Here is a 55,707-nt window from a genome sequence, read left to right as displayed (position 1 = left end):
CGCGGCGCTCAAGGCGCCGCCCGGCCGGCCCCTGCCCACCGAACCCCAGCTCACCGTGCACGCCACGGCCGCCGGGCAGATCGCGCTCACCCGCGACCTGGCGGCCATGCGCCCCGGCACCTACGGCCTCACCGGCGACGGCACCCACGCGGTCGTCGGCCCCGTCCTCGCCACCGCCACGCACTCCGCCGACACCGTCGTCCGCCGCCTGGAACGGGTCACCCACGGCACCCTGGAGCCCGGCGACAAGGTCTGGCTGACCCCGAACGTGCACACCGGCGACCCCGGCAGCGCCCTCGGCCTGCCCCACACCGACGTGGACATCCCCGGCGAACTCGGCTCCCTGCCCGCCTGGTTCGTGCCCGGAGCGCGGGACACCTGGGTGATCGCCGTGCACGGTCTGGGAGCCACCCGCGAACTCCCCATGAACATCATGGAGTTCCTGCACCGCCAGCGCTTCCCGGTGCTCGCCCTCGCCTACCGCGGCGACCCCGGCGCACCCCGCTCCCCCGACGGCCTGGGCCACCTCGGCGAGACGGAGTGGCGCGACGTGGACGCGGCGATCCGGCACGCCGTCAGCCACGGCGCCAGACAGGTCGTCCTGCACGGCTGGTCCACCGGCGCCACCATGGCGCTGCGCGCCGCCGCCCACTCCGGACTGCGCGACAGCATCTCCGGACTGGTCCTGGACTCCCCGGTGCTCAGCTGGGCCACCACCCTGCGCGCCCTCGCCGCCGCCCGCCGCACACCGGGCGCGCTGCTGCCGCTCGCCGTCCGGGCCGCACAGGGACGTACCGGCATGGAGCGCGAGCGCACCGTCGAGGCCGAGCAGCTCAGCGTGCCGACGCTGATATTCCACGGCCCGGAGGACACCCTGGCCCCCTGGGAGTACTCCCGCCGTCTCGCCCACGCCCGTCCCCGCCTGATCGCCTTGCGCACGGTCCCGAACGCCCCGCACTCGGCGATGTGGAACGCCGACCCGGAGGCCTACGAAGAAGCCATGCGCCGCTTCCTGACCCCGCTGATGTGACCGCTTCGGCCGGCCCCCACCCCGTTCCCACCCTTCCGCCCCGGACCTCACTCGACTCGCGCACCCGCTCCGCCGGCCCCTCGCCCCGCCCGCGCGGCCCTCTGCGCCGGTGGCTCACCCCGCTCGTGCGACCCCGTCCGACACCCCCGCCCACGGCGCCGGGCCGGGGCGGAGCTGAACAGTCGACACGATTCCGTTTAAGGCCGTACCACTGGCCTGTTCCCGTCCCCGAGCCGCTCGCCGGTCCCCGTGCGTTGGCCAGTCCCGGCACCGGCGGTGACATTCCGTTTGGGTTTTCGGACCGTCAACCGGAAGACTGCACCCGTGACGTCCCGTATCCCGCGCGACTCCAGGCTTCGACTCGTCGGCCCGCGATCCCTGTCCGCCGCCCCCAGAGCCGTGAACCAGCGCCGCCCGCGCCGCGCCGCGCCCCGCCCCCCGGAGGGCACACCGGCACCCGCGGAGCTGGCCAGAATGGCTCGCTCCCAGCTGGCCGCCGCGGCCCGCGTCGCCCGCTGGGCCGACGCCGCGCTCGGCCCGGGCAGCGACGGCGCGACCGCCGACGGCAAGGCCACCCTCGCCGACGCGACCGCCGAACGGGCCGCCCGGGACCTCGGCCTGACCGTGGCTCAGGTCCGCGCCGACTGGGACACCGCCCGCCTCGCCGGCCTCGTCGAGGTGCACGGCGACAGCGCCCGCCCCGGCTGGCGGCTGCGCGCCTGGAACCGCGACGACAGCGCCGTCCTGCGCGGCTGGGTCGCCCTCTTCGACGCCTGGTCCCTCGCCCACGGCGAGCCCGCGGACCACGAGCCCGCCGCCGTCGCCGAGGTCGTCTCGGCCATGCCCCAGGTGCTCTCCTTCCTCCAGCTGTCCGCCGGGCCCGTCCCGGTCGACCAGCTCCTCGACCTCCTGGAGCAGCGGGTCACCGAACTGCGCACCGAGCGCTGCGAGATCCCCTACGGCCCGCAGCCCGAGCCCGCCGAGCAGCCCGAGGCCCTCGACGCCCCGCTCGCGCCCCTCCTCGACTGGGCCCTGCACGCCCTCGCCTCCGTCGGCGCCCTCACCTACGGCGGCGGACAGGCCACCCTCACCCCGCTCGGCAGCTGGGCCGTCTGGGTCAAGCTGGAGCAGATCTGCGTCGCCGCGCAGAGCCCCGCGGGCAACATCGAGGTCGCCGCCGACGAGATGCTCCGCGGCTGCGCCCAGCTGCGCCCGAACGCCGCCCGCGCCGAATACCGCGCCTGGCTCGCCGCCCGCCCCGTCGGCAGCGCCGTCACCGAACTCATCGCCGCCGCCCGCGGCGACGACGCCCTGCTGCGCGGCCTCGCCTTCGAGGCCCTGCGCGTGGTCGGCGCCCCCGCCGAGCCCGACGTCCGCTCGGTGGCCGAGGAGCCGACCCTGCGCCCGTACGCCCTCCTCTGGCTGGCCGAACACGACGGCATCGACCCCGAGGACGCCCACGAGGTCCTCACCCGCGAGGAGGCCACCTGGCTGTGGGTCGACACCGCCGCCGCGGTCGCCGACCACGGCGAGGCCCCGATGCTCGTACGCCACCTCGAGTCGGCCGTCCAGCCGACGGTCCCCCTGCTCCTGGAAGAGGTACGCGCCGTAGGCCACCCCCGCACCGTCCAGGTCCTGGTCGCCCTCGCGGCGGCCCACCCGGACCCGGCCCTGGCGAAGGCCGTGCGCCGGGCTGCCTTCCAGGTGCACACGGGCGGCAGCTGAGGAGGGGGGCGGGCAGCGGCTTTTCTAGGGGCGCGGGGCTGTGACATCAGCGGCTCCGCCGCGGGGCGCGACCAGCCACGACGGCGCCGCAGTCGCACGACGGCCTGTCCTGGCACATGACCAGGCGCTCGGCGCAGGGCCTACGTGCCGTACATCACGCCGGAGCGCTGATGGTCGCCCAGCCCTGCCCGGCGTCGTCATGGACGCCCCAGCTCATCGCCGTCGACGACCTGGGCCGGATCACCCCGCACCGCACAGCCTCCGGCAACGACGTCCCCGGCAGGCGGCCCGAACACCCGAACACAGAAAAAGTGCTTGCACGGCCCCGTTAGACTTGGCCCATGGCCATTCTCCTCGCGCATTAGACGGCGGGAACGCCTCAGCCGCCCACCCGTCAACCCTTTCTGCCCTGGAGCCTGTCCGTGATCTCCGCCTCCGGTATCGAGCTGCGCGCCGGTGCCCGCGTCCTCATCGAGTCCGCCTCCTTCCGCATCGCCAAGGGCGACCGCATCGGCCTGGTCGGCCGCAACGGCGCCGGCAAGACCACCCTCACCAAGGTCCTGGCAGGCGAGGGCATCCCGGCCGGCGGCACGGTCACCCGATCCGGTGAGGTCGGCTACCTCCCGCAGGACCCCCGCACCGGCGACCTCGACACCCTCGCCCGCGACCGCATCCTCTCGGCGCGCGGTCTCGACGTACTCATCCGCAAGATGCGCGAGAACGAGCAGCGCATCGCGAACGGCCAGGGCGCCACCCGCGAGAAGGCCCTCAAGCAGTACGAGCGCCAGGAGACCGAGTTCCTCACCAAGGGCGGGTACGCCGCCGAGGCCGAGGCCGCCACCATCGCCGCCGCGCTCAACCTGCCCGACCGGGTGCTCGGCCAGCCGCTGCACACGCTCTCCGGCGGTCAGCGCCGCCGTATCGAACTGGCCCGCATCCTGTTCTCCGACGCGGACACCCTGCTGCTGGACGAGCCGACGAACCACCTCGACGCGGACTCGATCGTCTGGCTGCGGGACTATCTGAAGACCTACCGCGGCGGCTTCATCGTGATCTCCCACGACGTCGACCTGGTCGAGACGGTCGTCAACAAGGTGTTCTACCTGGACGCCAACCGCGCCCAGATCGACATCTACAACATGGGCTGGAAGCTCTACCAGCAGCAGCGCGAGGCCGACGAGAAGCGCCGCAAGCGCGAGCGGGCCAACGCCGAGAAGAAGGCCGCCGCCCTGCATTCGCAGGCCGACAAGATGCGCGCCAAGGCCACCAAGACGGTCGCCGCGCAGAACATGGCCCGGCGCGCCGACAAGCTGCTCTCCGGCCTGGAGGCGGTGCGCCAGAGCGACAAGGTCGCCAAGCTGCGCTTCCCCGAGCCCGCGCCCTGCGGCAAGACACCGCTCACCGCCGAGGGACTGTCGAAGTCGTACGGCTCGCTGGAGATCTTCACCGACGTCGACCTGGCCATCGACAAGGGCTCCCGCGTCGTCATCCTCGGCCTCAACGGCGCCGGCAAGACGACCCTGCTCCGCCTGCTCGGCGGCGTCGAGAAGCCCGACACCGGCGAGGTCGTCCAGGGCCACGGCCTCAAGCTGGGCTACTACGCGCAGGAACACGAGACCCTCGACCCGGAGCGCTCGGTCCTGGAGAACATGCGCTCCTCCGCGCCCGACCTGGACCTCGTCGAGGTCCGCAAGGTGCTCGGCTCGTTCCTGTTCTCCGGCGACGACGTCGACAAGCCGGCCGGCGTCCTGTCCGGCGGCGAGAAGACCCGCCTGGCCCTCGCGACCCTGGTCGTCTCCTCCGCGAACGTGCTGCTGCTGGACGAGCCGACCAACAACCTCGACCCCGCCAGCCGCGAGGAGATCCTCGGCGCCCTGCGCACCTACAAGGGCGCGGTCGTCCTGGTCACCCACGACGAGGGCGCGGTCGAGGCGCTGCAGCCCGAGCGGATCATCCTGCTGCCGGACGGCGTCGAGGACCTGTGGGGCGCGGACTACGCGGACCTGGTCGCCCTCGCCTGAGCGGGCCTGAGCGTCAGCACAGCTTGATCGAAGGGGTGATCCACAGCGTATGGATCATTCGGCCGATCCGTGATCCATCATCTGTGTGAGATCTCCTCGTACCGAGGTGTGTCCTACATCCATTTCGCGGCCGAGCCCTTTATCGACAAGGGCTCGGCCGTCGTACGTCCCTGACCTGGCACTTCACAAAAGAACCCGTTCGGCGGTACGAACGCAGCCGGGAGGAATTACGGATTCCGCTTGTGGGGATGCGCTCCTGTCGTCAAAACCCTGTCTCACGGACCTTGCCGAATGGGTGGCCATGAAAGCCCGGAGGGGTGATCATGAGGGGACCAGAGCGCACTTCCCATGAGGAGGCACGGGTGGCCGAGACTCTGAAGAAGGGCAGCCGGGTAACCGGCGCCGCGCGCGACAAGCTCGCGGCAGACCTGAAGAAGAAGTACGACTCCGGTGCGAGCATTCGGGCGCTGGCCGAGGAAACCGGCCGCTCGTATGGCTTCGTGCACCGGATGCTCAGTGAGTCGGGCGTCACGCTCCGTGGGCGTGGCGGGGCGACGCGGGGCAAGAAGGCCGCCTCGTCCTGATCCCGGGCGGCCCATCGGCTTCGATGGTGGCCACCCGGTCGGTCGGCAGATCGGCCGGGTGGTTACTGTGCAGTCACTTAGCTTTGCGCTTTAGCTTGCTCTGCTGACCGCACTCATCGGAGGCACTCCATGGCTTCGCCCGCCCAGGACCTCGGTCCGGTACTCGACAAGGACGGCGTACGGCTCACCGTCGACGACGCGATCGCCACGGTGACGCTGACCAACCCGGCCAAGCGCAACGCGCAGAGCCCAGCGATGTGGCGTGCGCTCGCCGAGGCCGGGCGGGTCCTGCCGGGGTCCGTCCGCGTCGTCGTGCTGCGCGCCGAGGGGCAGTCCTTCTCGGCCGGGCTCGACCGGCAGATGTTCACGCCCGAGGGAATCGAGGGCGAGCCGACGTTCATCGACCTCGCGCGCAGCAGCGACGGTGAACTCGACGCGAGCATCGCCGAGTTCCAGGCCGGCTTCACCTGGTGGCGGCGGAGCGACCTCGTGTCCATCGCCGCCGTCCAGGGCCACGCCATCGGTGCGGGCTTCCAACTCGCGCTCGCCTGTGACCTGCGCGTCGTCGCCGACGACGTGCAGTTCGCCATGCGCGAGACCAGCCTTGGGCTGGTGCCGGACCTGACGGGGACGCATCCGCTGGTGGGGCTGGTCGGCTATGCCCGCGCGCTGGAGATCTGTGCGACCGGGCGTGCCGTCCTGGCCGAGGAGGCCGTCAGCACGGGCCTCGCCAACCTCGCGGTGCCGGGCGATCAGCTCGACGGTGCGGTGCGGGATCTGGCGTCGGCGATTCTGGCTGCGCCGCGGGACGCCGTGATCGAGACCAAGGCGCTGATCCGGGGGGCGTCGGGGCGGTCCTACGACGAGCAGCGTGCGGCCGAGCGGGCCGCGCAGGCGCGGCGGTTGCGGGATCTTGCCGGTCTCGGCGAGTAAGCCTCCGGCGGTGCGGGGTCTTTGTCTGCGGCTTTTTCGTGGCCGGTCGCGCCGTTCCCCGCGCCCCTTTGGGGCGCGTCAGCCAACCCTTGTCACCAGTACCGCCACCGTCGGGTGATCCGGTAGCACCCCGGCGACGGCTGCACGTACCTCGCGGGCCACGTCGACGGCACGGTGGTTCGCGCTCACCGCGATCTCCACGCGCGCGTGGCGGTGCGCGAGTGCGCCCTCCTCCTGGAGGGCCGTGATGTGCACCGCCGCCCGCCCCAGGCCGCCCGTCAGGTGGGTGACGCCCGGGACCATGAGGGCGGCGGAGGCCGCGCGCAGCTCGTCCGCGTCGTCGGGCTCCGCGGCGCGTGGCGGCTCCGGGGCTCGTACCGGGGCGGGTTCCGGTTCCTCGTCCATCAGGGCCGTGACCCGCAGGTCCACCTCGGCCACGGCCAGGCCGAGCAGCTCCGTCGCCGCGGCTGCCAGCGTCGTACGTACGAGGGCCGCCTTCGCCGGTAGCGGCTCGGACGCCGTCGTGGCGAAGTCCGCCGTCACGCGCAGCGGTCCCGGGGGCAGGGCGCTCGGCGGTGGCGGTACGGCCGGCTCGTGAGCGTGGTCCGGGTCGGCGAGCGCGATACGGAGCGCGTCCAGCCGTACCCCGCGCAGCTCCCCGGCCGCGCGCCGGAGCACCGCCTCGGCCGCCTCCTGCGAGATCCACGCACCGTCGTGCGGTCCGCCCAGTGGCAGGAGTCTGCCCAGGCCCACCTGGTTCCGTACCGCCTGCGCCCACCGTTCCGTCGTCATTCCTCCAGCCTGCCGCATCCCCGGCGCGCGGCGGCGCAACCCCACTTACCGTGGTCGTAGGACGACGAGCCGAAAGGGGCGTGCGGCGATGACCGACATGACGGAGCAGAACCGGACGAGGAACCCCCAAGGAACGGGCGAGGCGACGGACCCCTCGACGCTGCGCAAGGCGCAGCCGACGCGGCGCGGCGGAGGAGACCCCGCCACCCGGGGACGGACGACCATCGCCGACGGGGTCGTGGAGAAGATCGCCGGACTGGCCGCGCGGGACGTGGTCGGCGTGCATGCCCTCGGCAGCGGGCTCAGCCGCACCTTCGGGGCCGTGCGCGACCGGGTGCCGGGCGGCTCGAAGTCCGTGACGCGGGGCGTCAAGGCCGAGGTCGGCGAGGTGCAGACGGCACTGGACCTGGAGATCGTCGTCGACTACGGGGTCTCCATCTCCGATGTCGCCCACGCGGTCCGGGAGAACGTCATCGCGGCGGTGGAGCGGATGGCCGGTCTCGAGGTCGTCGAGGTCAACATCGCGGTGAGTGATGTGAAGCTGCCGGAGGAGGAGGACGAGGAGCCGGAGCCCCGGATCCAGTGACCGGCCGGCCCGGACGACCGCACCACCGCATCCGACAACCGCACCACTGAGGGGAGCGCACGATGAGCAGGGCCGTGGTCGGCATGATCGCCGGAATGGCGCTTGGCTTCGCCGGATACTTCGGCGGCTTCGGCGCCTTCCTGCTGGTGGCCGCCCTGGGCGCCGTCGGGTTCGTCGTCGGCCGGTTCCTGGAGGGGGATCTGGAGATCGGCGAGCTCTTCCGTACGCGTGACGACCGCCGGCGGTGAGCCCGGTGAGCGACGGTGTCGGTGAGCTGCGCAGACCCACGGCCACCGTCGCGCCGGGCGAGCGCGGCGCCACCAGGATCGCCGACCGGGTGGTCGCCAAGATCGCCTCCCAGGCAGCCAGGGAGGCTCTCAGCGACCGGACCGAGGACACCTCACCCCCGCACGCCACCGTCGTCGTCCACCATGAAGCCGCACATGTGCGCGTCCACATCGAACTCGACTACCCCTGCGACATCGGTGCCCGATGCGCGGATGTGCGTCGACATGTCGCTTCGCGGGTAGGCGCGTTGGTGGGCATGGAGGTGCCGGAGGTCGCCGTCCACGTGGAGCGGCTGCATCTGACCCCGGCACACGGCGTGGCACAGGGGAGGACGCGATGAGCGAGCCCCAGGGCTTTGAGGGCACCACACAACGACTGCCGGTCATCGAGAAGGCACCCGCCGACGAACCGGCCTACGGGCCGCCGCCGTCCGGACACGACGGCGATCAGGGCCGCTTCTGGTCGGCGCGCCGCATCCCCGCGGCCATCGTGGCGCTGCTGGTCCTGGCGGTCGCGGGCCTGTTCCTGTACGACATCGCGGCCGTACGGGCGCACCGGCCCGCGATGGCCTGGCGCCGCGAACTCGCCCGTCAGCTCGCAGAGCGCCACCTCGACGACACCTGGGTGCTCGTCGGCGCCGGGGTCGCCGCCGCCCTCGGCCTGTGGCTGCTCGTGCTGGCGGTCACGCCCGGTCTGCGCGGCGTCCTGCCCATGCGGCGCACCCACGCCGACGTCCGGGCCGGACTGCACCGCGAGGCGGCCGCCTTCGTGCTGCGCGACCGCGCCATGGAGGTCGCCGGCGTCCAGTCGGTACGGGTCCGGATGCGCCGCGCCCGCGCCGACGTGTACGCCCTCTCGCACTTCCGCGAACTGGGCGACGTACGCGCCGACCTGAACGCCACGCTCGACGACGCGATCAGCGGCCTGGGGCTGACGCACCCGCCCGCGCTGTCCGTGCACGTACGGCGTCCCGGACGGAAGGGGTGAGGGCGATGCTCAGGATCGTCAACCGGGTACTGATCGGCATCGTCGGACTCGTCCTGCTCGTGGTGGGCGGCTCGGTCCTGGCCGTCGGGCTGGGCGCTCCGCCACCGTCCTGGTGGATCCACGACGGCCGGCACGACGTCCTGCTCAGCGACGCCGAACGCACCCGCTGGCAGGGCTCCGGCTGGTGGTGGCCGACCGTCATCGCCGCACTGGCCGTCCTGGTGCTGCTCGCCCTGTGGTGGCTGACCGCGGTCCTGCGCCGGCGCCGTCTCGCCGAGGTCCTGGTGGACACCGGGGACGGCGAGGGCGCGCTGCTGCGGGGCCGGGCCCTGGAAGGCGTCCTGGCGGGCGAGGCGGGCGGCCTGGAGGGCGTGGCGCATGCCCATGTCCAGCTGACCGGCCGCCGCACCGCCCCCGAGGCGCGCGTGCGACTCCATCTGGAACCGCATGTGGACCCGGGAGCGGCTCTGCACGACCTCACGACCCGGGCTCTGACGCACGCACGCAATTCCGCGGGTCTTGCCGCATTTCCCGCGGAGGTGCGGATGAAGGGCGTCAAACACCGTGCGGAAAGGGTGAGTTGATCCCGCCGGGCCTCGGTCCTTGGTCGGCTCTCAGAATCCGTGGCGCATTCCGCCGTCGACCGGGACCATGATTCCCGTCAGATAGGAAGCCGCCGGGGACAACAGGAAGGCAGCCGTACGACCGAACTCCTCCGGCGTGCCGTAACGCCGCAGCGGAATACGGGATTCGTTGGCGGCCCGGGTGGCCTCGGGGTCCGCGGACAGTCCGTCCAGCTCGCGCACCCGGTCCGTGTCGATACGCGACGGCAGCAGACCCACCACGCGGATTCCGCGCGGGCCCAGCTCGTCGGCGAGCGACTTGGCGAACCCGGCGAGTCCCGGGCGAAGCCCGTTGGAAATCGTCAGTCCCGGAATCGGCTCGTGCACCGACCCGGACAGCACGAATCCGATGACACCCCCGGCCTCCAGCTCACCGGCCGCCGCGCGAGCGAGCCGTACCGCTCCCAGGAACACCGAGTCGAAGGCCGCCCGCCACTGCTCGTCGGTGTTGTCGGCGACGAACCCCGGCGCCGGCCCACCCACACTCACGAGAATCCCGTCGAAGCCCCCGAACCGCTCACGCGCCGCCGCGATCAGCTGCGCCGGTGCCTCCGGATCGGCATTGTCGACGGCCAGCCCGACAGCGTTCGGTCCCAGCTTCTCCGCCGCGGCGAGCGCACGCGCCTCGTCCCGCCCCGTCACGACCACCTTCGCGCCGTCCGCGACGAGCTCACGCGCGGCGGCGTTGCCGAGGCCCCGCGTGGCTCCGGTGACGACGTACACCCGGTCCTTCAGTCCAAGATCCATGGCACCTATCCTGCCTCGTCGTCCCCGAACAGGGCGAGGGCGGTGTTCACCAGGCCGACGTGGCTGAAGGCCTGCGGGAAGTTGCCGAGCTGGCGGTCGTCGACGGGGTCGTACTCCTCGGACAGCAGCCCCACGTCGTTGGTGAGGCCCACCAGCCGTTCGAACAGCTCCCGTGCCTCCTTCTTGCGGCCCGTCATGTGCAGGGCGTCCGCGAGCCAGAACGAGCACGCCAGGAAGGTGCCCTCGTCGCCGGGCAGCCCGTCGACCGTCGTCTCGTCGGTGCTGTAGCGGCGCAGGAAGCCGCCGTGGCCCAGCTCCTCGCGGATCGCGTCGACGGTGCCGGCCACCCGCGGGTCGTCCGGCGGCAGGAATCCGACGCGCGGGATGAGCAGCAGCGCGGCGTCGAGTTCGCGGGAGCCGTAGGACTGAGTGAACGTGTTCCGCTCGGCGTCGAAGCCCTTCTCGCACACCTCGCGGTGCACCTCGTCGCGCAGCGCGCGCCAGCCGTCCAGGTCGCCGTGCAGCTTCGGGTTCTCCTCCAGCGTGCGCACGGCACGGTCGGCGGCCACCCACACCATGATCTTGGAGTGGACGAAGTGGCGCCGGCCGCCGCGCACCTCCCACAACCCCTCGTCGGGCTGCCGCCACTCGGCGTGCAGCCAGTCCATCAGGGAGGCCTGGATCGCCCACATGTGCGGCTTGACGGACAGGCCCGATCTCCAGGCCAGCCACAGCGAGTCCAGCACTTCGCCGTACACGTCCAACTGCAGCTGGTTCACGGCCTCGTTGCCGATCCGTACGGGCGTCGAATCCGCGAAGCCGGACAGCCACGACAGCTCGAACTCGGGCAGCCGCCGCTCGCCCGCCACGCCGTACATGATCTGCAGGTCGGCCGGGTCGCCCGCGACCGCGCGCAGCAGCCAGTCCCGCCACGCCTCGGCCTCCTCGTGGTAGCCGCAGGCCAGGAGCGCGCCGAGGGTGAGGGTGGAGTCGCGCAGCCAGCAGTAGCGGTAGTCCCAGTTGCGCACCCCGCCGAGCTCCTCGGGCAGGGAGGTGGTGGGGGCGGCGACGATGCCGCCGGTCGGCGCGTAGGTGAGGGCCTTGAGCGTGATCAGGGAGCGCAGCACGGCGTCGCGGTGGGGACCGTCGTAGCGGCACGCGGCGGACCACTTCTGCCAGTCCTTCACGCTGGAGTGCAGCGCCTTGTACGGGTCGACCCGGGGCGGACGGGGGTGGTGCGAGGGGTGCCAGGTGAGCACGAACGCGACCTTCTCCCCCTTCTTCACGGTGAACTCCGAGTGCGTGCCGTAGTCCTCGCCCCAGGTGTGCACCGCGGGTTCGGTGCGCAGCCACACCGAGTCCGGGCCGGCGATCGCCACCCGGTTGCCGTCGGATCTGCGCATCCACGGCACGATCGAGCCGTAGTCGAAGCGCAGCCGCAGCGTGCTGCGGACGGTCACCTTGCCGTGCAGGCCCTCGACGACGCGTACGAGGTCGGGGGCGCGGTCGCGCTGCGGCATCAGGTCGGTGACGCGCACCGCGCCCTCGTCGGTCTCCCACTCGGTGTCCAGGACGAGGGTGCCGGGGCGGTAGGCGCGGCGGGTGCAGGGGCCCTTGGCGCCCTTGGGCGCGATGCGCCAGTGGCCGTTCTCTTTGTCGCCGAGCAACTTGGCGAAGCAGGCCGGCGAGTCGAAGCGGGGCAGGCACAGCCAGTCGACGGAACCGTCCCGGCCGACCAGGGCCGCGGTCTGTTCGTCGCCGATGAGCGCGTAGTCCTCGATACGGGGGTGCACGGAGTTGCGGGTTCCCGCGCGGGCCCCGGGGCAATCCGGGGCGGGGCCGGGGGAGTGACCTGCGGGTGGCTACACCGCCGCGGGTTCCGTTTCCTCCGCCTGCTCCTTCGCGGCCGCTTCCTCCCGGTCACGGCGCTCGCGTCGTACCAGCACCCACCAGCCCACCGGGACCCCGGCGGCGAACAGCCACCACTGGATCATGTACGCGTAGTTCAGCGGGGCGTCCTCGCTGCCGGGGTCGGAGATCTGCTCGGGGCTGTTGCCCTTCGCCTCCGGCGCCGTCTGTTCGATGTAGCCGCCGAGGACCGTGGCCCCGAGCCGCCGGGCCTGCTCCTCGCTGTTGATCAGCATGACCTGCCGGTCCGGCAGCCCCTTGATCTCCTTGATGCCGCTCGCCGCGGTCGTCTCGTCGGCCTTCAGCCGCCCCTGGATGGTGACCTTGCCGGCGGGCGGTGCGGGGATCTTCGGGAAGGTGGTCTGCGCCCCGTTCGCCGGGATCCAGCCGCGGTTGACCAGCACCACCTTGCCGTCCGTCAGGACGAACGGGGTCAGGACATGGAAGCCGACCTCGTCGTCGGAGTTGGTGCGGCGCCTGACGACTTCCTCGCGGGCGGTGTCGAAGGTGCCCGTCGCGGTGACGGTGCGGTACTTGTCGGCGCTGGTGACCGCGTGCCCGGGGGAGGTGAGCTGCTCCACGGGGACCGGCCTTGCGTGCAGCGCCGCGGAGACCAGGTCGTTGCGGGCGGTGCGCATCTCGTAGCGGTGCTTCTGCCAGATGCCCAGCCTGATCATCGTGGGGATCAGGAGGAGGGCGATCAGGGTGAGGATCACCCATTGCCGGGACAACAGGAAGCGGTACACCCCACGACCGTACAACTCGGTCGTGGGGTGTGTTCGGGCGGGTGGCGGGTCACACCTTGTCGACGATGCCCACCTTGCCCTCCGCACGGGCGCAGTGCGCTCCGCAGAACCACTGGCCGTCGACCTCGACCCCCTGCCCGATGATCTGCACACGACAGTGCTCGCACACGGGTGCCATGCGGTGGATCGCACAGGAGAAGCAGTCGAAGACGTGCACCGCTCCTTGCGCATGCACCTCGAAGGTCATTCCGTAGTCATTGCCACATACTTCACAGGTCGCCATGCGCCACAGGGTGAGCCGTCGCCGCCGCGCGGGCGAGCGGGCGGCGGGCGAGTCGCACGGCAATCACCCGTCCGTACGGGTCATCCGTCGGCGGGCTCCACATCCCTCAACAGCTGGCCGAACGCCGCCTCGTCCACCACCGGTGTCCCGTACTGCCGGGCCTTGACCACCTTCGACGTGCCCGAGTCCGGGTCGTTCGTGACGAGCAGGCTGGTCAGCCGGGACAGGCTCGTCGCGACATGCAGACCCGCCTCGACCGCCCGGTCCTCCAGCAGCTCCCGCTCGACGGAGGTGTCCCCGGAGAAGGCGATCCGCATGCCCTGCTTGAGTGGTTTGCCGTCTTCGTAACGCCCTGGGTTGGGATATGGGCATGCGGGCCTTTTGCGGGAGGGGCGCCAACTGCTCGGCCGATAGCTGCCGTAGCCCCCGCTCTGCTGCCCGATCCGGGGCACGGGCCGGTCCGCCCACTCCGTCAGCGGCCGGCACTCGTGCAGCGGCAGCCGTACGCCCCCGGCCGCCGCGGCCGCCAGGCTCGGCCGGAACGCCTCCGCCAGCACCCGCGCGTCGTCCAGCGCGTGGTGCGCACGCTGCTGCACGACACCGAAGTGGGCGGCCAGCGACTCCAGCTTGTGGTTGGGCAGCGGCAGCCCGAGCTCCTTGGAGAGCGCGATGGTGCACAGCCGCTGCCGCACCGGCGCCTCGCGCTGCGCACGCGCGTACTCCCGCGCGATCATCTGCCAGTCGAAGACGGCGTTGTGCGCGACGAGCACCCGGCCCTCAAGGCGGGTCGCGAACTCCTCGGCGATGTCCTGGAAGAGGGGCGCGCCCTCGAGCGCCTCGCTCGTCAGACCGTGGATCCACACCGGCCCCGGGTCCCGCTCCGGGTTGACCGTCGTGTACCAGTGGTCCTCGACCTCGCCGCGCGCGTCCAGCCGGTAGACGGCCGCGGAGATTATCCGGTCGTCCCGGGCCAGCCCGGTGGTCTCCACGTCAACGACCGCGTATCCCTGCGGATACGCGGCCGGCCACGCCGTGGGGGAGGACGCTGCGGTCGGAAGGTCTTCGAGCATGGTCCCTGAGGATACGGCCCGGCACTGACAGTCCTGTCCGTCAGGTGGCCTTCCCCGCCGGTCTGTTCGAGTGCCGCGAATGGCGCGAATGTCTGTGCCCCCGGCTTGGGAGTCAGCGCCCAGGCCCTGCTGCCGTACATGCACCAGCGTGACGACGATCCGCGGCAGTTCCTCGACGCTTCCCCAGGGGCGTGCGTGATGGGCCTTCAGACGCGGCCTCTTCCTGGGCGCGCACGGCGGCAAGAAGCTCTCGCCGGTCCAGGAGGGAAGCGGCCGCCGCACGAGTACCTGGACCGTCAGGTCTTCGTCTGCGCGACCGACACCAAGCGCCGTGAACTGGCCCAGCGTTACGAGATCGGCGTCGACAACATCCTGTGGGGCTGCGACTGCCGCGCGACGAGGCAGCCGCCATGGTCGGGGGCAACGCGGCCCGCCTGTGGCGGAACTGGCCGAGCCGCTCACCGAACCGCCGGTGGGCGCGGCGAGCCCGGCGTTCGCCCGGGGAGCGTCGGTACGGGTGTGGTGACGCCCGCGGTGGGATCCTCCCGGTGTGACGGAACCAACGCACGCCGGCGAGGCCCACGGAGGCGCACTGGGTGAGCGGCTGAACTGGCTGCGCGCCGCCGTGCTGGGCGCGAACGACGGCATCGTCTCCACCGCGGGCCTCGTCGTCGGTGTGGCCGGCGCGACGGACCACCGCTCGGCCCTGCTCACCGCCGGTCTCGCCGGTCTGCTCGCCGGGTCGATGTCGATGGCCGCCGGGGAGTACGTGTCGGTCTCCACCCAGCGGGACTCCGAGATGGCCGCACTCGCCCTGGAACGGCGGGAGTTGCGCGAACAGCCCGAGGCCGAGCTGGAGGAGCTCACCGGGCTGCTGCAGGAGCGGGGCATGTCCCACGAGGTGGCCAGGGAGGCGGCCGAGCAGCTGACCGAACGGGACGCACTCAGGGCGCACGCGCGCGTGGAGCTCGGCATCGACCCCGACGAGCTGACCAACCCCTGGCACGCGGCGTGGGCGAGCTTCCTCGCGTTCACCGTCGGCGCGCTGCTGCCGCTGCTGGCGATCGTCCTGCCGCCCGTTCACTGGCGGCTCCCGGTCACCGTGGTCTGCGTCCTGGCCGCCCTCGTCCTCACCGGCTGGACCAGCGCACGTCTCGGCGGCGCCCGGCCCGGGCCGGCCGTGCTGCGCAATGTGGCGGGCGGAGCGCTGGCCATGGGCGTCACCTACGCGGCCGGGACGCTCCTGGGGGCGGCCGGGGTCTAGCAGGCCCGAATTCTCGCTGGTCGGCGCAACCCTCGGCGAGCGGCGGGCGTCCGCGGCGGCGTACCGTGAAGTGCGCCCGCCCCCCCCGAGCGCACCCATGACACCGCACGAGAAGGACCCTCGCCATGCGCGCCACCACCATCCACGCCCCGTACGACATGCGCGTGGAGGACGTGCCCGAGCCCGTGGTGCAGCTGCCCACCGACGCCGTGGTGCGGGTGCTGCGCGCCTGCATCTGCGGCAGCGACCTGTGGGCGTACCGGGGCGAGGCGGCCCGGCAGCCGGGGCAGCGCATCGGGCACGAGTTCCTCGGCATCGTGGAGGAGACCGGCGGCGAGGTCTCGTCCGTCCGGCGGGGTGACCTCGTCGTCGCGCCCTTCATGTGGTCCGACGGTGTCTGCGGCTACTGCCGCGAGGGCCTCACCACCTCCTGCGAGCACGGCGGCTTCTGGGGCTCCGTGGGGTACGACGGCGGCCAGGGCGAGGCCGTGCGCGTGCCGTTCGCCGACGGCACCCTTGTCCGGCTTCCCAAGGACGCGGCCTCCGACGACCACCTGCTGTCCGCCCTGCTGACCCTCTCCGACGTCCTCGGCACCGGCCACCACGCGGCCCTCGGCGCGGGCGCCCGCCCGGGAGCCACGGTCGCCGTCGTCGGTGACGGAGCCGTCGGCCTGTGCGCGGTGCTCGCCGCCAGGCGGCTCGGCGCGGAGCGGATCATCGCCCTCGGCCGCCACCAGGTCCGCACCGACATCGCGCGCCGCTTCGGCGCCACCGAGGTCGTCGCCGAACGCGGGGAAGCGGCCGTCGAGGCCGTGCGCGAACTCACCCGCGGCCAGGGCGCACACGCCGTCGTCGAAGCCGTGGGCACCGAACAGTCCATGCGTACGGCGGTCGACATCACCCGCGACGGCGGTGCGATCGGCTTCGTCGGCGTGCCGCACGGCAGCGGCACCGGCCTCGACCTCGGCGTCATGTTCGACCGGAACATCGCACTGCGCGGCGGTGTCGCGCCGGTCCGCGCCTACATCCCGGAGCTGCTGCCCGACGTCCTGGACGGCGCCGTCGACGCCTCGCCGGTCTTCGACCTGACGGTCGGTCTGGAGGGCGTCCCCGACGGCTACAAGGCGATGGACGAGCGCACGGCCCTGAAGGTGCTCGTCACCAACGACTGACCGTCACCGACGACTGGCCGTCACGACCAGCGGATCGGCAGCGGCAGCGCCGTCAGCAGCCCCGACACCAGGACCACCACCCCCAGGGCGGCGACCTCCATGCGCGCGGGGGAGCAGGCGGTCAGCGGGTCGGCGGCGCGGCGCAGCCGGATCCGGGCCCACAGGGCGAGCAGGGCGACGGTGGCCACGAGGATCACCTTGGCGAGCAGGGTGCGCCCGTACGCCGTCGTCGTCAACTGGTCCAGGATGGTGTGCGACGGCATGCGGCGCAGCGAACTCCACACCCCGGTCGCGGTGATGACGGCGAGCAGAACGGCCGCCACGCGCGCGTAGAGCCCCAGCAGGGCCGCGCCCGTCGCGGAGGGGCCCCACCGGCGCAGCGTCCGCAGGGCGTGCAGCAGACCGCCCGACCACAGCGTCGCGCACGTCAGGTGCACGACCGTCAGCCCCGACCCGAGCAGCGGGCTGTGTTCGGTCGTGGGGTGCGCGCGCAGGGCTTCCGCGGTGATGATCGCTGCCAGCGGCAGGACCTGGGTGGCGGGGCGGCGCGAGAGGGCGCAGAGACCGGCCGCGAGAAAGGCGTTGACCTCGACCAGCGCGAGCCTGCCGTCCCGCGAGTCGTAGAGACCACCGACGTTGATGTCGGCCAGGCTGTGCGGCACCAGGTTGCCGGTGGACACGACCGAGGCGAGACCCAGTGCGGCGACGAAACCGGCGGCGGCCGCATACGGTGCCCAGCTGCGGGGCGCGGTTTGCGGAGCGCCGGGCAGCGAACGGGCCAGACGCTTCACCCACAACTCGCCCACCGGCACGCACAACGCGGCGAACAACACCGCCCGCAGCAGCGCGATCCCGCTGACGCCCGGAGCGGCGGCCTCCCCCGTGCCGTGCAGCGCGACAGAGGGGCCCAGCAGCGGTATCAGCGCGGCAAGGGCCACCAGGACGAGCACGGCGACGGCTCGGCCGGCCCGGTGGCGCCGTACGGGCTCCCCGGCCTCGGCTTCCCCGGCCGTGGGTTTTATCAAGGTCACCTCACGATGTTCGCCAGCCGCCGCAGAACCGGGCAAGTGGAGTAAGACAACTGGGGTACGGCATTCTGCTCACAGGTACGCTTTCGGACGCTCCCGTGACTCAGACCCACCGCGCGGGATCCGTCCCCCAGGGCACCGGCGGCCGCGCCCAGTCGGCCGGCCCGCCCGCGAAGGACACCGGCGGCAGCGCGTACCGCAGCCGCCCCAGGGAGCTGTCCGTCTCGGCGAGCCAGGGACGGGGCCCCTCGTACGAGTCGTCGCCCACGGCACCGGCCCCGATGCCGTTCACGAGCCACTCGGCGGTACGCGCCAACGCCAGCCGTACCAACCGGCTGCCGCCCTCGCGCGACTGCTCGGTCAGCGCGCGCAGCACCGCCGCCGCCAGCAGATACCCCGTCCCGTGGTCGAGCGCCTGCGCGGGCAGCGCACCCGGCTGCTCCAGGGAGCCCTCGAGGGCGGCGATCCCCGACGCCACCTGCACCAGGCTGTCGAAGCCCCGCCGCTCGCCCCACGGACCGTAGGCGCCCCAGGCCGACACCTGCGCCACCACTACGCCGGGCCGCCGTTCCGCCAGCGCGTGCGGTGACAGCCCGAACCGGTCCAGGGCGCCCGGCCGGTAGCCGGTGACGATCACGTCCGCCGCCGCGAGCAGCTCCTCGAAGGTGTGCCGGTCGGCCGCCAGGTCCAGCGTCGTCGACCGCTTCCCGAAGCCCGTGTCGGCGTGCTGGTCGGGCAGTTCGGGCAGGTGCGGGCTGTCCACGCGCAGCACGTCCGCGCCCAGCAGGGCGAGCGTGCGGGTGGCGACCGGGCCGGCCAGCACCCTGGTCAGGTCGAGGACCCGCAGTCCGGCCGCGGGCAGCAGGGGAGACCCGTCGAGCGGGGCGAGCACGCGCGCGTGCGCGGAGTCGAGCCGTGCGCGCTCCACCAGGGGCCGCGCGGCCACCTCCACGGCCTGCTCGTGCGCGGCCCACTCCTGCGGGGTCCGCAGGGCCACGGCCAGACCCCCGGCCGCGTACACCGTCTCCTCGACCTCCAGCGCGGACCGCTCGGCCAACGCGGCTTCGACGGCGGCCACGTCGTCCGGAACGCCCAAGGCGTTCAGGAGCCGAGCCCGGTGGTGCGGATAGTTGGCGTGCGTCCGCACCCATCCGTCCGCCGTCCGCCAGAACCGGGACAGCGGGGCGAAGCCGACCGGCGCCCGCCCGTCGACCAGCAGCTGCCGCTCACTGTGGAAGGCCGTGGCGACGGCGCCGTCGTCCACCCGGACCCCGGGCACCGCCGACCCGCTCCGCCCTGCCGCCAGCTCGGCACCGGCCAGCGCGCAGGCACCGACACAGGCCCGCGCCAGCTCCCGTACGGGAAGGCGTCCCTGGAGAGCGTCCTTCCGCACCAAGGTCGACACCCGTGGGAGAAGGGCGGCGTCGCCGCCCAGCGCAGACCATGCGAACTTGATTGCAGTCATGACTGCACTATGCATCATTGACTGAATCAATATATGGACGGCGACCCCGGAAGCCGTCGTCCCGCCACTGTCTGCCCTCTGTCCGCCTCTTCCCCGCTACTTGGTCACCGCGTCCAGCGCGTCCACCGTGCCCCAGCCGTAGAAGCCGTTGTAGTTCCCCGGCCCCTCGCACACCGCGTCGACCTTGCCGTCCCCGTCGATGTCGTACGGGTCCGTGCACGCCGTGCGGTCGGCCTCGGCGTACAGCAGGGCCTTCACCAGGGCGGGGGAGGCATGTGGATGGGTTGACTTGATCAACGCGGCGACCGCCGCCACATGCGGCGAGGCCATCGACGTGCCGGCCATGTAGCCCCACTTGCCGCCGGGCAGCGTGCCCAGGATCAGGCCGCTGGTGGCCGGCGGGGCCGGGGCCTGGTAGCGCGTGGAGTCGCCGCCCGGAGCGGCCACGTCGATGAAGCCGAGACCGTAGTTGGAGAAGGACGACTTGATGCCCTTCGCGCCGGTCGCCGCCACGGTCACGACACCCGGCAGCTGGGTCGGTATGTCGAGGCACCTGGACGGGTCGACCACCCGGTCGGAGGGGGTGCCGTCGTTCGGCGAGGACGGGTCCGTGATCGCGTCCGAGGCCAGGTCGTACTTCTCGTTGCCGGCCGCGGCGACGTTGACCGTGCCCTTCCGCTCGGCGAACCGCGCGGCCCGGGTGACGGCGTCCACGAGCGCCTTCTGGTCCGGGTCGTCGGTGCAGTTGAAGTACCAGGGATCGGTGTAATAGCTGTTGTTCGTGACGTCGACGCCGTGCTCGGCCGCCCACACGAAGCCGCAGACCACGGCCTCGGTGTAGAAGTAGCCCTGCGGGTTCGCCACCTTGATGCCGGCGACCTTCACGCCCGGTGCGACACCGGTCATGCCGACACCGTTCCTCGCGGCCGCGATCTCGCCCGCCACGTGCGTGCCGTGCGGGCTCTCCGAGGCGCCGGGGCGCCAGGCGCCGTCGGTCGTGTCCGGCTTGCCCGACACACAGTTGACCGAGGCGTTCCGGTTGAAGTTCGGCGCGATGTCGGGGTGCGTGTCGTCGACACCGGTGTCGATCACACCGACCGTGACCTTCGGGCTGCCCAGCGACTTCTCGTGCGCCTTGTCCGCCTTGATGGCGGCGAGATCCCACTGCAGAGGCTCCAGCGGGTCCTGCCCGTCGACGGCCTGAGCGCCCTTCAGCTCCTCGGCCGTCAGCGCCTTCGGTGCGCCCACGTCGGTCGTCGACTGGGCGGGCAGCGGAGCGTTGCGGGTGTTGCCGGCCGACTCCACCCCGTGCACCGTACGGATGGTCCTGGCGAAGCCGGGGTTCGCCGAGTGGACGACGATCACGCCGATCTCGTCGTACGACGTCACGATCGTGCCGCCGGCCTCGGCAATCGCCTTCTTCACGTACGCCGAAGCCCCGTGCCCGGCGCGGACGTTGACGACATAGCTGAGCGGGCCCGCGTCGGCGGCGGTGGTGGTGGCCGCCCGCGCGCTGTCCGCCGCCGCGGCGGAGCCGTTCGGCAGGAACGCGAGGGCCGTCGCCATCGCCATCCCGAGCGGGATCGCGATCGCGCGGCGGAAGCGCGGGTGAGGCCCTGTCATGTGTCGGTGTCTCCAGTTCGTTCGCGGTGCGAGCGGGGGTGCGGACCGAGCGGGAGGTCCGGGGCGGCGCGGTTCCTTTCACCGCGCCGCCCGAGCAGGCACTGGATCTACTTCACTGCGCGCAGCGCGTTGACGATACCGAAACCGTAGAATCCGTTGATCTTTTTGCCGCCCACGCAGGTGGCGTCCACGACGCCGTCCCCGTCCCCGTCGTACGGGCCGGTCGGGCAGCCCGGGTTGTCGGCCTGCGCCTTGAGGAGGGCCTGCAGCTGGGCCGGAGTCGCCCAGGGGTGCGTCGACTTCAGCAGCGCGGCGACGGCCGCGACATGCGGTGTGGCCATCGAGGTGCCCTGCAGGAAGCCGTAGGAGTTGTTCGGCAGCGTGGAGAGGATGCGGCCGTTCTTCGACGGCGTGTCGGGGATCTTGTACTTGTCGCCGCCCGGCGCCGCGACGTCGATGACCCCGTCGCCGTAGCTGGAGTAGTACGACTTGGCGCCCGTGACACCGGTCGCGCTGACCGTGACCACACCCGGCAGCTGGGTCGGCACGTCGAAGCACTTGTGCGGATCGATCGTCCGGGTGACCGGGGTCGAGTCGTCGGGGCTGGAGTCGTCGACGAGGGCGTTCGAGTCGAGGTCGTCGTTGGAGTTGCCCGCCGCGGCGACATTGAGTGTGCCCTTGCGCTGTGCATACAGCTGCGCCCTGTTGACCGAATCAACAATGGCACGTTGATCCGGGTCGTCCATGCAGTTGTACAGCCACGGATCGACGTAGTAGCTGTTGTTGGTGATCGCGACGCCATGGTCGGCGGCGAACACGAAGGCGCACACGACGCTCTCGGGGAAGAACAGCTGGCTCGCGTCCGGCTGCGCCACCGTGATGCCGGCGACCTTCACACCGGGCGCGACCCCTGCGACACCGATGCCGTTGCGGGCCGCGGCGATCTCGCCCGCCACATGCGTGCCGTGGTAGTGGCCGGTGTCCACCGGCCGCCAGGAGCCGTACGTCGTGTCCGCCTTGCCGCTCACACAGTTCGCGGACTGCGAGGCGGAGAAGTTCGGGGCGATGTCGGGGTGGGTGTCGTCGACGCCGACGTCGATCACGGCGACGGTCACCTTCTTGCTGCCCGGGTCGATCTTGGCCGCCTTGTCGGCGCCGATCACCCGGAGGTCCCACTGGTCGGCCTCCAGTGGCTCCTCGCCGGCCGTGGCGCTGCCCGCCGTCTTCGCGGCCTCGGCCTTGGAGAGGTACTGGACCGCCCCCTCGTCCGTCGTCCCCGCCGCGGTCACCGGCGAGGTGCGCGAGGCCCCCGCGGACTGCACGCCGGGCGCCTTGCGTATCTGCTGGGCGAAGGCGGGGTTCGTGGAGTGGACGACGATCACGCCGATCTTGTCGTACGCCACGACGACGGTGCCGCCCGCCTTGGCTATCGCCGCCTTGACCGACTCGATCGTGCGATGGTCCGTCTTGGTGTTGACGAGATACGCGAAGTTCTCCGCGTCGGCCGCCTGTGCCGTGGACTCCGCGCGGGGGGCGGCCTGAGCGGCCGCCGGCAGGAAGCCGAGCGAGGCGGTCAGCGACAGCGCGACCGGTACGGCGAGCGCGAGCCGGCGTCTGGAACGCAGATGAGCCATGGGGTCTCCACATCATCCGGAAACGAAACCGCCCGAGACGCAGGCGCTGCTCGGGCAGGTACATGACGGGCGGTGCAGGCCGAAGCTATCCCCCGGCGCCGCTGGTCAGCAATGAGTTGCCCAAGGTGAGTTCGGAAACAGGTCAAGGGAGTTGAACCTGTCCTCGCGTGGCGCCGTGACCTTGGACAGGGAGCACGAGGACACTCGCCCCCGATCCCCGTCACAACCGCACCCGCAACGCGAGGAGACTCCGTGGCCACCGAGACACCGCCCCCCTCGAAAACCCAAGCCCGACTTCCCTCCACAGAGGAGTTCGTCGCGGAGCAGGAGAGTGCGGAGTTCGGTGAACTGCGCCGCTCCCACCGCTCCTTCGCCTTTCCGCTCACCGTCGGCTTCATCGCCTGGTATCTGCTCTACGTCCTGCTGTCGAACTACGCGGACGACTTCATGGGCACCAAGCTGTTCGGCAACGTCAACGTCGCCCTGGTGCTCGGCCTCGCCCAGTTCCTCACCACGTTCCTCATCGCCTGGTGGTACTCGCGGCACGCCGCCGCCAAGCTGGACCCCAAGGCCGAGGCGATCAAGTCCCGTATGGAGGGCGACGCATGAGCATCGCGCAGCAGACCGTGCTGGCCGCGGGTGAGGCAAGCGAGCACCGGCCGCTGATCATCACCCTGTTCTCGGTGTTCGTCGCCGCGACCCTCGTGATCACCGTATGGGCGGGCCGCCAGACCAAGGACGCCGCCGACTTCTACGCGGGCGGCCGCCAGTTCACCGCCTTCCAGAACGGGCTCGCCGTCTCCGGCGACTACATGTCCGCCGCGTCCTTCCTCGGCATCGCGGGCGCGATCTCGCTGGCCGGCTACGACGGCTTCCTCTACTCCATCGGCTTCCTGGTCGCCTGGCTGGTGGCGCTGCTCCTGGTGGCCGAGCCCCTGCGCAACTCGGGCCGCTACACGATGGGCGACGTCCTCGCCTACCGGATGCGCCAGCGACCCGTTCGCACCGCGGCCGGCACCTCCACCATCGTCGTCTCGATCTTCTACCTGCTGGCCCAGATGGCGGGCGCGGGCGTCCTGGTCTCGCTGCTGCTCGGCATCACCAGCGACGCCGGCAAGATCGGCATCGTCGCCCTCGTCGGCATCCTGATGATCGTGTACGTCACCATCGGCGGCATGAAGGGCACCACCTGGGTCCAGATGGTCAAGGCCGTGCTGCTCATCGCGGGCGCCCTGCTGCTGACCTTCCTGGTGCTGCTGAAGTTCCACTTCAACATCTCCGACCTGCTCGGAAAGGCCGCCGACAACAGCGGCAAGGGGTCGGCCTTCCTGGAGCCCGGACTGAAGTACGGCCTCACCTCGACGTCCAAGCTGGACTTCATCTCCCTGGGCATCGCCCTGGTCCTGGGCACCGCGGGCCTTCCGCACATCCTGATCCGCTTCTACACGGTGCCCACCGCCAAGGCCGCCCGTAAGTCCGTGAACTGGGCGATCGGCCTCATCGGCGCCTTCTACCTGATGACGCTCGCGCTGGGCTTCGGTGCCGCCGCGCTCATCAAACCGGACGAGATCATCGCCTCCAACAAGGCGGGCAACACGGCGGCACCACTCCTGGCCCTGCACCTGGGCGGTGTCGACTCCAACTGGGGCGCCATCCTGCTCGCCTCCATCTCGGCGGTCGCCTTCGCCACGATCCTCGCGGTCGTCGCGGGCCTGACCCTCGCCTCCTCCTCGTCGTTCGCGCACGACATCTACGCGAACGTCATTAAGAAGGGCGAGGCCACCGAGAAGCAGGAGCTGCGCGCGGCCCGCTGGGCGACGGTCGCGATCGGTGCCGTCTCGATCTGCCTCGGCGCCCTGGCCCGCGACCTGAACGTGGCCGGCCTCGTCGCCCTCGCCTTCGCGGTCGCCGCCTCCGCCAACCTGCCGACCATCCTCTACAGCCTCTTCTGGAAGCGGTTCACCACCCAGGGAGCGCTGTGGTCGATCTACGGCGGCCTGATCACGGCGGTCGGCCTGGTGCTGTTCTCGCCCGTGGTCTCCGGCAAGGAGACGTCCATGTTCCCCGACGCCGACTTCCACTGGTTCCCGCTGGAGAACCCGGGCATCATCTCGATCCCGGTCGGCTTCCTCCTCGGCATCATCGGCACCTACCTGTCCAAGGAGGAGCCCGACAAGGGCAAGTACGCGGAACTGGAGGTCCGGTCCCTGACCGGCACCGGCGCCCACTGACGACAGCTGGAAACGGCCCCCGACCCGGCCGCGTCGTAGGTCCCTACGACGCGGCCGCGCCGTACCTCGTGGGATCGGGCCGCTGTTGTTGTCAGTGACGTCACGTAGGCTCACAAGTGACGGAAATGATGGACCGGCACTGATCCGTATCTGATCAGCTACGAGGGAGGGGGCCCACGTGCTCATCGACACCTACGGCCGAGTGGCCACCGACCTGAGGGTCTCGCTGACCGACCGGTGCAATCTGCGATGTACGTACTGCATGCCCGAAGAGGGGCTGCAGTGGCTGGCCAAGCCCGACCTGCTCACGGACGACGAGATCGTCCGCCTGATCGACATCGCCGTCACCTCCCTGGGCATCAAGGAGGTCCGCTTCACCGGCGGCGAACCGCTGCTGCGCCCGGGCCTGGTCGGCATCGTCGAGCGGGTCGCCGCGCTGCACCCCCGCCCCCAGATGTCCCTGACGACGAACGGCATCGGACTCAGGCGCACGGCGACGGCCCTGAAGGCGGCGGGCCTGGACCGGGTGAACGTGTCCCTCGACACCCTCCGCCCCGACACCTTCAAGACCCTCACCCGCCGGGACCGCCACAAGGACGTCATCGAGGGCCTTCAGGCCGCCCGCGACGCGGGCCTGACCCCGGTCAAGGTCAACACCGTCCTGATGCCGGGACTCAACGAGGACGAGGCCCCGGACCTGCTGGCCTGGGCGGTGGAGAACGACTACGAACTGCGCTTCATCGAGCAGATGCCCCTGGACGCCCAGCACGGCTGGAAGCGCGAGGGCATGGTCACCGCCGGCGACATCCTGGCCTCGCTGCGCACCCGCTTCGAGCTGACTCCGGAGGGCACGGACGAGCGCGGCTCGGCCCCCGCCGAGCGCTGGATCGTGGACGGCGGCCCGCACCGCGTCGGCGTCATCGCCTCCGTCACCCGCCCGTTCTGCTCGGCCTGCGACCGCACCCGCCTCACCGCCGACGGCCAGATACGCACCTGCCTGTTCGCACAGGAGGAGACCGACCTGCGCGCAGCCCTGCGCTCCGACGCCCCGGACGAGGAGATCGCCCGCATCTGGCGCCTGGCCATGTGGGGCAAGAAGGCGGGAGCGGGCCTGGACGACCCGTCGTTCATCCAGCCGGACCGCCCGATGTCGGCGATCGGCGGCTAGGGCCCGAGGAGAACCTAGGCGTCCTGCGAGGACTCCCATTCCTTCAGCAGGACCACGTCCTTGAGGAAACCCCGTACACCGAGGAACTGGGAGAGATGCTCCCGATGCTCCTCGCAGGCCAGCCACGTCTTGCGTCGCTCCGGCGTGTGGATCTTCGGGTTGTTCCATGCGAGCACCCACACGGCATCGGCACGGCAGCCCTTGGCGGAGCAGATCGGGTTCTCGTCACTCACAGGTTCGTCTCACAACCGGGCTGAACAAGGCGCGGAAAAAGCCGCCGAACAAGGCGACGCCGAGCAGCCACGGGGGGAGCTGCCCGGCGTCGGTCTGTCGCTCCGACGGGGGATGCGGAGCGCCTACGAAGTATGTCACGGGTAACCCGTCGCCCGGCACTGGAACAACATGATTGATCTGAGCTTTTCTTGAGCTTGGTGCGGAGCCGCCTTCCGTTTGCGACCCTCGCACCATGATCACGCCCGGTCGTGACGCTCGCTTCGTGTGCCCGGTGCGGGCTCGGCCGCGACATCTTCCGGGACCGGTTCCGCGAAACCGTCGTTCGTCCGCGGCGGCGCAATCATCGGACGCATCGGGACACCCACGAACGTCGACGGAAGCGATGGCGCGTTCTCCCGGCCAGCGTTCGCGATCACCACGGCGATGTAGGGGAGAACCAGTCCGAGGACCAACGCCACGATCGCGACGTGCCGTTCGACGTTCCACAGCGAGGCCGCGAGGATCACCGACACCGTACGGATCGACATCGAGATGACGTACCGGCGCTGCCGGCCACGCACGTCCTCCTCGAGGCTCGCCCGAGCCCCGGTGATCCGGAACACCTGGCTGTTGCCGACGCCATGCTGCTTCCGCATCACATTCCACCATCCGCCCGCATCGGACCATCCCCGTCCCCGTGCCCGGTCCGCCCCGGTCGGGGGACGGCGCCCGGACACCTCCAACGTTACGCCGCGTCTGCGCCGCCTACGAGACCGGGGCACCTCCTACCTGGCCGGACGGCCTCAGCCGTAGCACGTACAGCCGCGCCCGGCATGCGCCGTACCGCGCCCGGCCCGACACTGGGCGCAAGGCTCATATCGAGCCGTACGAGGAGGCAGCCATGGGCTGGTTGTGGGCCATCATCGTGGGATTCGTACTGGGCCTGATCGCCAAGGCGGTCATCCCCGGCAAACAGCACAGCCCGCTCTGGCTGACCACCATCTGCGGCATGCTCGGCGCGATCGCAGGCAACGCCATCGCACGCGGCTTCGGCGTCGAGTCGACCCGAGGCATCGACTGGAGCCGCCACGCCTTCCAGCTGGTGGCCGCCGTCATCATCGTCTTCCTGGTCGACATGGCATACATGGCAACACTGGGCAAGCACAAACAGCGGGCGTGAGCTTGAGCCTTTGAGGGGCGCGGGCCTGTGTCGATTTGCGGCTCCGCCGCGTGGGCGCCACAAGCCACGACGAAACCCGCGGCCCGCAAGCAAACCCGCACCCCTGTGACGACTACGCCCCGGCGACCTCGACGGCGGCAAGATTCTTCTTGCCCCGCCGCAGCACGAGCCACCGCCCGTGCAGCAGATCCTCCTTGGCGGGAACGGCGTCCTCGGACGCGACCTTCACGTTGTTCACGTACGCCCCGCCCTCCTTCACCGTCCGCCGCGCAGCCGACTTGCTGGCCACCAGACCGACCTCGGCGAACAGGTCCACCACCAGGCCGGGCTCGGCGACCCGGACATGCGGCACCTCGGACAGCGCCGCCGCCAGCGTCCGCTCGTCCAGCTCCGCCAGCTCGCCCTGCCCGAAGAGGGCACGGGACGCGGCGATCACCGCGGCCGTCTGGTCGGCGCCGTGCACCAGCGTCGTCAGCTCCTCCGCCAGCGCGCGCTGCGCGGCACGGGCCTGCGGACGCTCCTCGGTCTGCTTCTCCAGCTCCTCGATCTCCTCGCGGGACCTGAAGCTGAAGATGCGCAGGAACTTGGAGACGTCCCGGTCGTCCGCGTTCAGCCAGAACTGGTAGAAGGCGTACGGCGTGGTCATCTCGGGGTCGAGCCAGACCGTGCCGGACTCCGTCTTGCCGAACTTCGTGCCGTCGGCCTTGGTGATCAGCGGCGTGCCCAGCGCGTGCACCACGGCGTCGGGCTCGACCCTGTGGATCAGGTCGGTGCCCGAGGTGAGGTTGCCCCACTGGTCGCTGCCACCGGTCTGCAGCGTGCAGCCGTAGCGGCGGTACAGCTCCAGGAAGTCCATGCCCTGCAGGATCTGGTAGCTGAACTCGGTGTAGCTGATGCCCTCCTGGGACTCCAGGCGCCGGGCCACGGCCTCCTTCGCGATCATCTTGTTCACGCGGAAGTGCTTGCCGACGTCCCGCAGGAACTCGATGGCCGACAGGCCCTGGGTCCAGTCCAGGTTGTTGACCATGACCGCGGCGTTCGGTCCCTCGAAGTCCAGCAGCGGGGCGATCTGCGCGCGCAGCCGCTCGACCCACTGGGCGACGGTCTCGGGGGCGTTGAGCGTCCGCTCGGAGTTCGGCTTCGGGTCACCGATCAGGCCGGTGGCACCCCCGACCAGGCCCAGCGGACGGTTGCCCGCGTCCTGGATCCGGCGCATCGTCAGGATCTGCACCAGGTTGCCGAGGTGCAGGCTGGGCGCGGTCGGGTCGAAGCCGCAATAGAACGTGACGGGACCGTCCGCGAACGCCTTGCGCAATGCGTCCTCGTCAGTGGAGAGGGCGATGAGCCCGCGCCACTTCAGTTCGTCGACGATGTCCGTCACGGTTCTCGTATCTCCTTGATGATCTTCGGGCGGTCGGGCGACCACCGGCTACGAGGTTATACGCCCTGACTGACAGAGCTCATATTGAAGTCGGGCACCCGCAGCGCAGGCATCGCAGCCCTAGTGAACCAGTCGCTCCACTCCCTCGGCAGTGTCTTTTCCGTGCGCCCGGCCTCCGTGGCCCGCCCGAGCAGGTCGACCGGCGACTCGTTGAAGCGGAAGTTGTTGACCTCGCCGCTCACCTCGCCGTTCTCGACGAGATAGACGCCGTCCCTGGTCAGGCCGGTGAGCAGCAGCGTGGCCGGGTCGACCTCGCGGATGTACCAGAGGCAGGTCAGCAGCAGCCCCCGCTCGGTGTTCGCGACCATCTCCTCCAGGGAGCGGTCGTCCCCGCCGGTCAGGACGAGGTTGTCGATCGCGGGGGCCACCGGCAGCCCGGTCAGGCCCGCGCTGTGCCGGGTCGTCGTCAGATGGGCCAGCTCGCCCTGCCGTACCCAGTCGGTGGCCGTGAGCGGCAGGCCGTTGTCGAACACCGACTGGTCGCCGCCGGAGGAGTGCGCGATCACGAAGGGCGCCGACTCCAGGCCCGGCTCGTTCGGGTCGCTGCGCAGGGTCAGCGGCAGCTCGCTGAGCCTGTCGCCCACGCGTGTGCCGCCGCCCGGCTTGGAGAACACGGTGCGGCCCTCGACCGCGTCCCGGCCGGACGCCGACCACATCTGGTAGATCAGCAGGTCCGCGACGGCGGTCGGCGGCAGCAGCGTCTCGTACCGCCCGGCGGGCAGCTCGATCCGCCGCTCGGCCCACCCGAGGCGTACGGCGAGTTCCGCGTCCAGCGCCGCCGGGTCGACGTCCTTGAAGTCGCGCGTGGAGCGGCCCGCCCATGCGGAGCGCGTACGGTCGGGCGACTTGGCGTTCAGCTCCAGCGTCCCGTTGGGCTGGTCGTGGCGCAGGCGCAGGCCCGTGGACGTACCCACATAGCTCGACCTCAGCTCATGGTTGGCGAAGCCGTACAGCTCGCGGCCGCCCGCACGCGCGCGTGCGAACGCCTCACCGAGCGCCGGCGCGAAGTCGGCGAACACGGTCGACGAGGTCTCGGCGGGCGCGTCCACGAAGTCCGGCGACTGTGCGACGCCCGTGACCAGCGGCTGTGCGTCCTCCGCCGGTCCGGCACCGCGTGCGGCGGCCTCGGCGGCCCGCACCAGCGGCTCCAGCTCGTCCGCGGTCACGGCCGAGCGGGAGACGACACCCGAGGCGGTGCCTTCCTTGCCGTCGACGGTGGCGACGACCGTGAGGGTACGTCCCCGGGTCACACCGTTCGTGGTGAGCGCGTTGCCCGCCCAGCGGAGGTTGGCGGTCGAGTGCTCGTCGGCGATGACGACACAGCCGTCGGCGGTGGACAGCTCCAGCGCCCGCTCGACGATCTCGTGCGGCTTGTTGCTGCGGGCGCTCATCGACCGGCCTCCTGCGTGGTGTTGAGGATGTTGACGCCCTTGAAGAGCGCGGAGGGGCAGCCGTGCGAGACGGCGGCGACCTGGCCCGGCTGGGCCTTGCCGCAGTTGAACGCACCCCCGAGGACATATGTCTGCGGGCCGCCCACCGCGGCCATCGAGCCCCAGAAGTCGGTGGTCGTCGCCTGGTATGCGACGTCCCGGAGCTGCCCGGTGATCCGACCGTTCTCGATCTTGAAGAACCGCTGACCCGTGAACTGGAAGTTGTACCTCTGCATGTCGATCGACCATGAACGGTCACCGACGACGTAGATGCCCCGGTCCACTCCGCCGATCAGGTCTTCCGTCGCCATCCCGGCCGGATCCGGCCGCAGCGACACATTGGCCATGCGCTGCACCGGGACGTGCCCGGGGGAGTCGGCGAACGCGCACCCGTTGGACCGCTCGAACCCGGTCAGCTTCGCGATCCGCCGGTCCAGCTGGTAGCCGACGAGCGTGCCGTCCTTCACCAGGTCCCAGGACTGGCCCTCGACGCCCTCGTCGTCGTAGCCGACGGTCGCAAGTCCGTGCTCGGCGGTGCGGTCGCCGGTGACGTTCATCAGCTCGGAGCCGTACTTCAGCTTGCCGAGCTGGTCGAAAGTGGCGAAGGAGGTGCCGGCGTAGGCGGCCTCGTAGCCGAGGGCGCGGTCCAGCTCGGTGGCGTGACCGATGGACTCGTGGATGGTCAGCCACAGGTTGGAGGGGTCGACGACCAGGTCGTACAGGCCCGCCTCGACGCTCGGCGCGCGCATCTTCTCGGCGAGCAGCTCAGGGATCTGCTCGAGCTCGCTCTCCCAGTCCCAGCCGGTGCCGGTGAGGTACTCCCAGCCACGTCCGACGGGCGGCGCGATCGTCCGCATCGAGTCGAACTCGCCGCTCGACTCGTCGACCGACACGGCCGTCAGCTGCGGGTGCAGCCGCACGCGCTGCTGTGTGGTCACGGTCCCGGCCGTGTCCGCGTAGAACTTGTTCTCGTGCACGGTGAGCAGCGAGGCATCGACGTGGTTGACGCCGTTCGCCGCGAGCAGCCGCGCGCTCCAGTCCGCCAGCAGTGCCGACTTCTCCTCGTCGGGCACGGAGAACGGGTCGATCTCGTACGAGGAGATCCAGGTCTTCTCGGCGTGCACGGGCTCGTCGGCGAGCTCCACCCGCTCGTCCGAACCGGCCGCCTTGATCACCTGGGCGGAGAGCTTGGCCATCGCCACCGCCTGCGAGGCGACCTTGGCGGCGGCGTCCAGGCTCAGGTCCACCCCCGATGCGAAGCCCCATGTGCCGCCGTGCACGACCCGCACCGCGTACCCGAGATCGGTGGTGTCCGACGAACCGGCGGGCTTGGCGTCCCGGAAGCGCCAGGAGGCACTGCGGACCCGCTCGAACCGGAAGTCCGCGTGCTCGGCACCCAGGGCACGCGCGCGTGCGAGTGCCGCGTCGGCCAGGGCCCGTAGGGGAAGTGCCGTGAAGGCTTCGTCGATGGTATGAGGCACCGAGGTCTCTCCTTGTTGTCGTGACCTGTGATCGGACCGGCGGTTGCTCCGATCATTTCGCGTGACCGGGCCGCGGACCACAGGTTTCGAGCCGGTACCGGGAACTTTCTGTAGGGACCCGACAGTGAGTCCCGTAAGCCACTGTCGGTGCCCGATTGTCCGCGGGAGCCCCTGGACCGATAGGTTTTCGAGGAAGCCGCCTGTCATCCAGGTGTTCGGGCGGGGGGTATCAGACCGCTATCGAAAGGGTGATCCGTTGAGCCGCTCGGTTCTCGTCACCGGAGGCAACCGGGGCATCGGCCTCGCCATCGCCCGCGCATTCGCCGACGCCGGCGACAAGGTCGCGATCACGTACCGCTCGGGTGAGCCGCCGGCCGCCCTCACGGAATTGGGCTGCCTCGCGGTGAAGTGCGACATCACCGACACCGAGCAGGTGGAGCAGGCATACAAGGAGATCGAGGCCGAGCACGGCCCGGTCGAGGTGCTCATCGCCAACGCCGGCATCACCAAGGACCAGCTCCTGATGCGCATGTCCGAGGAGGACTTCACGTCCGTCCTCGACACCAACCTCACCGGCACCTTCCGCGTGGTCAAGCGCGCCAACCGCGGCATGCTGCGCGCCAAGAAGGGCCGCGTCGTCCTGATCTCCTCGGTCGTCGGCCTCTACGGCGGACCCGGCCAGGCCAACTACGCCGCCTCCAAGGCCGCCCTGGTCGGCTTCGCGCGCTCCCTCGCCCGTGAGCTGGGCTCGCGCAACATCACCTTCAACGTCGTCGCGCCCGGCTTCGTCGACACCGACATGACCAAGGTGCTCACCGACGAGCAGCGCGAGGGCATCGTCAAGCAGGTGCCGCTCGGCCGTTACGCGCAGCCGGAGGAGGTGGCCGCGACGGTGCGGTTCCTCGCCTCGGACGACGCCTCGTACATCACTGGAGCCGTCATCCCTGTTGACGGCGGACTGGGAATGGGTCACTGATCACCATGAGCGGAATTCTCGAGGGCAAGCGCGTCCTGATCACCGGTGTGCTGATGGAGTCCTCCATCGCCTTCCACGCCGCCAAGCTGGCCCAGGAGCAGGGCGCCGAGATCATCCTGACCGCGTTCCCGCGGCCCACGCTGACCGAGCGCATCGCCAAGAAGCTCCCCAAGCCCACCAAGGTGATCGAGCTCGACGTCACCAACGACGAGCACCTGGCCCGTCTGGCCGACCTGGTCGGCGAGGAGCTCGGCGGCCTCGACGGCGTCGTGCACTCCATCGGCTTCGCTCCGCAGGACGCGCTCGGCGGAAACTTCCTCAACACGCCGTTCGAGTCCGTGGCCACCGCCATGCACGTCTCGGCGTACTCCCTGAAGTCGCTGACCATGGCCTGTCTGCCGCTGATGCAGAACGGCGGCTCGGTCGTCGGCCTCACCTTCGACGCGCAGTACGCCTGGCCGCAGTACGACTGGATGGGTCCGGCCAAGGCCGCCCTGGAGGCCACCAGCCGCTACCTCGCCCGTGACCTGGGCAAGCAGAACATCCGCTGCAACCTGATCTCCGCGGGCCCGCTCGCCTCGATGGCCGCCAAGTCCATCCCGGGCTTCGCGGACCTCGCCTCCGTGTGGGACAACCGCTCCCCGCTGGAGTGGGACCTCAAGGACCCGGAGCCGGCCGGCAAGGGCATCGTCGCGCTGCTGAGCGACTGGTTCCCGAAGACCACGGGCGAGATCGTCCACGTGGACGGCGGTCTGCACGCCATCGGCGCCTGACGCCGCCGCTGAGCCTCGGCCGACACTGAGGGCCCGCACCCCACCGGGTGCGGGCCCTCGGCGCGTGCCCCGCCCTCGCCGCGATGTCACCCGTTCGGGCTATGTGACCGGGCGGGCCGGGACTGGACTGCGCACCCTGGAGTACGTGCTCAGCACGTGATTCCCTCCCCAGCGCGGCCGAGGAGGTCCCCTTGTGCGCATCGTCCGCAACCTGGCCTCAGTGACCGTCGCTGTCGCTCTCGTGATGTCCCTGCCGTACGAGGCGATGCCCCACGCGCGCGTGAAGCCCGGGAAGCCGCCGGCACCGCAGCTCTTCGGCGCGGAGTGCCGCACCAGGATCACCGGCTCCCGTGTGACCGCGTACTGCCACAACCCCTATCCGCAGACCGACGGCGTCAGCCTCCACGTCGAGTGCGCCCGCTGGTGGGACCTCGACACCGACGGCACTCCGGTCGACACGGGGCCGGCGATGACCGTACGCCTCACCGGCCGGTGCTGGAAGGAAGTCGGGTCGGTGTGGATCAGTCACCAGCGGCGGTGAACCGCCCGGGACGGCACAGGAACGGGTAGCTCGCCGCCTCCGCACCGGCCGCCTCGGCGTCGCCCGCGCGGATCGCGTCGACCAGGCGCGTGTGCTCCATGTACGTCTCCGGGGTGAGCTCCTGGCCGACGTCCTCGCGCAGCCAGTCCCGCAGCACCTCGCCGAGGTCCGCGTACATCGTGGTCATCACGTCGTTGTGCGAGGCCGCCACCACCGCCAGGTGGAAGGTCGAGTCCGCCGTCACGAAGGTCTCCGTGTCGCCCGACTCCCAGGCCTCCTCGCGCCGCACCAGGAGCGCGTCCAGCTGCTTGAGGTCCTTCTCCGTGCGCCGCCGGGCGGCCAGCCTGGCGGCCGCCGACTCGAGTGTGGAGCGCAGCTCGGCGATGTGCCGCGGGTCCGCGTCGGCGAAGCGGCGGTGCATCACGCCCGCCAGCTCGCTCGTCGCCACGACATAGGTGCCCGAGCCCTGACGGATGTCCAGCAGGCCGTTGTGCGCGAGGGCGCGGACGGCCTCACGGACCGTGTTCCGGGCCACCCCGAGCTGCTCGACCAGCTCGGGCTCCGTCGGGATGCGGGAGCCGACCGGCCACTCGCCCGAGGTGATCTCGTGCCGCAGAGCGGCGATGACCTGCTCGGACAGCGCGGAACGGCGGGGGTGACTCAGGGGCATGGCACACCTTCGCACGCGGCGGGCGGGTCCGTCCGACCCGGGGATGGACAACCAATCATCCAATGATTCTATGATGGACGGCATGGCAAGTGAGGAAACCCGGACGAAGACGTTCGCGACCGTGTCCGGTTCGGCCGCGGGCGAGCCCCGACGACCCGCCACGCGCGCGTGGACGACGAGACTGCTCGTGCTCGGCATCGTCCTGTCGGCCTTCAACCTCCGCCCCGCCATCACCAGCCTGGGCGCGCTCCTCGAAGAGGTCCGCGACGGGCTCGGTATGAGCGGCAGCGTGGCCGGCCTGCTCACCTCCGTGCCTCCGCTCTGCTTCGCCGTCTTCGGCATCACGGCCCCCCGCCTCGCCCGCCGCTTCGGACCGGGCGCGGTGGTGTGCGCGGGCATGACCGCCCTCACCGCGGGCCTGCTCATACGGCCGTACGCGGGCGGCACGGCCGGCTTCCTGGCCGCCAGCGCGCTCGCCCTCATGGGCATCGCCGTCAGCAACGTCCTGATGCCGGTCATCGTCAAGCGCTGGTTCCCGGACCGGGTCGGCTCCATGACCGGCCTCTACTCGATGGCGCTCGCCCTGGGCACCGCCGCCGCGGCCGCGGTGACGGTGCCCATGACCGAGGCGCTCGGCGGCAGTTGGCAGTCGGGACTCACGGTGTGGGCGGCCCTCGCGGCGGCTGCCGTTCTGCCGTGGATCCCGTTCGTACGGCAGCGGGATGCGGCGCCCGCGGAGCAGCCGCCGGGGCGGCAGGAGCACGCGCGCGTGGAGGCGCCCGCGCTGCGGATCACCCGGAGCCGTACCGCCTGGGCGCTCGCCGTGTTCTTCGGGCTGCAGGCCACCGCCGCGTACATCACGATGGGCTGGATGGCGCAGATCTTCCGGGACGCGGGCGTGCCCGCGGGCACGGCGGGGCTGCTGCTCGCCGTCACGATGGTGATGGGCGTGCCCCTGGCCTTCGTCATCCCGCGCGTCGCCGCCCGGCTCCCGCACCAGGGGCCGATCGTGCTCGCGCTGGGCGCCTGCGGCCTCGCCGGTTACGCCGGTCTGTACCTCGCACCGGCCGCCGGCGCCTGGGCCTGGGCGCTGCTGCTCGGCGTCGCCAACTGCTCCTTCCCGCTGGCCCTCACCATGGTCGGCATGCGGGCCAGGACCGGCGCGGGCGTCGCCCAGCTGTCTGCGTTCGCGCAGAGCACCGGCTATCTGATCTCCATCCCGGGCCCGCTGCTGGTGGGCGTGCTCTACCAGCACAGTGGCGGCTGGGGGCTGCCCATCGCGCTGATGGCCGCCCTGATGGTCCCGCAGATGGCCGTCGGCGTCCTGGCGGGACGCAACCGCACGGTGGAGGACGAGGCGGCCCGCTGACCCCGGCCCGACCGCCGCCGGCGCCGGGTGCGAGACTGGCCGTATGCCAGTGCTCGACCCGAACCCCCAGAACGGCCAGAAGAAGATGCTGCTCGTCTTCGGCTCGTTCCTCGCCATCTTCGTGATCATCGCCGTCATCGCGACGATCGCCTCGCCGTGACCGTCCGCCGGGCGGCCCGATGGTGGGGCTAGCACCACCATCCCCTAGGGGGTGAGTGTCAGGGTCAACTGGGTGGATCTCCGGATGGGTTGAGGGCCTCGGATTCCGTAACTTCGAGGTGTGACCGCGCAAGGCGGATCACCCAGGACCCGAAGACCAGCGGAGGCACCCATGTCGGCCCAGTCGCACACCCGGCCCCACCCGGCGACCACGGCCGGCGTCGACATCAGGCTGCCCTGGTGGGCCCTCGCCCTGCCCACGCTCGCCTTCATCGTGCTGCTGGCTCTGATGCTGAACCCGTCGGACGCGCAGGCGGCGGCGGGTGACCCGGCGATCACCCACCTCTTCGAGCGGGCACAGCAGCTCATAGCCCGCTGAGCACCGGTTCGGCCGCCAGTCAACTCCCTGCGCCCCATGGCCTGTTTCATGCGAAGCTGGGTTCCATGAGCGTCGCAGAACCCCGCAGGATCGTCCTCTTCCGGCATGCGAAAGCCGACTGGCCACAGGTGACCGACCACGAGCGCCCCCTCGCTGAGCGGGGCCGCACGGACGCCGCAGTCGCCGGACGCAAGCTGGCCGATACCGGTATCCCCTTCGACCTGGCCCTGTGCTCCACCGCTGTCCGGACCCGAGAGACCTGGAAGCTGGCCGTCCATGAATTCCCGCACCGGCCGAAAACCGTCTACGAGGAGCGGATCTACGAGGCCTCACCCGGCGAGCTGATCGCGCTGCTCAACGAGACCCCCGACGACGTGCAGAACGCCGTACTCATCGGCCACAACCCCGGCGTCCAGGGTCTCGCCGAGATCCTGGCCGGCTCTTCCGAGGGCGACGCCGGCGAGCGGATGAGCCGCCGTGGCTTCCCGGCCGCAGCCTTCGCCGTCCTGTCCTTCGAGGGCCCCTGGAAGGGCCTGGAACCGGGCGTGGCCACGCTGCTGGACTACTGGGCGCCGACCGAGTAGCCGAGACGGCGCAACCACCAGACGACCCACGAAGCGAGCAGGCGACACCACGACCGAGGGGCCCGGCACCATCACGGTGCCGGGCCCCTCGACGTGCCGATGGGGGCGACTACTCCTCGTCGTGCGTGTCCGCGGCCTCGACCTCTTCACGGGTGACGCCCAGCAGATACAGGACCGTGTCCAGGAAGGGCACGTTCACCGCGGTGTGCGCGGCCTGCCGTACGACGGGCTTGGCGTTGAAGGCGACACCGAGACCCGCCGCATTGAGCATGTCCAGGTCGTTGGCGCCGTCGCCGATCGCCACGGTCTGGGCGAGCGGTACGCCCGCCTCCGCGGCGAACCGGCGCAGCAGCCGCGCCTTGCCCGCGCGGTCGACGATCTCGCCGGTGACCCTGCCGGTGAGCCTGCCACCGACGATCTCCAGGGTGTTGGCCTGCGCGAAGTCGAGCCCCAGCCGCTCCTTCAGATCATCCGTGACCTGGGTGAACCCTCCGGACACCACGCCCACTTGGTACCCGAGCCGCTTGAGCGTACGGATCAGGGTCCGCGCCCCCGGCGTCAGCCGCACCTCGCTGCGCACCTTGTCCACCACGGACGCGTCGAGCCCCTCCAGGAGCGCCACGCGCGCGTGCAGCGACTGCTCGAAGTCCAGCTCTCCGCGCATCGCGGCGGCGGTGACCTCGGCGACCTTGTCCTCGCAGCCGGCATGCGCCGCGAAGAGTTCGATCACCTCGTCCTGGATGAGCGTCGAGTCGACGTCCATGACGACCAGCCGCTGAGCCCGCCGGTGCAGCCCCGCCGCGACGACCGCCACATCGACACCCAGTGCCGCGGCGTCCGTCACCAGGGCGGTGCGCAGCGGCTCGGTCTCGACGCCGGACACCGCGAACTCGACCGCTGTGACGGGGTACTTGGCGAGGCGGAAGATACGGTCGATGTTGCCGCCGGCGGAGGCGATCTTGGCGGCGATCCGGGCGGTCGCCTCCGCCGTGAGCGGGTGACCGAGGACCGTGACCAGTGAGCGTCCGAGGCCGCGCGGACGGTTGTCGCCCCGCCCGGAGATGATCTCGGCCTGCATCTTCATCGACTCCGCCCAGCTGTGGACGGTGGCCCGCAGATCCCCCTCCAGCCCGTGCGGCGGCGGGGTCACGAGCGCGCACAGCGTGAGCCGGCCACGGGTGACGACCTGCTCGATGTCGACCACGTCGACGGAGTAGGCGGCGAGGGTGTCGAACAGGCCGGCCGTGATGCCCGGCCGGTCCTTGCCGAAGATCTTGACGAGGAGGGTGGGGACGTCAGAGGTCGAGGTCTGCGATGCGCTCATGGTGTACCCACCGTATCCGGCACCCAGTGCCGCCCGCCGCCGCGGTCCGCCTGCCGGACACGGAACACTGGGTGTCGAGCAGATGTCGAAGGCCTTACGGCCGGCCCACCGGGCTGAGACGGCCTGGGCGGCCCCTTCGGCATGGGCGGCCCTTCGGCCCGGGCGGCCTCCTCGGCCCGGGCGGCCCCGCGGCCCGGCCGCGGCGAGTCCCGGCGGATGGCTCAGAGCGGCATAGCTACGTCGGACAGCCCGGTACCGCCAGGTGGCGATGCGTCCGGCTCAGCGTCACCTCGGCCGGTGGGTGGTGGGCCGCTCTCTGCCGCAGATGCCCCCCGAGGTCGTCGACGAGGCCCGCCGCCTCGGTCCGGATGACGCGTACGCCACCACCGCACCGCCCGCAGCCGCCGCACCGGGTCCCGGCGAGCGCCGCTTGCGGCGCGTCGTACCGGACGGCCCGGTTGCCCCGGGAGCGGCGTATCCCGCTCCGCTGCCTGGATCGGCGACCCCTGGTTCCCTGCGGCACACGCGCGCCGGACTGCCCCGCTCCCACGGCGGCCGACGTGTACCTCAGCGGTCGTCCTTCCGCCGACCCGGGGGCGGCGGTGGCTGGGGCGGCGGCGGGCCCTCCTTCGGGCCGGGGTTCGGCCGGTTCCCGCGGCGTGGGCGGGGCGGGAGGCCGTCCATCGGACGCGCCACCGTCGGTGCGCCGTACACGTCGCTGTTGCCGGTACCGGGCGGCGGCGAGCCGGCGGGCGGCCGTCCGCGGTCGGGGGCACCCGGCGGACCCTGCCGGTCCGGCGGTCGCGCGTCCTCAGGCTCCCGCAGCCCCTCCGGCAGCTGCAGATACGGATTGGTGGTGGGGTTCGGCGCCCGGTACGGCGTACTGGGCGTGTACGGCCCCGACACGCCCCCGGCTTCGCGCGCGTACTGCGGATACCCGGCGTCCCCGGCGGGCGCGCCCGCGCCCCCGTCGCTCAGCGCCAACGGCGCCGCCCGCCGCCCCGCCGCGCCGCTCGCCCACGCCAGCAACGCCCCGGCACCCCCCGCTCCCGCACCCCACAGGGCGCCCAGCAGCAGCGCCATGCCGAGATGCCCGTGCAGCTCGATCCCGGCACCGAACGCATCGAAGCCCAGCACCGACAGCGAGGCGTCCACCGACACCTCCGTCAGCCACGCGAGCAGCGGCAGCGCCAGCGCCGTGACGATCCCCAGCCGCACCGCACACCGCCCGGCGAAGGCGAGGGCGCCCGGCCCCCGTACGCCCGAAGAACCCGCAGCCGGCGAAGCCCCGGCCCCCACGGGCGTCCGCACCGCGGCCAGCACCCCCGCGAACAGCATCATCACGGCCGCCGCCACCCCCAGCAGCCACACCCGCCCGTCCAGGTCCGCCAGCCGCCCCAGCGTCACCGACTGGTCGGTCTTCGCGGTGAGCAGGTTGTCCAGCGGATCCGGCAGGAACTTGGTCAGTACGCCGGTCGCCCTGCCGTCGAACGGCACGAACAGGCCGACGGGGATGCCCAGCCAGGTGCCGTTGGGCGCGCCCAGCAGTGCGGCGCCGAAGATCCGCTTCGGATGGTCGTCACGGATCGCCGCGTACGCCCCCGCCGCGAGGCCCGCCGCCACCGCCACCAGCATCACCGTGACGATCGCCGACGCCGCCGGCCGTACCACCCGGTGCACGGCCTCCCAGCCGCGCGGCAGGGGCGTGCGGCGCGAGGCCAGCAGGGCGATCAGCAGGATGCCGGCCGACCAGCCGAGCCCGCCCAGCAGGGTGGGCGCGGTGTCGACGGTGAAGCCGACCGCCGCCTTCGCGTCGATGAGGTTGCCGATGTTGTCGGGCAGCAGCCCGCCGATGTCCCCGATGTCGCCGAGACCGGGAATGTTGACGCCACCACCACCCCCGCCGCCTCCGCCGGGCAGCTTGTCGAGACCCAGCGAGCCGCCGTCGATGGTGATGACGTCGTGCCCCGCCCAGGCCAGCCCGCCCAGCGTCGCCACGAACAGCGCGACCACCGCGCCCGCGCGCGCGAGGAGTTCGGCCGGCGCGATCACAACTCCCGCCGCCCGCAAGGACCGTAGGAAGAACCACGAGAGCAGGAGCGCCCCGACCAGGCTCACACCCAATGGCGTGATCGTGACGGCCGTATGTGCCTGCGCGCCTTTCAGGCCGAACGCGGACACGTCGCCGGACGGCGTCACCGAACCACCCGCCCCAAGTGCCACGACCGCCGCGGTCATCGGCCCGAGCGAGCCCGACGCGTCCGCCTCCAGCAGATGCAGGCCGAGCGCCGCCGTACCCGCCATCCCGATCAACGCCCAGCTCACAGAGGCGATCGCGGACAGCAGGACGTCCCCCCACGGCACCCTGGTGCCGCTCCCGACGGACTCGACGCTCGACGACGTGCCCATGGACGCGCTCATGGCAGACCCCCCGATCCGCATTGCGGCACGGCGGCCGCGCATGTCCCCCTCGCGTGGATTACCACTCTCCGGGCCGTTTTCAACCCCGTCAACGGAACCAACCGATGCGCATGTGCGTGGTGGTTCACAAGGCCCGACTTTCGGTCAGGGGGGCGAGCCTGAAATAGTTCCCGACGATGTTCGACATCCCTAGACTCCCTGTGTTGGGGGTAACTCGGGGGACTACTCAGTGGGGCATGGAGTGCCGGAACTCGTACTGGAATTGAATGGACGTACCTGGACGCTCGACCCGTCCAGGCCGTACACCCTCGGACGTGATCCGCAGGGGGACATCGTGCTCGACGACGCCAGAGTGTCCTGGCGTCATGCCACGATCAGCTGGGGCGGCCGCAGTTGGGTCATCGAGGACCAGGGCTCCACCAACGGCACCTTCGTGCAGGGGCAGCGGATCCATCACATGGAGATCGGCCCCGGCTCCGCGGTGCACCTCGGCAACGCGACCGACGGCCCGCTGGTCACCGTCACCGGCGCGGCGGCCGCCGTCGCCCAGCCCCAGCAGCAGCCCTACGCCGCCCAGGGCGCGGGCCCCGGCTGGGCCCAGCAGGCACCGCCGCAGCAGACACCGCCGCAGCACCAGGCCCCGCAGCCCTGCTGGCAGCAGCCGCAGCAGGCCGCCGCGCCGATTCCGCAGCAGCAGGGCCCCGGTGGTGGCGCGGGGGCGCCGCCGGTCTACGGCGACCGCAGCCCCACCACGTTCCACCAGTTCTCCATCGGCCGCGTGATGCGCATCGGCCGCGCCCTGGAGAACGAGCTGGTCGTCTCCGACCTGCAGGTCTCCCGGCACCACGCCGAGTTCCACTCGACGCCCGACGGCCGCATGGAGATCCGCGACCTCGGCTCGCACAACGGCACCTACGTCAACGGCCAGCCGATCCCCAAGGGCGGCTCGGCGCTGCTCGGCCCGACCGACATCGTCGGCGTCGGCCACTCCACGTTCCGGATCGTCGGCGACCACCTCGAGGAGTTCGTCGACACCGGTGAGGTGTCCTTCTCGGCCCGCCATCTGACCGTCACGGTCGACGGCGGCAAGCAGATCCTGAAGGACGTCTCCTTCGGCGTCCCGGAGAAGTCCCTGATCGCGGTCATCGGCCCGTCCGGCTCGGGCAAGTCGACCCTGCTCAAGGCGCTCACCGGCTACCGCCCGGCCAACCAGGGAGACGTCCTCTACGACAACCGCAACCTGTACAAGCAGTTCGCCGAGCTGCGCCAGCGCATCGGTCTGGTCCCGCAGGACGACATCCTGCACAAGGAACTGACCGTCAAGAAGGCCCTCAAGTACGCGGCCAAGCTGCGCTTCCCCGCCGACACCACGGCGCAGGAGCGCGAGGACCGCATAGACGAGGTGCTGCGCGAGCTGAAGCTGGACATCCACAAGGAGAAGAAGGTCACCTCCCTCTCCGGCGGCCAGCGCAAGCGGGTCTCGGTGGCCCTGGAGCTCCTCACCAAGCCCTCGCTGATCTTCCTCGACGAGCCCACCTCGGGCCTCGACCCGGGCATGGACCGCGACGTCATGCAGCTGCTGCGCGGCCTCGCCGACGACGGCCGTACGGTCCTCGTGGTCACCCACTCCGTGGCCGAGCTGGCGCTGTGCGACAAGCTCCTGGTGATGGCTCCGGGCGGCGCGGTCGCCTACTTCGGACCGCCGGAGGAGGCGCTGAACTTCTTCGGCTACGACACCTGGGCCGACGTCTTCTCCGCCTTCGAGAACTACCGCGACTACGACTGGGCCGGACGCTGGAAGGGCTCGCAGCACTACCAGATGTACGCCGCGGACATCGACGCCGTTGCGCCACAGTCCGTACAGATGCCTCCGATGCAGGCGATGAAGCCGCCGAAGCCGCAGGGCTGGATGAGCCAGTTCGGCACCCTGGTGCGCCGCTATGTCTCGGTCATCGCCTCCGACAAGGGCTTCCTCGCCCTGACGGTGATCCTGCCGCTCGTCCTGGGCTCGGTGAGCCTGCTCATCGACTCGGGCAAGGACCTGCTGGTCAACACGGAGATCAACCCGACGACCCAGCAGCCCGTCCCGAACGGTACGGCCACCACCGTCCTGCTGATCCTCGCGGTCGGCGCCTGCTTCGCCGGTGCCGCCAACTCCGTCCGTGAGCTGATCAAGGAACGGGTCATCTACGAGCGGGAGCGCGCCACCGGCCTGTCCCGCTCCGCGTACCTGATGTCCAAGGTCTTCGTGCTCGGCTTCATCACGGTGCTGCAAGGGCTGATGGTCGGCATGATCGGCTTCGCCAGCCGGAAGATCCCGACGGAGGGCCTGGTCCTCAAGAACCTCCCGCTGCTCGAGCTCACCATCCCGGTCATGGCCCTGGGCTTCACCTCGATGATGTTCGGCCTGATCATCTCCGCACTGGTGAAGACCTCCGAGAAGACCATGCCGCTGCTGGTCATGTTCGCGATCGTCCAGGTCGTCTTCACCGGCTGCCTCTTCGCCCTGAACGGCGCGATCGGCGTCAACCAGTTCTCGTACCTGATGCCCTCGCGCTGGGCCGTAGCCGCCGCGGGCGCCACGCTCGACTTCAACCGGATCAGCCCGCCCGGCAAGGGCAAGCCCAACGACCCCCTGTGGGAGCACACCGTGGGCGCCTGGAGCATGGACATGATCGCCCTGATCGCGCTCGGTGTGATCTGCGCGTTCTTCGTGGCTCGCTTCCTGCGCCGCCACGAGCCGGAGGTCATGCGCAAGTAGTCGCAGTCCTACGACGCTCTCGTACGGGGTTCTCGTACGACGCGAAGGGCGGCACCCCTCGGGGGTGCCGCCCTTTGTTCACGTGAAGAGGTCCGCGCCGACCTCAGTACGCGCTGTTGACGTTGTCGATCGAGCCGTACTTGTCGGCCGCGTAGTTGGCGGCGGCGGTGATGTTGGCGACCGGGTCGTAGATGTTCCAGGACGTGCCGGCCACGTGGTAGGCGCTGAAGGTCGGGGGGATGACCTGCAGCAGGCCCTTCGACGGGATGCCGTTGATGGCGTTGATGTCCCAGTCGTTGATGGCGTTCGGGTTGCCCGAGGACTCCCGCATGATGTTGCGGTACAGGCCGTTGTAGCTGCCCGGTATGCCCTTGGCCTGCATGATGTCGAGCGCGTTCCGGATCCAGCCGTCCAGGTTGTTCGCGTAGGTCTTGGTGACCGGCTTGATCGCGGCACGGTGGGCGGCCCGGCTCGCGGCCGCCTTCGCCTTGCGCGCGGCCTCGGCCTTCTTCTTGGCCGCAGCCGCGGCGGCGGCCTTCTTCGCGGCGGCCTTCTTCGCGGCAGCCGCGGCGGCGGCCTTCTGCTTGGCCTCGGCCTTGGCCTTGATGTCCTGGGCCTTCAGGCTGGCACCGGCGAGCTGGTCGGTGACGCTGGCCTTGACGTCCTTGATCTGGTCGGAGCCGTACTCCACCTTGGCCGTCGAGACGGTGGCCTCGTTCGTGGTCGTCTCGGCGTTGCTGGGCACCGCGGAGAACGCGAGAGCGGCGGCACCGAGGGTGGCGACACCCGCCATCGCGACCTTCTGGTGACGGTTCAGCGAGCGACTGAGACGGCGAATGTTGGTGTTCTTGAGCATGGCAGACGGACCTCTTCGAATAGCGCGGAGGTCGCTCAACGTCCTGCGGGGGACACGGGTCCGGCCCGCACAAACGCCGCGGGGGGAACCCGCGGCGCTGAGCGACGGCAGCCATTCTTAGCGGCCGCAAAATGTCGTGGCAAAGGTGTGACGTACGATCCCCGGTAGTGGATCGGGTGAGGGCAAAAACGGACAGACTGGACCGTTCGCCCCGCTCATGCGGGGAGGGTCTGTCTCCTATTGCCCTTCGTACGTGATCTGCGCCCTATGCGCGGGCTCACATCGGCGCCACAACGGTCTCACCATGAGTTGCTTGAGCAATGCACTGCGTGAGCGGCCTCCTACGGGAGGATGAGGTGGACGTCCCCGAACTCGTGCCACAGGTAGAGCCCGCGCAGCGCCTCCTCGTAGCTGCGGTCGATCGCGGCCCGCCCGGCGATCGCCTCCAGCATCAGCAGATGCGAGGCCTCCGGCTCGTGCAGCCCGGTCAGCAGCCCGTCCACCACCCGTACCCCGCGCTCCGGGGTGACAACCAGATCCGTCCACCCTTCACGCGCGCGTACGACGCCGTCCGGCCCGGCCGCCGACTCGACGGCCCGGACAGCCGTCGTCCCGACCGCGACCACCCGTCCGTCGCCCGCCCGCACGGCATTGATCAGCCGGGCCGACGCCGCCGGCACCGAGAACCGCTCCGGATACGGCGGCTCGTGCGCCTCCGCCGAGGCCACCCCGGTGTGCAGGGTGACCGGTGCGAACTGCACACCCCGGCTCACCAGCTCCGCCACCAGCCGCGCCGTGAAGGGCCGCGCCGCACTCGGCATCTCCGCACTGCCGGTCCCGTCGGCGGACGGCAGCGCGAACACCGTCTGGTACACGGACAGCGGCTGGTCCCGCTCCGTATAGGAGTAGCGAATGGGCCGCCCGTGCTCCCGCAGCAGCCCGAGGACCCCGGCCCCCGACACGCGCGCCCACCACAACCGGTCGCCGCGCCCGCTCAGCGGCTCCTCCAGGACCAGCCGTACGCCCCCGGGCAGCCGCACCTCCAGACCCGCGGGCCCGCCCGCACGCGCGCGCGTGGTGCCCTTCCCGTCCGGATCCCGCAGCTCGACCGCCCACCGCCCGTCGTCCCCGCACGTGGAGAAGTGCACCACCACGCGCGCGTGCCCGGCCCACCCGTCCACGGCGGCAGCCAGTGTGGGCGAGGTGTTCACCACGAGCAGATCCCCGGCCCGCAGCAGCCGCGGCAGCTCCACGAACGCGTGGTGCGACACCTCGCAGCCGCGCGACACGAGCAGCCGTACGGCATCCCGGTCGAGCCCCGCCCCGCGCTGCTCGACCGGAATCCGGGCCGACAGCTCCTCCGGTACCTGCACCGCCACCGTCATCGCTACCCCTCCAGCAGGGCCGGAGCCGCATAGCGGCCGCTCGCCGGGCGCTCGTACAGCAGCCGCAGGAACGCCGGCACCACACTCGCCGGCGCCGGCCGGGGATCACCGTCGTCCGGTACGGCCGCCGAATACAGGTCCGTGGCCATGTCCCCGGGGTCGACCGCCCAGACCCGCAGTCCGGGCTCCTCCTCGCCGAGCACCGCCGCCAGATGGTCGAGCGCCGCCTTCGACGCCCCGTATCCGCCCCACGTCTCATAGGCCTCGGCGGCCGCGTCCGAACTGACCGCGATCACCGCGGCGGCCCCCGACGACCGCAGCAGCGGCAGCGCCTCCTGGACCAGGCCCAGTGCGGCCACCACGTTCACCTCCAGCGCCCGCCTGAACCCCTCCAGGGGCAGCTGCTCCAGCCGTACGAGCGGCTCGGCGCCCAGCGCGCTCGCGTTGTTCACCAGCAGATCGAGGCCGCCCAGCTTCCCCGCGGCCGCCACCAGCTCCGCCCGGTGACCGGCGTCCGTGACGTCGCCGGGCACGGCGCTCACATGTGTGCCGTACGCGGACACGGCCTGCGCCGCCTCGGTGAGAGCCACCTCCGTCCTCGCGTCGAGCACCAGATCCCAGCCGCGTGCGGCCAGTGCCTCGGCCAGCGCCCTCCCCAGCCCCTTCGAAGCCCCTGTGATGATCGCTACCGGCATGACACGTCCCCTCGTCTCACCCGCCCGTCCTTCGGCGGTGACCTCAACCTAGGAACCGCGCCACCCGCCCCGCCTCGGACGCGGGCCCCAACCAGCCGGGGCCCTTCGGCCTAAGCCGCCCGTCCCGGGCCCCGGACCTAGTCCGCCCGCCCTAGGCCCACCGGCGCAGCCCGCGCCGCCACAGGTCCGATCCGCGTTGTCACACCCCGCCGGTACCTTGAGGGCATGAGTCACGGCCCCCGGTCCGGCCTCACCGCGGTGAGCTCCGCGCTGCTGGCCATGAGCAGGCATCTCGAGGTGCGCGACGTCCTCAAGACGATCGTCGCCTCGGCCCGCGAGCTGCTCGACGCGCAGTACGCCGCCCTCGGCGTCCCCGACGACCACGGCGGCTTCGCCCAGTTCGTGGTCGACGGCGTGAGCGACGCCCAGTGGAAGGCCATCGGCCCGCTCCCGCGCCAGCACGGCATCCTCGCCGCGATGCTCCAGGAAGCGAAGATCGAACGCCTCGCCGACGTCCGCAAGGACCCACGCTTCGAGGGCTGGCCCTCCGCCCACCCGGACATGTCCGACTTCCTGGGCCTGCCCATCAGGGACGGCGACGAGGTCATCGGCGCGCTGTTCCTCGCAAACAAGCTGCGCCCCGTGGAGGGGAACCCCGCACGGGGCGCGAAGGCGGAAGGCACCTGCGGCTTCACCGAGGAGGACGAGGAACTGCTCGCCATCCTCGCCCAGCACGCCGCGATCGCCCTCACCAACGCCCGCCTGTACGAGCGCAGCCGCGAGCTGACCATCGCCGAGGAGCGCTCCCGCCTCGCCCACGAGCTGCACGACGCGGTCAGCCAGAAGCTCTTCTCGCTGCGGCTGACCGCACAGGCCGCCGCCGCCCTCGTCGACCGCGACCCCTCCCGCGCCAAGGGCGAGCTGCAACAGGTGGCCGCGCTGGCCGCCGAGGCCGCCGACGAACTGCGCGCCGCCGTCGTGGAGCTGCGCCCGGCGGCCCTGGACGAGGACGGGCTGGTCGCCACCCTGCGCACCCAGATCCAGGTCCTCGACCGGGCCCACACCGCGCGGGTGACCTTCGACACCTGTGGGGTGCGCGCCCTGCCCGCCGCCCAGGAGGAGGCCGTCCTGCGCGTCGCCCAGGAGGCCCTGCACAACGCCCTGCGGCACTCCGGGGCACGGCAGGTGGACGTGACCCTGGCCCGCCGCGACGGCGGGACGGTCCTGCGCGTCACGGACGACGGCAGCGGCTTCGACCCGAAGTCGATACGCCGTGCGGGACGCCACCTGGGCCTGGTGTCCATGCGGGACCGCGCGAGCGGGGTCGGCGGCGTGCTGACCGTCGAATCGGCGCCCGGAAAGGGCACCACGATCGAGATGGAGGTCCCCGGTGGCTGACGCAATCAAGGTGCTGCTCGTCGACGACCACCAGGTGGTCCGCCGCGGCCTGCGCACCTTCCTCGAGGTGCAGGACGACATCGAGGTCGTGGGTGAGGCGGCCGACGGCGCCGAAGGAGTCGCCCGCGCCGAGGAACTGCAGCCCGACGTCGTGCTGATGGACGTCAAGATGCCCGGCATGGACGGCGTCGACGCCCTGCGCAAGCTCCGCGAGCTGAACAACCCGGCGCGCGTGCTGATCGTCACCAGCTTCACCGAACAGCGCACGGTGGTCCCGGCCCTGCGCGCGGGCGCCGCCGGATACGTCTACAAGGACGTGGACCCCGACGCCCTGGCCGGCGCCATCCGCTCCGTCCACGCCGGGCACATCCTGCTCCAGCCCGAGGTCGCGGGCGCCCTGCTCTCCCAGGAGGAGGCCAACTCGGGCCAGGGCAGAGGCGGTTCGCTCACGGAACGGGAGCGCGAGGTGCTGGGCCTGATAGCGGACGGCCGCTCGAACCGCGAGATCGCACGCGCCCTCGTCCTGTCCGAGAAGACCGTGAAGACCCATGTCTCGAACATTCTGATGAAGCTCGACCTGGCGGACCGCACCCAGGCGGCGCTGTGGGCCGTCCGCCACGGCGTGACCGGCTGAAACACGCCGAGCTCCGGGACGCCACGGCAATACGGAGGGTTCCGCTCCGGACTGAGATTCATACCGTCGTGGGAATGTCCCCCGGATGGCGCATCCTCCGAGGATCTCCGCCGTTCTTCAGTGCGTGCTGCGGCGATTGCCGCGGCAACCGCTAGGGAGGGCTTGGAAAGTGAAGAACCTGAAGAAGGCAGCGGCTGTGACGATGGTGGCCGGCGGTCTGCTCGCCGCTGGAGCCGGAATGGCCTCCGCCACCACCGGCGGTGCGCACGCCGACGGGACGGCCGTGGGCTCGCCCGGCATCGTCTCGGGCAACGTGGTCCAGGCCCCGGTGCACATCCCGGTGAACGTCTCGGGCAACAGCGTGAACGTCGTCGGCGTGCTGAACCCCGCCTTCGGCAACCTGGCCGTCAACCACTGACGCAGGTCACACCGCATGCACTGATTCCGGCCTCCCGGGCATTCCCGGGGGGCCGGTCAGTTTTTTCACGGCGCCGGTCGGGGTTTGTCTTTCAGCTCGTCCGGCGTTTGAGGACGAGGCCGTTCAGGCCGACAAAGGGGGTCTGAGGGCAAAGCCCCCAGGTACGGCGCACAACCCCACAGCCGCAAAGAACCCAACGCTCACCGCACCCCCCGCTCCCGCTCCTCCACAACGGAGTTGTACGCGGCGACCTGCGCCCGCCGAGCCGTCCGCTCCACCGGCCGCAGAGCCTCGGCCCGCGCCCCCATCTCACCGGCGCTCACCGCACCCCCGTGCCCGTTGCCGTGAGCGAGGGAAATCAACAGCCCCACCCGCTGCGCCAGCTCCAGCACCCGCACCGCCCGCGGTGGATAACCCGGCGCCAGCACCTCACGCCCCCGCTCGGCCCGCGCCCGGTACGCATCGATCGCCGCCTCCGCCACCGGCCCCGACCCGGCGACGTCCAGCCGCGCCAGCACCTCCGTCGCGTCCCGCAACGCCTCCGCCAGCTCCCGCTCGGCCTCACCCAGCGAGGGCACATCGGCCGGCGGAGCCTCCCGCACCGGCAGACAGTGCCAGACGACCTCCACATGCACATCGCCGTCGGGCCCTGCCTCGTACACCTCCGGCACCAACCCGAACGCGGCGCCATGGCAGACCACCGCTTCCTCGGCGTCCATCGCCCGCGCATTGAACTCCGGCGGCCCGCTCAGCCCCAGCGGATGTCCCGGCGCGGGCAGCGCGACCCGCAGTCCCGTGACGCCGAGCGCCCTCAGCCGGCCCAGCGCCAGCGTGAGCCCGACGGGCGCCGACTCACCGGGCAGCCCCTCCATGCGATGCACGGCATCGTCCCCGACGATCGCCAGCACGGCGTCGTCCGGCGAGACAAGCCCGGCCAAAAGGGCGTTTCCCCAAGCGGCAAAGCGTCCTGAACGCGGTTCCGAGAGCATGCCCCCACCCTAAGGACCGGACCGATGGAATGGGCCGGGCGGCCGGTGGCGTAGATTTCATCGAGGGCTGCGCCCGAAAGCGCGCACGCGACAGCCGAGACGCCGAGACCGGTCACACTGCAAGGGGAGACAACGCGCTCATGAGCGATGTTCTGGAGCTTCAGGACGTATCCGTGGTCCGGGAGGGCCGGGCTCTGGTGGACCAGGTCTCCTGGTCGGTGAAGGAAGGCGAGCGCTGGGTCATCCTCGGCCCCAACGGCGCCGGCAAGACGACCCTCCTGAACGTCGCCTCCAGCTACCTCTTCCCCAGCACCGGCACCGCCTCCATCCTCGGCGAGACCCTCGGCAAGGTCGACGTCTTCGAGCTGCGCCCCCGCATCGGCATGGCCGGCATCGCCATGGCCGACAAGCTCCCCAAGCGCCAGACCGTCCTGCAGACCGTGCTCACCGCCGCCTACGGCATGACCGCCGGCTGGCACGAGGACTACGAGGACATCGACGAGCAGCGCGCCCGCGCCTTCCTCGACCGCCTCGGCATGACCGAGTACGTGGACCGCAGGTTCGGCACCCTCTCCGAGGGCGAGCGCAAGCGCACCCTCATCGCCCGCGCCCTGATGACCGACCCCGAGCTCCTGCTCCTCGACGAGCCCGCCGCCGGCCTCGACCTCGGCGGCCGCGAGGACCTGGTCCGCCGCCTCGGCCGCCTCGCCCGCGACCCGATCGCCCCCTCGATGATCATGGTCACCCACCACGTGGAGGAGATCGCCCCCGGTTTCACCCATGTCCTGATGATCCGTCAGGGCAAGGTCCTCGCCGCCGGCCCGCTGGAACTCGAGCTCACCTCCCGCAACCTCTCCCTCTGCTTCGGCCTCCCGCTCGTCGTCGAACAGGTCGGTGACCGCTGGACCGCTCAGGGCCTGCCGCTGTCCTGACTGTGTGAAGCCCGCGCGAAAACACGGGTAAGAAGCCCGTCCCAGCCACATCGCGCCCTGTCCGAGGCAGGACCCGCGGTCCTACCATGACCATGTGAACGACATCGACGCATGGGTGTGGTGGCTCGTCGGCGCGGCTGCGCTCGGAATCCCGCTCGTGGTGACCGCGATGCCGGAATTCGGCATGCTCGCAGTGGGCGCCGTCGCCGCGGCCGTCACGGCCGGAGTGGGCTTCGGTTCCGTGGCCCAGGTACTCGCCTTCGTCGTCGTCTCGGTCGCCCTCATCGCAGTCGTACGCCCCATCGCGGTCAGGCACAGCGCGCAACGCCCCCAACTCGCCACGGGAGTCGAGGCGTTGAAGGGCAAACAGGCCGTCGTGCTCGAGCGCGTCGACGGCTCCGGAGGCCGGATCAAGCTGGCCGGCGAGGTCTGGTCGGCGCGCTCGCTCGACGCCGGCAGCGCCTACGAAGTGGGGCAGGAAGTGGATGTCGTGGAGATCGAAGGGGCCACCGCGATCGTCATCTGACCTCGTAGGACTCAACTGAAGCGAACAGCCCACGAGTTGTGCGACGGTCTGTCAGACTCGACCAGCAAGATCTTCAACAACCATAAGATCTTCCGAAAGCGCCGAGGCGGAGAAGGGTACGGGGAACGACGATGGAACCGGTCATCATCGTCCTGATCATTCTGGTGGTGTTGGTCTTCATCGCCCTGATCAGGACCATCCAAGTCATCCCGCAGGCCAGCGCCGCCATCGTGGAGCGCTTCGGCCGCTACACGCGGACGCTGAACGCGGGCCTCAACATCGTCGTCCCGTTCATCGACACCATCCGCAACCGCATCGACCTGCGCGAACAGGTCGTACCGTTCCCGCCGCAGCCGGTGATCACCCAGGACAACCTGGTCGTCAACATCGACACGGTCATCTACTACCAGGTGACCGACGCCCGGGCCGCGACCTACGAAGTCGCCAGCTACATCCAGGCGATCGAGCAGCTGACCGTCACCACGCTCCGCAACATCATCGGTGGCATGGACCTCGAGCGGACCCTGACCTCCCGCGAGGAGATCAACGCTGCCCTGCGCGGAGTCCTCGACGAGGCCACCGGCAAGTGGGGCATCCGCGTCAACCGCGTCGAGCTCAAGGCCATCGAACCGCCCACCTCCATTCAGGACTCGATGGAGAAGCAGATGCGCGCCGACCGTGACAAGCGCGCCGCGATCCTCACCGCCGAAGGTACGCGCCAGGCCGCCATCCTCACCGCCGAAGGTGAGAAGCAGTCCCAGATCCTGCGCGCCGAAGGTGAGGCCAAGGCCGCCGCCCTGCGCGCCGAGGGCGAAGCCCAGGCGATCCGCACGGTCTTCGAGTCCATCCACGCCGGCGACCCCGACCAGAAGCTCCTCAGCTACCAGTACCTCCAGATGCTGCCGAAGATCGCCGAGGGCGACGCCAACAAGCTCTGGATCGTCCCCAGCGAAATCGGCGACGCCCTCAAGGGCCTCTCCGGCGCCATGGGCAACTTCGGCCCGTTCGGCGGCAACTCGGGCGGCGGAGGTACAGAGAAGGCCCCGGAACGCCGCGAGAAGCCGTCGATCGACTGACATGTCCTGTACGACACCGGGGCTCACCTCCGACGGAGGTGAGCCCCGAGTTCTGCGTACGACCTAGGCGGCGGGCTGGGCCAGCCAGTCCGGGAGCGCATCGAAGTCCTCACTGCCAAGCGTCAGCAGCATCGCGTCCTGAGGCGTCGGCTCGAACGGCTGCCGCAGCAACGGCATACCCGCCTGCTCCGGAGTCCGGTCCGCCTTACGGTGGTTGTCCTCCGCGCACGAGGCCACCGTGTTCAGCCACGAGTCCTGACCACCCTGTGCCCGAGGCACAACATGGTCCACGGTGGTCGCCCGGCGACCGCAGTAAGCGCACCGGTGCCGGTCCCTGACCAGCACCCCCCGCCTCGACCACGGTGCTTGTCTTCGGAACGGCACCCTCACATACCGGCACAACCGGATCACCCGGGGCACAGGTATGTCGACCGCGGCTCCACGCATGCGCAGCTCGGGGTGGGCCTGCTCGACAACGGCCTTGTCCTGCAGCACCAGAACGACGGCTCGATTCAACGTCACCGTCGACAGCGGCTCGAAGCTCGCATTCAGTACCAGCGTGTCCCGCATCCCAGCCCACCTCCCGTGCAGTCGGCCCACCCCCTGGCGGGCTTGGATCAACTCTGGCCGGGCACGCCGAGATGGACAACGCAATAAAAACTGCCCGCCCCTGATCAATTCCAAGACCAGAGGCGGGCAAACGTTCCATGAACGTCAGTCTTCGGCGGGCACCTCGTACTCACCGATCAGCTGGGCACGCGCGATCGCGTGGAACCGCAGATTGAAACCGATGACGGCGGGAGAGGCATCGGAGTCGGGACCCAACTTCTCCTGGTCCACGGCGTACACCGTGAACACATACCGGTGCGGCCCGTCCCCGGGCGGCGGAGCGGCCCCGCCGAAGTCCTTGCTCCCGTAGTCGTTGCGCACCTGCACGGCACCCTCGGGGAGCCCCTCGAACTTGCCGCTGCCCGCACCGGCCGGCAGTTCGGTCACCGAGGCCGGGATGTCGAAGACGGTCCAGTGCCAGAACCCGCTGCCCGTGGGGGCGTCGGGGTCGTAGCAGGTCACGGCGAAGCTCTTGGTCTCGGCAGGAAAGCCTTCCCACCGCAGCTGCGGCGAGGTGTTGCCGCCCGCGTAGACCTGAGCATCCTTGAGCGTGGCGCCCTCCTCGACGTCCTCACTCGTCACCGTGAACGACGGCACGGGCGGATGGAAGTCATGGGGGAGCGGCCGCCGCTTGAGCTCGGTCACCTCGGTACCTCCTGATCGATGACGGAATCAGCAGTTCCGAGCCTAGAACCAGTTGCGCTTGCTGCCGACCTCGGACAGCCACTGGTTGAGGTACGCCGCCCAGTCGGTCCCGTAAAAGTCCTGGAGACCCACCTGGAAGGACCGGAACGTGTCACTGCCCTCGCTGAACAGACCGGGCTTCTTGTCCATCTCCAGGATGACGTCCATGGCGTGCTCGTCGGCCACGAAGCTCAACTCGACCTGGTTCAGCCCACGGTACTGCGACGGCGGGAAGAACTCGATCTCCTGGTAGAACGGCAGCTTCTGCCGCGTGCCCCGGATGTGCCCGCGCTCCATGTCCGCGTTCTTGAAGCGGAAGCCCAGCTGGATGAACGCGTCCAGGATCGCCTTCTGCGCCGGCAGCGGGTGCACATTGATCGGGTCCAGGTCACCGGAGTCGATGGCCCGCGCGATCGCCAGCTCCGTGGTGACACCGATGTTCATCCCGCGCAGCGCCTGCCCGTCGATCATCGTGACCGGCGTCTCCCAGGGAATCTCGAGCCCGAACGGCACCGCGTGCACGGCCCCGGCCTGCAGCTCGAAGGCGCCACCGAGCTGCACCTTGGTGAACTCGATGTTCTGCTTGTACTCCTCGTCGCCGCTCTCGACCTCGACCTTGGCCTGCAGCCCGACCGACAGGCCCTCGATGTCCTGGTTCACGGACCCGCCCTGGATCCGCACCTCACCCTGGACGACGCCGCCCGGAACGACGTTGACCTCGGTCAGCACCGTCTCGACCGAAGCCCCGCCGGCCCCCAGGCTCGCGAGCAGCTTCTTGAACGCCATGTCTCTCCCTCTACGTGTGGACCCTTGATCCCTACAAACGCGATCCGGGTACGGCCGGTTCCGCCCCACACCCTGGCAAGGAGAGGGAACCTTGACCAGCCCTTGGTCTCCACCCGTCTGGACTAGGCTCGTACCCCATGATCGCGCCACCGGACCGTACGCCACTCCCCAGGGAGTTCTTCGACCGCCCCGTCCTGGAAGTCGCCCCCGACCTCCTGGGCCGCATCCTCGTGCGTACGACACCGGACGGTCCGATCGCCCTGCGCCTCACAGAGGTCGAGGCCTACGACGGCCCGAACGACCCCGGCTCCCACGCCTATCGCGGCCGCACGGCCCGAAACGGTGTGATGTTCGGTCCGCCCGGGCATGTATACGTCTACTTCACCTACGGCATGTGGTTCTGCATGAACCTGGTGTGCGGCCCCGAAGGGAAGGCGAGCGCGGTCCTGCTCCGGGCCGGCGAGGTCATCGAGGGTGCCGAGCTCGCCCGCAAACGTCGACTCTCGGCCCGAAATGACAAGGAACTGGCCAAAGGGCCTGCCCGCCTTGCCACGGCCCTGGACGTAGCCCGTGATCTTGACGGCACGGACGCCTGCGCCCCGGGGGACACCCCCTTGAGGATCCTGACGGGCGCCGCCGTCGCCCCCGACCAGGTACTCAGCGGTCCACGCACCGGCGTCGCAGGTGACGGGGGTGTCCACCCCTGGCGCTTCTGGATCGCCAACGACCCGACGGTGAGCCCCTATAGGGCCCACGTTCCGAGGCGCCGCTCAAGTTGACGCGTCCCTGGAAGCTGCGTAATGTAGCCCGAGCCGCTTGAACCGGGTACGGCAATCGCCAGCAGCCGGAAGCGGCCAAACCACTACCTACGATCGCCCCTCGGCGGGGTCGAATTCGGTGTGCCCGCATGCCTGAATTCGGACTCGCGGAACTCGATTATGAGTTCGCCGGGGGAATCGGTTAACGTAGTGAATGTCGAAAGGCCCCGCCGACAGGGAATCAGGCCCGAAAGGATCTGATAGAGTCGGAAACGCAAGACCGAAGGGAAACTGCCCGGAGGAAAGCCCGAGAGGGTGAGTACAAAGGAAGCGTCCGTTCCTTGAGAACTC

56 protein-coding genes and 1 pseudogene (1 of these 57 only partly in view) are annotated in these 55,707 nt (G+C 70.8%); 32 read left to right on the top strand and 25 right to left on the bottom strand.

Annotation, left to right across the window (positions count from 1 at the left end; all coding sequences use genetic code 11):
• From ABT254_RS39605 to ABT254_RS39585, 5 genes are all read left to right on the top strand, one after another.
• Window positions 1-1,030, top strand: partial view of an alpha/beta hydrolase family protein gene (locus tag ABT254_RS39605; protein WP_351481678.1) — the 3' portion only. Its footprint begins 89 nt before the window's first position; 1,030 of the gene's 1,119 nt are visible here — the last part of the coding sequence; its start codon lies beyond the left edge, outside the window; its stop codon occupies window positions 1,028-1,030.
• Window positions 1,031-1,354: 324 nt separating this feature from the next.
• Window positions 1,355-2,755 carry a hypothetical protein gene (locus ABT254_RS39600; protein WP_351481675.1) on the top strand — a complete coding sequence of 467 codons (1,401 nt, stop codon included), beginning with the start codon at window positions 1,355-1,357 and terminating at the stop codon, window positions 2,753-2,755.
• A 422-nt stretch (window positions 2,756-3,177) separates the two neighbouring features.
• Window positions 3,178-4,776: a ribosomal protection-like ABC-F family protein gene (gene abc-f / locus ABT254_RS39595; protein ID WP_351481672.1), complete on the top strand. Its 1,599-nt coding sequence runs from the start codon at window positions 3,178-3,180 to the stop codon at window positions 4,774-4,776.
• A gap of 362 nt (window positions 4,777-5,138) precedes the next feature.
• Window positions 5,139-5,360 (top strand): helix-turn-helix domain-containing protein, encoded by a 222-nt coding sequence (locus tag ABT254_RS39590; protein ID WP_004002281.1) that lies wholly within the window; start codon window positions 5,139-5,141, stop codon window positions 5,358-5,360.
• 129 nt (window positions 5,361-5,489) lie between these two features.
• Entirely contained in the window at window positions 5,490-6,293 is an 804-nt protein-coding gene (locus tag ABT254_RS39585; protein ID WP_351481669.1) for an enoyl-CoA hydratase/isomerase family protein, read from the top strand.
• Window positions 6,294-6,371: 78 nt separating this feature from the next.
• On the opposite strand, the gene ABT254_RS39580 is transcribed toward ABT254_RS39585, so the two are convergent.
• Window positions 6,372-7,085, bottom strand: coding sequence for a nucleopolyhedrovirus P10 family protein (locus tag ABT254_RS39580; protein ID WP_351481666.1), 714 nt, complete (start codon window positions 7,083-7,085; stop codon window positions 6,372-6,374).
• 88 nt (window positions 7,086-7,173) lie between these two features.
• Between ABT254_RS39580 and ABT254_RS39575 the strand changes: the two genes are divergently transcribed.
• The 5 genes from ABT254_RS39575 to amaP all read left to right on the top strand — a co-directional run bounded on the left by ABT254_RS39575 (window position 7,174) and on the right by amaP (window position 9,530).
• Complete coding sequence (locus tag ABT254_RS39575) at window positions 7,174-7,671, top strand: Asp23/Gls24 family envelope stress response protein (protein ID WP_351481663.1); 498 nt, start codon at window positions 7,174-7,176, stop codon at window positions 7,669-7,671.
• A 62-nt stretch (window positions 7,672-7,733) separates the two neighbouring features.
• Window positions 7,734-7,919, top strand: a complete 186-nt coding sequence (locus ABT254_RS39570; RefSeq protein WP_351481660.1) for a hypothetical protein — start codon at window positions 7,734-7,736, stop codon at window positions 7,917-7,919.
• Entirely contained in the window at window positions 7,916-8,299 is a 384-nt protein-coding gene (locus tag ABT254_RS39565) for an Asp23/Gls24 family envelope stress response protein (protein WP_351481657.1), read from the top strand. Before ABT254_RS39570 ends, ABT254_RS39565 begins: the two co-directional genes overlap by 4 nt.
• Window positions 8,296-8,946 carry a DUF6286 domain-containing protein gene (locus tag ABT254_RS39560; protein WP_351481654.1) on the top strand — a complete coding sequence of 217 codons (651 nt, stop codon included), beginning with the start codon at window positions 8,296-8,298 and terminating at the stop codon, window positions 8,944-8,946. Before ABT254_RS39565 ends, ABT254_RS39560 begins: the two co-directional genes overlap by 4 nt.
• Window positions 8,947-8,951: 5 nt before the next feature.
• Entirely contained in the window at window positions 8,952-9,530 is a 579-nt protein-coding gene (amaP, locus tag ABT254_RS39555) for an alkaline shock response membrane anchor protein AmaP (protein ID WP_351481651.1), read from the top strand.
• A gap of 30 nt (window positions 9,531-9,560) precedes the next feature.
• On the opposite strand, the gene ABT254_RS39550 is transcribed toward amaP, so the two are convergent.
• The 5 genes from ABT254_RS39550 to ABT254_RS39530 all read right to left on the bottom strand — a co-directional run bounded on the left by ABT254_RS39550 (window position 9,561) and on the right by ABT254_RS39530 (window position 14,323).
• Window positions 9,561-10,316, bottom strand: a complete 756-nt coding sequence (locus ABT254_RS39550; protein ID WP_351481648.1) for an SDR family oxidoreductase — start codon at window positions 10,314-10,316, stop codon at window positions 9,561-9,563.
• 5 nt (window positions 10,317-10,321) lie between these two features.
• A complete protein-coding gene (locus ABT254_RS39545) occupies window positions 10,322-12,109 on the bottom strand; it encodes a glycoside hydrolase family 15 protein (protein ID WP_351481646.1) in 1,788 nt (595 codons plus the stop codon).
• A gap of 69 nt (window positions 12,110-12,178) precedes the next feature.
• The gene (locus ABT254_RS39540; protein WP_351481645.1) at window positions 12,179-12,970 is read right to left on the bottom strand and encodes an SURF1 family cytochrome oxidase biogenesis protein; all 792 of its coding nucleotides are present in this window, start codon (window positions 12,968-12,970) and stop codon (window positions 12,179-12,181) included.
• A 49-nt stretch (window positions 12,971-13,019) separates the two neighbouring features.
• Window positions 13,020-13,253 (bottom strand): metallothionein, encoded by a 234-nt coding sequence (locus ABT254_RS39535; protein ID WP_351481643.1) that lies wholly within the window; start codon window positions 13,251-13,253, stop codon window positions 13,020-13,022.
• Between the two features lie 80 nt (window positions 13,254-13,333).
• Window positions 13,334-14,323, bottom strand: coding sequence for a DEDDh family exonuclease (locus ABT254_RS39530; RefSeq protein WP_351481641.1), 990 nt, complete (start codon window positions 14,321-14,323; stop codon window positions 13,334-13,336).
• Between the two features lie 205 nt (window positions 14,324-14,528).
• On the opposite strand from ABT254_RS39530, the pseudogene ABT254_RS39525 reads away from it, so the two are divergent.
• From ABT254_RS39525 to ABT254_RS39515, 3 genes and pseudogenes are all read left to right on the top strand, one after another.
• A pseudogene (locus ABT254_RS39525) lies at window positions 14,529-14,710 on the top strand (amidohydrolase family protein); the annotation flags it as partial.
• Between the two features lie 163 nt (window positions 14,711-14,873).
• Window positions 14,874-15,587 (top strand): VIT1/CCC1 transporter family protein, encoded by a 714-nt coding sequence (locus ABT254_RS39520; protein ID WP_351481638.1) that lies wholly within the window; start codon window positions 14,874-14,876, stop codon window positions 15,585-15,587.
• A 125-nt stretch (window positions 15,588-15,712) separates the two neighbouring features.
• The gene (locus ABT254_RS39515) at window positions 15,713-16,759 is read left to right on the top strand and encodes a zinc-dependent alcohol dehydrogenase family protein (protein WP_351481634.1); all 1,047 of its coding nucleotides are present in this window, start codon (window positions 15,713-15,715) and stop codon (window positions 16,757-16,759) included.
• Window positions 16,760-16,779: 20 nt separating this feature from the next.
• On the opposite strand, the gene ABT254_RS39510 is transcribed toward ABT254_RS39515, so the two are convergent.
• From ABT254_RS39510 to ABT254_RS39495, 4 genes are all read right to left on the bottom strand, one after another.
• Complete coding sequence (locus ABT254_RS39510) at window positions 16,780-17,784, bottom strand: CopD family protein (RefSeq protein WP_351481829.1); 1,005 nt, start codon at window positions 17,782-17,784, stop codon at window positions 16,780-16,782.
• A gap of 106 nt (window positions 17,785-17,890) precedes the next feature.
• Window positions 17,891-19,252, bottom strand: coding sequence for a CoA transferase (locus ABT254_RS39505; RefSeq protein WP_351481632.1), 1,362 nt, complete (start codon window positions 19,250-19,252; stop codon window positions 17,891-17,893).
• 96 nt (window positions 19,253-19,348) lie between these two features.
• On the bottom strand, window positions 19,349-20,875 hold the full coding sequence (locus tag ABT254_RS39500) for a S8 family peptidase (protein WP_351481629.1): 1,527 nt from the start codon (window positions 20,873-20,875) through the stop codon (window positions 19,349-19,351).
• A gap of 107 nt (window positions 20,876-20,982) precedes the next feature.
• Entirely contained in the window at window positions 20,983-22,509 is a 1,527-nt protein-coding gene (locus ABT254_RS39495; RefSeq protein WP_351481626.1) for a S8 family serine peptidase, read from the bottom strand.
• Window positions 22,510-22,761: 252 nt separating this feature from the next.
• On the opposite strand from ABT254_RS39495, the gene ABT254_RS39490 reads away from it, so the two are divergent.
• The 3 genes from ABT254_RS39490 to moaA all read left to right on the top strand — a co-directional run bounded on the left by ABT254_RS39490 (window position 22,762) and on the right by moaA (window position 25,908).
• Complete coding sequence (locus ABT254_RS39490) at window positions 22,762-23,118, top strand: DUF485 domain-containing protein (protein ID WP_351481623.1); 357 nt, start codon at window positions 22,762-22,764, stop codon at window positions 23,116-23,118.
• A complete protein-coding gene (locus ABT254_RS39485; protein ID WP_351481620.1) occupies window positions 23,115-24,740 on the top strand; it encodes a monocarboxylic acid transporter in 1,626 nt (541 codons plus the stop codon). Before ABT254_RS39490 ends, ABT254_RS39485 begins: the two co-directional genes overlap by 4 nt.
• A gap of 178 nt (window positions 24,741-24,918) precedes the next feature.
• Entirely contained in the window at window positions 24,919-25,908 is a 990-nt protein-coding gene (moaA, locus tag ABT254_RS39480; RefSeq protein WP_351481617.1) for a GTP 3',8-cyclase MoaA, read from the top strand.
• 14 nt (window positions 25,909-25,922) lie between these two features.
• Here moaA and ABT254_RS39475 read toward each other — a convergent pair whose 3' ends face one another.
• Together ABT254_RS39475 and ABT254_RS39470 are read right to left on the bottom strand one after the other, a co-directional pair.
• Window positions 25,923-26,141, bottom strand: a complete 219-nt coding sequence (locus tag ABT254_RS39475; protein WP_351481614.1) for a hypothetical protein — start codon at window positions 26,139-26,141, stop codon at window positions 25,923-25,925.
• 237 nt (window positions 26,142-26,378) lie between these two features.
• Entirely contained in the window at window positions 26,379-26,777 is a 399-nt protein-coding gene (locus tag ABT254_RS39470) for a DUF3099 domain-containing protein (protein ID WP_351481827.1), read from the bottom strand.
• Window positions 26,778-27,022: 245 nt separating this feature from the next.
• Here ABT254_RS39470 and ABT254_RS39465 point away from each other — a divergent pair, with 245 nt between their 5' ends.
• Window positions 27,023-27,301 carry a GlsB/YeaQ/YmgE family stress response membrane protein gene (locus tag ABT254_RS39465; RefSeq protein WP_351481612.1) on the top strand — a complete coding sequence of 93 codons (279 nt, stop codon included), beginning with the start codon at window positions 27,023-27,025 and terminating at the stop codon, window positions 27,299-27,301.
• A gap of 112 nt (window positions 27,302-27,413) precedes the next feature.
• On the opposite strand, the gene tyrS is transcribed toward ABT254_RS39465, so the two are convergent.
• The 3 genes from tyrS to ABT254_RS39450 are packed head-to-tail and all read right to left on the bottom strand — an operon-like array spanning window position 27,414 to window position 31,653.
• Entirely contained in the window at window positions 27,414-28,682 is a 1,269-nt protein-coding gene (tyrS, locus tag ABT254_RS39460; RefSeq protein ID WP_351481611.1) for a tyrosine--tRNA ligase, read from the bottom strand.
• A gap of 56 nt (window positions 28,683-28,738) precedes the next feature.
• Window positions 28,739-30,133 (bottom strand): metallopeptidase TldD-related protein, encoded by a 1,395-nt coding sequence (locus tag ABT254_RS39455; RefSeq protein WP_351481609.1) that lies wholly within the window; start codon window positions 30,131-30,133, stop codon window positions 28,739-28,741.
• Entirely contained in the window at window positions 30,130-31,653 is a 1,524-nt protein-coding gene (locus ABT254_RS39450) for a TldD/PmbA family protein (RefSeq protein ID WP_351481607.1), read from the bottom strand. The genes ABT254_RS39455 and ABT254_RS39450 overlap by 4 nt, the downstream gene beginning before the upstream one ends.
• 256 nt (window positions 31,654-31,909) lie before the next feature.
• Here ABT254_RS39450 and fabG point away from each other — a divergent pair, with 256 nt between their 5' ends.
• The 3 genes from fabG (at window position 31,910) to ABT254_RS39435 (ending at window position 33,943) form a co-directional block, all read left to right on the top strand.
• A complete protein-coding gene (gene fabG, locus ABT254_RS39445; protein WP_232653182.1) occupies window positions 31,910-32,629 on the top strand; it encodes a 3-oxoacyl-[acyl-carrier-protein] reductase in 720 nt (239 codons plus the stop codon).
• A 5-nt stretch (window positions 32,630-32,634) separates the two neighbouring features.
• A complete protein-coding gene (fabI, locus tag ABT254_RS39440; RefSeq protein ID WP_351481605.1) occupies window positions 32,635-33,402 on the top strand; it encodes an enoyl-ACP reductase FabI in 768 nt (255 codons plus the stop codon).
• Window positions 33,403-33,595: 193 nt separating this feature from the next.
• A complete protein-coding gene (locus ABT254_RS39435; protein ID WP_351481603.1) occupies window positions 33,596-33,943 on the top strand; it encodes a hypothetical protein in 348 nt (115 codons plus the stop codon).
• On the opposite strand, the gene ABT254_RS39430 is transcribed toward ABT254_RS39435, so the two are convergent.
• Window positions 33,924-34,613, bottom strand: a complete 690-nt coding sequence (locus ABT254_RS39430) for a FadR/GntR family transcriptional regulator (protein ID WP_351481601.1) — start codon at window positions 34,611-34,613, stop codon at window positions 33,924-33,926. The two genes, ABT254_RS39435 and ABT254_RS39430, sit on opposite strands and share 20 nt — an antisense overlap.
• An 82-nt stretch (window positions 34,614-34,695) precedes the next feature.
• Here ABT254_RS39430 and ABT254_RS39425 point away from each other — a divergent pair, with 82 nt between their 5' ends.
• The 4 genes from ABT254_RS39425 (at window position 34,696) to ABT254_RS39410 (ending at window position 37,104) form a co-directional block, all read left to right on the top strand.
• Window positions 34,696-35,982, top strand: a complete 1,287-nt coding sequence (locus ABT254_RS39425; RefSeq protein WP_502972132.1) for a CynX/NimT family MFS transporter — start codon at window positions 34,696-34,698, stop codon at window positions 35,980-35,982.
• Between the two features lie 43 nt (window positions 35,983-36,025).
• Window positions 36,026-36,142 (top strand): SGM_5486 family transporter-associated protein, encoded by a 117-nt coding sequence (locus ABT254_RS39420; protein WP_097262240.1) that lies wholly within the window; start codon window positions 36,026-36,028, stop codon window positions 36,140-36,142.
• 171 nt (window positions 36,143-36,313) lie between these two features.
• Complete coding sequence (locus tag ABT254_RS39415) at window positions 36,314-36,520, top strand: hypothetical protein (protein WP_351481597.1); 207 nt, start codon at window positions 36,314-36,316, stop codon at window positions 36,518-36,520.
• Window positions 36,521-36,585: 65 nt separating this feature from the next.
• On the top strand, window positions 36,586-37,104 hold the full coding sequence (locus ABT254_RS39410; RefSeq protein ID WP_351481595.1) for a SixA phosphatase family protein: 519 nt from the start codon (window positions 36,586-36,588) through the stop codon (window positions 37,102-37,104).
• 109 nt (window positions 37,105-37,213) lie between these two features.
• On the opposite strand, the gene serB is transcribed toward ABT254_RS39410, so the two are convergent.
• The gene (gene serB / locus ABT254_RS39405; RefSeq protein ID WP_351481593.1) at window positions 37,214-38,428 is read right to left on the bottom strand and encodes a phosphoserine phosphatase SerB; all 1,215 of its coding nucleotides are present in this window, start codon (window positions 38,426-38,428) and stop codon (window positions 37,214-37,216) included.
• Window positions 38,429-38,995: 567 nt separating this feature from the next.
• The gene (locus tag ABT254_RS39400) at window positions 38,996-40,849 is read right to left on the bottom strand and encodes a streptophobe family protein (protein WP_351481591.1); all 1,854 of its coding nucleotides are present in this window, start codon (window positions 40,847-40,849) and stop codon (window positions 38,996-38,998) included.
• Between the two features lie 241 nt (window positions 40,850-41,090).
• Between ABT254_RS39400 and ABT254_RS39395 the strand changes: the two genes are divergently transcribed.
• A complete protein-coding gene (locus ABT254_RS39395) occupies window positions 41,091-43,610 on the top strand; it encodes an ABC transporter ATP-binding protein/permease (RefSeq protein WP_351481589.1) in 2,520 nt (839 codons plus the stop codon).
• A gap of 103 nt (window positions 43,611-43,713) precedes the next feature.
• On the opposite strand, the gene ABT254_RS39390 is transcribed toward ABT254_RS39395, so the two are convergent.
• The 3 genes from ABT254_RS39390 to ABT254_RS39380 form a co-directional block, all read right to left on the bottom strand.
• A complete protein-coding gene (locus tag ABT254_RS39390) occupies window positions 43,714-44,466 on the bottom strand; it encodes a transglycosylase SLT domain-containing protein (protein ID WP_351481587.1) in 753 nt (250 codons plus the stop codon).
• A 341-nt stretch (window positions 44,467-44,807) separates the two neighbouring features.
• Entirely contained in the window at window positions 44,808-45,851 is a 1,044-nt protein-coding gene (locus ABT254_RS39385) for an S-adenosylmethionine:tRNA ribosyltransferase-isomerase (RefSeq protein WP_351481584.1), read from the bottom strand.
• 2 nt (window positions 45,852-45,853) lie between these two features.
• Window positions 45,854-46,546 carry an SDR family NAD(P)-dependent oxidoreductase gene (locus ABT254_RS39380; RefSeq protein WP_351481582.1) on the bottom strand — a complete coding sequence of 231 codons (693 nt, stop codon included), beginning with the start codon at window positions 46,544-46,546 and terminating at the stop codon, window positions 45,854-45,856.
• A gap of 225 nt (window positions 46,547-46,771) precedes the next feature.
• Between ABT254_RS39380 and ABT254_RS39375 the strand changes: the two genes are divergently transcribed.
• The 3 genes from ABT254_RS39375 (at window position 46,772) to chpE (ending at window position 48,996) form a co-directional block, all read left to right on the top strand.
• Window positions 46,772-47,944: a GAF domain-containing sensor histidine kinase gene (locus ABT254_RS39375; protein WP_351481579.1), complete on the top strand. Its 1,173-nt coding sequence runs from the start codon at window positions 46,772-46,774 to the stop codon at window positions 47,942-47,944.
• Entirely contained in the window at window positions 47,937-48,578 is a 642-nt protein-coding gene (locus tag ABT254_RS39370; protein WP_344403680.1) for a response regulator, read from the top strand. The genes ABT254_RS39375 and ABT254_RS39370 overlap by 8 nt, the downstream gene beginning before the upstream one ends.
• A gap of 169 nt (window positions 48,579-48,747) precedes the next feature.
• Entirely contained in the window at window positions 48,748-48,996 is a 249-nt protein-coding gene (gene chpE / locus ABT254_RS39365) for a chaplin ChpE (RefSeq protein WP_351481576.1), read from the top strand.
• Between the two features lie 200 nt (window positions 48,997-49,196).
• Here chpE and ABT254_RS39360 read toward each other — a convergent pair whose 3' ends face one another.
• Window positions 49,197-49,985, bottom strand: a complete 789-nt coding sequence (locus tag ABT254_RS39360; RefSeq protein WP_351481573.1) for an Rv1486c family protein — start codon at window positions 49,983-49,985, stop codon at window positions 49,197-49,199.
• A gap of 140 nt (window positions 49,986-50,125) precedes the next feature.
• Here ABT254_RS39360 and ABT254_RS39355 point away from each other — a divergent pair, with 140 nt between their 5' ends.
• The 3 genes from ABT254_RS39355 to ABT254_RS39345 all read left to right on the top strand — a co-directional run bounded on the left by ABT254_RS39355 (window position 50,126) and on the right by ABT254_RS39345 (window position 52,519).
• Window positions 50,126-50,917, top strand: a complete 792-nt coding sequence (locus ABT254_RS39355; RefSeq protein ID WP_351481570.1) for an ABC transporter ATP-binding protein — start codon at window positions 50,126-50,128, stop codon at window positions 50,915-50,917.
• A 94-nt stretch (window positions 50,918-51,011) separates the two neighbouring features.
• Window positions 51,012-51,443, top strand: coding sequence for an NfeD family protein (locus ABT254_RS39350; protein ID WP_351481567.1), 432 nt, complete (start codon window positions 51,012-51,014; stop codon window positions 51,441-51,443).
• 131 nt (window positions 51,444-51,574) lie between these two features.
• Window positions 51,575-52,519, top strand: a complete 945-nt coding sequence (locus ABT254_RS39345) for an SPFH domain-containing protein (protein ID WP_115908977.1) — start codon at window positions 51,575-51,577, stop codon at window positions 52,517-52,519.
• 63 nt (window positions 52,520-52,582) lie between these two features.
• Here ABT254_RS39345 and ABT254_RS39340 read toward each other — a convergent pair whose 3' ends face one another.
• The 3 genes from ABT254_RS39340 to ABT254_RS39330 form a co-directional block, all read right to left on the bottom strand.
• Window positions 52,583-53,089, bottom strand: a complete 507-nt coding sequence (locus ABT254_RS39340) for an HNH endonuclease (RefSeq protein WP_351481563.1) — start codon at window positions 53,087-53,089, stop codon at window positions 52,583-52,585.
• A gap of 144 nt (window positions 53,090-53,233) precedes the next feature.
• Window positions 53,234-53,773, bottom strand: coding sequence for a YbhB/YbcL family Raf kinase inhibitor-like protein (locus tag ABT254_RS39335; protein WP_115908979.1), 540 nt, complete (start codon window positions 53,771-53,773; stop codon window positions 53,234-53,236).
• 42 nt (window positions 53,774-53,815) lie between these two features.
• Window positions 53,816-54,598 (bottom strand): sporulation protein, encoded by a 783-nt coding sequence (locus ABT254_RS39330; protein WP_351481560.1) that lies wholly within the window; start codon window positions 54,596-54,598, stop codon window positions 53,816-53,818.
• 137 nt (window positions 54,599-54,735) lie between these two features.
• On the opposite strand from ABT254_RS39330, the gene ABT254_RS39325 reads away from it, so the two are divergent.
• Entirely contained in the window at window positions 54,736-55,377 is a 642-nt protein-coding gene (locus ABT254_RS39325) for a DNA-3-methyladenine glycosylase (RefSeq protein ID WP_351481557.1), read from the top strand.
• The last annotated feature ends 330 nt before the right edge of the window (window positions 55,378-55,707 follow it).

Source organism: Streptomyces sp. NPDC001137, assembly GCF_040298885.1.
Classification (GTDB): domain Bacteria; phylum Actinomycetota; class Actinomycetes; order Streptomycetales; family Streptomycetaceae; genus Streptomyces.
Note: the sequence above shows the minus strand (reverse complement) of the source record. Positions and strands in the feature narration are given on the sequence as shown.

What these genes read in the sequence shown, in the direction of transcription:
- ABT254_RS39585 (WP_351481669.1), top strand. Translation starts at nt 5,490, where the DNA reads ATGGCTTCGCCCGCCCAGGACCTCGGTCCGGTACTCGACAAGGACGGC.
- ABT254_RS39580 (WP_351481666.1), bottom strand. Translation starts at nt 7,085, where the DNA reads ATGACGACGGAACGGTGGGCGCAGGCGGTACGGAACCAGGTGGGCCTG.
- ABT254_RS39575 (WP_351481663.1), top strand. Translation starts at nt 7,174, where the DNA reads ATGACCGACATGACGGAGCAGAACCGGACGAGGAACCCCCAAGGAACG.
- ABT254_RS39570 (WP_351481660.1), top strand. Translation starts at nt 7,734, where the DNA reads ATGAGCAGGGCCGTGGTCGGCATGATCGCCGGAATGGCGCTTGGCTTC.
- ABT254_RS39560 (WP_351481654.1), top strand. Translation starts at nt 8,296, where the DNA reads ATGAGCGAGCCCCAGGGCTTTGAGGGCACCACACAACGACTGCCGGTC.
- amaP (WP_351481651.1), top strand. Translation starts at nt 8,952, where the DNA reads ATGCTCAGGATCGTCAACCGGGTACTGATCGGCATCGTCGGACTCGTC.
- ABT254_RS39550 (WP_351481648.1), bottom strand. Translation starts at nt 10,316, where the DNA reads ATGGATCTTGGACTGAAGGACCGGGTGTACGTCGTCACCGGAGCCACG.
- ABT254_RS39535 (WP_351481643.1), bottom strand. Translation starts at nt 13,253, where the DNA reads ATGGCGACCTGTGAAGTATGTGGCAATGACTACGGAATGACCTTCGAG.
- ABT254_RS39530 (WP_351481641.1), bottom strand. Translation starts at nt 14,323, where the DNA reads ATGCTCGAAGACCTTCCGACCGCAGCGTCCTCCCCCACGGCGTGGCCG.
- ABT254_RS39515 (WP_351481634.1), top strand. Translation starts at nt 15,713, where the DNA reads ATGCGCGCCACCACCATCCACGCCCCGTACGACATGCGCGTGGAGGAC.
- ABT254_RS39505 (WP_351481632.1), bottom strand. Translation starts at nt 19,252, where the DNA reads ATGACTGCAATCAAGTTCGCATGGTCTGCGCTGGGCGGCGACGCCGCC.
- ABT254_RS39500 (WP_351481629.1), bottom strand. Translation starts at nt 20,875, where the DNA reads ATGACAGGGCCTCACCCGCGCTTCCGCCGCGCGATCGCGATCCCGCTC.
- ABT254_RS39495 (WP_351481626.1), bottom strand. Translation starts at nt 22,509, where the DNA reads ATGGCTCATCTGCGTTCCAGACGCCGGCTCGCGCTCGCCGTACCGGTC.
- ABT254_RS39485 (WP_351481620.1), top strand. Translation starts at nt 23,115, where the DNA reads ATGAGCATCGCGCAGCAGACCGTGCTGGCCGCGGGTGAGGCAAGCGAG.
- ABT254_RS39470 (WP_351481827.1), bottom strand. Translation starts at nt 26,777, where the DNA reads ATGCGGAAGCAGCATGGCGTCGGCAACAGCCAGGTGTTCCGGATCACC.
- ABT254_RS39465 (WP_351481612.1), top strand. Translation starts at nt 27,023, where the DNA reads ATGGGCTGGTTGTGGGCCATCATCGTGGGATTCGTACTGGGCCTGATC.
- ABT254_RS39455 (WP_351481609.1), bottom strand. Translation starts at nt 30,133, where the DNA reads ATGAGCGCCCGCAGCAACAAGCCGCACGAGATCGTCGAGCGGGCGCTG.
- fabI (WP_351481605.1), top strand. Translation starts at nt 32,635, where the DNA reads ATGAGCGGAATTCTCGAGGGCAAGCGCGTCCTGATCACCGGTGTGCTG.
- ABT254_RS39430 (WP_351481601.1), bottom strand. Translation starts at nt 34,613, where the DNA reads ATGCCCCTGAGTCACCCCCGCCGTTCCGCGCTGTCCGAGCAGGTCATC.
- ABT254_RS39425 (WP_502972132.1), top strand. Translation starts at nt 34,696, where the DNA reads ATGGCAAGTGAGGAAACCCGGACGAAGACGTTCGCGACCGTGTCCGGT.
- ABT254_RS39420 (WP_097262240.1), top strand. Translation starts at nt 36,026, where the DNA reads ATGCCAGTGCTCGACCCGAACCCCCAGAACGGCCAGAAGAAGATGCTG.
- ABT254_RS39415 (WP_351481597.1), top strand. Translation starts at nt 36,314, where the DNA reads ATGTCGGCCCAGTCGCACACCCGGCCCCACCCGGCGACCACGGCCGGC.
- ABT254_RS39410 (WP_351481595.1), top strand. Translation starts at nt 36,586, where the DNA reads ATGAGCGTCGCAGAACCCCGCAGGATCGTCCTCTTCCGGCATGCGAAA.
- serB (WP_351481593.1), bottom strand. Translation starts at nt 38,428, where the DNA reads ATGAGCGCATCGCAGACCTCGACCTCTGACGTCCCCACCCTCCTCGTC.
- ABT254_RS39400 (WP_351481591.1), bottom strand. Translation starts at nt 40,849, where the DNA reads ATGAGCGCGTCCATGGGCACGTCGTCGAGCGTCGAGTCCGTCGGGAGC.
- ABT254_RS39390 (WP_351481587.1), bottom strand. Translation starts at nt 44,466, where the DNA reads ATGCTCAAGAACACCAACATTCGCCGTCTCAGTCGCTCGCTGAACCGT.
- ABT254_RS39385 (WP_351481584.1), bottom strand. Translation starts at nt 45,851, where the DNA reads ATGACGGTGGCGGTGCAGGTACCGGAGGAGCTGTCGGCCCGGATTCCG.
- ABT254_RS39380 (WP_351481582.1), bottom strand. Translation starts at nt 46,546, where the DNA reads ATGCCGGTAGCGATCATCACAGGGGCTTCGAAGGGGCTGGGGAGGGCG.
- ABT254_RS39375 (WP_351481579.1), top strand. Translation starts at nt 46,772, where the DNA reads ATGAGTCACGGCCCCCGGTCCGGCCTCACCGCGGTGAGCTCCGCGCTG.
- ABT254_RS39360 (WP_351481573.1), bottom strand. Translation starts at nt 49,985, where the DNA reads ATGCTCTCGGAACCGCGTTCAGGACGCTTTGCCGCTTGGGGAAACGCC.
- ABT254_RS39355 (WP_351481570.1), top strand. Translation starts at nt 50,126, where the DNA reads ATGAGCGATGTTCTGGAGCTTCAGGACGTATCCGTGGTCCGGGAGGGC.
- ABT254_RS39345 (WP_115908977.1), top strand. Translation starts at nt 51,575, where the DNA reads ATGGAACCGGTCATCATCGTCCTGATCATTCTGGTGGTGTTGGTCTTC.
- ABT254_RS39340 (WP_351481563.1), bottom strand. Translation starts at nt 53,089, where the DNA reads ATGCGGGACACGCTGGTACTGAATGCGAGCTTCGAGCCGCTGTCGACG.
- ABT254_RS39330 (WP_351481560.1), bottom strand. Translation starts at nt 54,598, where the DNA reads ATGGCGTTCAAGAAGCTGCTCGCGAGCCTGGGGGCCGGCGGGGCTTCG.
- ABT254_RS39325 (WP_351481557.1), top strand. Translation starts at nt 54,736, where the DNA reads ATGATCGCGCCACCGGACCGTACGCCACTCCCCAGGGAGTTCTTCGAC.